This window comes from Pseudomonas sp. GCM10022186 (genome assembly GCF_042656385.1).
GTDB lineage: Bacteria > Pseudomonadota > Gammaproteobacteria > Pseudomonadales > Pseudomonadaceae > Metapseudomonas.
Genome location: NZ_JBHSOU010000061.1, coordinates 8,882 through 59,631, shown reverse-complemented (window position 1 = coordinate 59,631; position 50,750 = coordinate 8,882). Strand labels below are relative to the sequence as shown.

Genomic DNA, 50,750 nt, shown 5'->3' with positions numbered 1-50,750 from the left:
TCGATCAGCTTCAGGCCGGCACCTTTGGGATGGCGGTCGACGCCTTCGATGAACTCGAAGTCGATGTCGTAGATCGACGAGCCTTCGCCGAAGCGGTCGATCAGGTACAGCGGGGCGCCGCCAATGCCCTTGATCGCCGGCAGGCGCAGTTCCATCGGGCCGGTGGGGATGTCGATGGGCTGGGCGCCCAGTTCCAGGGCACGGGCGTAGGCCTGGTGGGCGTTCTTCACACGGAAGGCCATGCCGCAGACGGACGGGCCGTGTTCGGCGGCGAAATAGGCGGCCTGGCTCTTGGGCTCGTTGTTGAGGATCAGGTTGATCTCGCCCTGACGATACAGGTGCACGTCCTTGGAGCGGTGGGTGGCCACCTTGGTGAAGCCCATCATCGCGAAGATGGGTTCCAGGGTGTTCGGGGTGGGGGAGGCGAACTCGATGAATTCGAAGCCGCACAGGCCCATGGGGTTTTCGAAGATGTCAGCCATTTTTTTGCACCTCAAGCATGTATTGGAAGTATGGGTTCAATGCGAGGTGGCAGCTGGAGGCGCGCAGGAAATGCCGCGTACGCTGCGGGCGAGGTAGTCGCCTATGGTGACTTTGAATCCGAGGCTTTTCATGGGCGTGGCCTCAGGCCGGTCTGTCGGCTTGCTGGTCGGGGTGCGCCTGGACGAAGGCCGGATGCGCAAGTGCGAGGCGTTCGACCCGGGCGATCTTCGGATAGTGTGACAGGTCCAGATCGAAGCGTCGGGCGGCATAGACCTGCGGTAGCAGGTAGACGTCGGCCAGGCCCGGTTCGCCGAAGCAGAAGCCTTCATCACCTATCAAGGCTTCGACCGCATCGAAGCCTTCCGCGATCCAGTGGCGGCTCCAGCCCATCACCTCGGATTCCTCCACCTGCAGGCCGCGCAGGCGGTTGAGCACCGCGACGTTGTGCAGCGGATGGATATCGCAGCCGATGATCGCCGCTACCGCACGTTGGCGGGCGCGCGCTTCCAGGCCTTGTGGGAGCAGGGCCGGCTGGGGAAAGCGTTCTTCGAGGTATTCGATGATGGCGGGAGACTGGATCAGCACCTGGCCTTCGTCGGTACGCAGGCTGGGCACGCGACCCTGGGGATTGAGCGCCTTGTACTCGGGCTTGTGCTGCTGGCCGCCGTCCTGGATCAGGTTCACCGGGATATGCCGGGCTTCCAGTCCCTTCAGTGCCAGGGCGATGCGCACCCGGTAGGAGGAGGTGGAGCGGTAATAGGTGTAGAGATCCATTGCACTCACTTGGCTGCAGGCGGTCCGGGAGAATCCGGAAGCCGGCATTGTTATTTTCGTAATCAATTTACACTTTGCGTAATTTGGAGGCTTGGGGCGGGGCTGTCAAGCGGCGAGCGAGGGGCGGGGCGGAGCTGCTGGGGGCTTGCAGGGGGAACCTGTGGGGGCGAATTCATTCGCTAAGGGCCGCGCAGCGGCCCCATGGAAGCATCGCAGGGCAGACCTGCGGTCTGCTTAGCGAATGAATTCGCCCCCACACAGTAAAAGCAGAAGCGGCCCGGCATTACGCGGGGCCGGGGCCATCACTGATGTTGCTTGGCGTCCTCGACACCCGCGGTGTTGTTCAGCAGGCTGCCGGTGGCGGTCTGCAGGAAGGCTTCCAGGTATTTCTGCAGGCGTGGGTCGCTGTCGCCGGGGATGCGCTCTACCTTGGCATCGGCGCCCAGCTGGTACTGGTACAGGCGCGCCGGGAAGTCCTTGGGCTGGACCAGGATGCGGTCGCTGCTGACGATGGCCACGGTCTGGTCGCTGCCGGACGGCTTGATCACGCCGATGCCCGGGTCGCCCTCGGGCAGGTTGAGCAGGTCGCGGCCCCAGCACTGGTGGCGAACCTCGCCGCCGAGGCGGCCCATGATGGTGGGCACCACGTCTATCTGGGTACCGACGTTCTGGTTGAGGGTGCCGAACTTTTCCTGCACGCCGGGACCGACCAGCAGCAGCGGCACGTTGAAGCGGAACAGGTCCATCTCGGTGAGCTGCTTGTCGCTGCCGAAGCCATGGTCGCCCACGACCACGAACAGGGTGTCCTTGAAGTAGGGTTCCTTGCGCGCCTTCTCGAAGAACTGGCCGAGGGCCCAGTCGGCGTAGCGCATGGCGGTCAGGTGCTCGTCGAGGCCGCCATGGCCGGTGACCTTCTCCACCGGCAACTGCGCCGGCAGGGCATAGGGGGTGTGGTTGGAGAGGGTCTGCAGCAGGGCATAGAAGGGCTTGTCGGTGGGCATCTTCGCCAGCTCGGCGGCGCCGCGGTCGAACATGTCCTGGTCGGACACGCCCCAGGTCTTGTCCATGAACACCGGATTGACGAAGTCCTCGCGGCCGATGAAGCGGGTCATGCCCTGGTTGCTGAAGAAACCGGACTGGTTATCCCACTGGAAGTTGCCGTTGTAGACGTAGAGGTCGTTGTAGCCACGGGCGCTGAGCAGCTGCGGCAGGCCGGAGAACTTGTGCGCGCCCTCGGGGGTGCGCATCAGGTATTCGAAGCTCGGCAGGTTGGGGAAGCAGGCCATGGTGGCGAACATCCCCTGGTGGGTGTGGGTGCCGTTGGAGAAGAAGCGGTCGAACAGCAGTCCTTCCTTGGCCAACTGGTCGAAGTAGGGGGTGATGCCGTCCTGATTGCCCATGGCGCCGACGTAGCGGCCGGCGAAGCTTTCCATGAGGATCACCACCACATTGCGGATCGGCAGGGTGCCTGCGGCCGGCGGCGTGAAGTCGCGGCGAATCGCGGCCTTGTCGGCGTCCACCAGCTTGTCGTTCGGCGTCAGCAGCATCTGGCGCACGCTGGCCAGGGCTTCATCCTCGGGCAGGGTGGCCTTCCAGGCATGGTCGCGGTGGGAAGAGAAGCTGTTCTTGGCGGCGTCCACCAGGGTCAGGGTGCCGTTCAGGCCCAACTGGTTGGCGAACATGGAGTCGGTGGTGAAGGCATCGCCCCAGCGCAGCGGTGGCCCCTGGCGCAGGTGGCCGCGAGCGGCGGCCACGGCCACCACCAGACAGATCATGAAGATCGCCAGGCGACTGAACCAGGGCGCATGGCGGCGGGTGGCGGGCTGGAGGGCGGCATTCGCGCGCGGGCGGCTCGCCAGGTCCAGGCCGCGGAACATCAGGTAGAGCAGCGAGGTGGCCAGGGCCCAGGCGATCAGGTAGCGGCCCACCGGGAAGCCGTTCCAGATCATGCTGGCGACCGTGCCCAGGTCTTCCTGCAGGTACTGGAACACCAGGCTGTTCAGGCGCTGGTGGAATTCGCGGTAGAAGTCCAGCTCGCTGATGCCGAGGAACAGGGTCAGGCTGGCGAAGGCGGTCAGCCACAGCCGGTGCAGGCCGCGGGCGGCCATGGCGCGAACGCTGAGCAGGGACAGCAGCAAGGGGATGCAGGCGAACACCACCACCCGCAGGTCGAAGCGCAGGCCGTTGTAGAAGGCTTCGGCGAAGACCGAGGCCGGGCTGTCGCCAATCTGGTCGCTGTTGTACGCCAGCAGCGCGACCCGCAACAGGCTGTACATCACCAGCAGCGCACAGGCGCTGAAGAGGGTGAAGGCCAGGTGGCTCTTGACGGTGGGGCTGTTCAGGCTGAACGAAGCCTGCCGGGTGGTTACGGGTTCCTGTGCGGTCATGCGATCAAGCATCCATAGATCTACTCAAGACGGGGCGGCGCCTCTGGGAGAAGGCCGGGGGCAAGTAGACCACCTGATGGCACATTGGTTCCAGATGGGCCCGCCGAAGCCGACGGACTTTGCCAGAGAAAGTGTGAAGAAAACGTCGAACGGGGGAGGGGGGCGACGCCAAGGTGTGTCGGACTGTTTCGATGCTGCGGGGGCGATTGGGAGGGATACTGTGTATCCCCTGTAGGAGCGAGCTCTGCTCGCGAAGTGCTCCAGTTCGCGAGCAGGGCTCGCTCCTACGAGGTTCTCCCAGGCGTCAACCCAGGCCGAGCGCCTTGGCTACGCCAGCCCCGTAGGCCGGGTCTGCCTTGGTGCAGTTGGCGACATGCCGCTGCTTCACTTCCAGCGGCGCGTCGCCCATGGCGCGGGCCGTGTTGTCGAACAGCAGTTGCTGCTGCGCGGGCGTCATCAGGCGGAACAGTTTGCCGGGCTGTTCATAGTGGTCGTCATCCACCCGGTGGTCCCAGTAGGCGGCATCACCCTCCAGCGGCAGCGGCGGTTCGGCCAGTTCCTGGCTGTCCTCCCAGATGCCCTGGCTGTTGGGGTAGTGGGCGATGGTGGAACCGGCGTTGCCGTCGGTGCGCATCGCGCCGTCGCGGTGGTAGCTGTGGTAGGGGCAGCGCGGGGCATTCACCGGGATCAGGTTGAAGTTCACCCCCAGGCGGTAGCGCTGGGCATCGCCGTAGGAGAACAGCCGCGCCTGGAGCATCTTGTCCGGCGAGAAACCGATGCCGGGCACCACGTTGGCCGGCGAGAAGGCCGATTGCTCCACTTCGGCGAAGTGGTTGTCCGGGTTCTTGTTCAGCTCCATCACGCCCACCTCGATCAGCGGGTAGTCGGCATGGGGCCAGACCTTGGTCAGGTCGAAGGGGTTGTGCGGGTGCTTGCGCGCCTGCTCCTCGGTCATCACCTGGATGGACAGGGTCCAGCGCGGGAAGTCGCCCTTCTCGATGCTCTCGTACAGATCGCGCAGGTGGCTTTCGCGGTCCGCGCCGATCACCTGGGCAGCCTCGCTGTCGCTGAGGTTCTCGATGCCCTGCTGGCAACGGAAGTGGAACTTGACCCAGACCCGCTCGTTCTTCGCGTTGAGCATGCTGAAAGTGTGGCTGCCGAAGCCGTGCATGTGCCGGTAGGTCTTCGGGATGCCGCGGTCGCTCATGACGATGGTGATCTGGTGCAGGGCTTCCGGCAGCAGGGTCCAGAAGTCCCAGTTGTTCGTGGCGCTGCGCAGGCCGGTGCGTGGGTCGCGCTTGACCGCGTGGTTGAGGTCGGGGAAGCGCAGCGGGTCGCGGAAGAAGAACACCGGGGTGTTGTTGCCGACGATGTCCCAGTTGCCTTCGTCGGTGTAGAACTTCACCGCGAAGCCACGGATGTCGCGCTCGGCATCCGCGGCGCCGCGTTCGCCGGCGACGGTGGAGAAGCGCAGGAAGAGCGGGGTCTGCTTGCCCACCTTGGAGAAGATGCTGGCACGGGTATAGCGGGTGATGTCATGGGTGACGGTGAAGGTGCCGTAGGCAGCGGCGCCCTTGGCGTGCATGCGGCGTTCGGGGATCACTTCGCGGTCGAAGTGGGCGAGCTTCTCGATCAGCCAGATGTCCTGCAGGAGGGCCGGGCCACGGGGGCCGGCGGTCTGGATATTGAGGTTGTTCACCACCGGGGCGCCGGTGGCGTTGGTCAATTTCTTTTCGGTCATCACGGACCTCTCCTTGGGGCTTTCACGGGGCCTGGCGGCGACTTCGGCAAGCTTGGCCGGGGTGCTGCGCCAGCGTCCGGATCAGCTTAGTCAAGACCACCCACGTGACAGTACCGGCCGTCGTCGCTCTGCATGTAGGAAAGCGACTACAAGCTCAGTGGGCGATATCCAGACCCGCCAGTTTCTCCGGATTGCGCAGGATGTAGATGTTGCTGACCCGCCCCTCGCCGTCGTAGGCGAAGGTGACAGTGGCCGCCACATCTTCGCCACTGGCCAGGATCACCCCGCGTCCGCCGTTGAGGTCGGCGGGCAGCCAGCGGTAATCCGCCCAGTAGCCGCGAAGGGCGCCGAGGACGAACTCCAGCACTTCGGCCTTGCCATGCAGCACATGGCCGAGGGTCGGCACCTTGCCGCCGCCGTCGGCGCAGAGCTCCACCTCGTCCGCCAGCAGGGCGGTCAGCCCCGTGGTGGCGCCGCTGGCGATGGCGCTGTGGAAGGCCTCCAGCAACTGCTCCTGGCGCTCCCGTGGCGGCTGGTGGCGCGCCTTGCCGTCGACCAGCGCCAGGCGTGCGCGGGAGACCAGCTTGCGGCAGGCGGCTTCCTGCACGCCTAGGGCCCCGGCCACGTCCGGGTAGTCCAGGTCGAAGATGTCATGGAGCAGGTAGGCGGCGCGTTCCCGGGGCGTGAGACGCTCCAGCAGCAGGAGGAAGGCGGTGGACAGCGAGGAGGAGAGTTCCAGCATCTGTTCCGGCGACTCGGTGATTTCGCTGTGGATGGGCTCCGGCAGCCAGGTGCCCACGTACTCGACCCGCGCCCGGTGCGCCAGGCGCAGTTGGTCGATGCAATGGCGGGTGCAGAGGGTGGTCAGCCAGGCGCGGGGGTTGTCCAGGGCGGCGGGATCGCTCTCGCGCCATTTGAGGAAGGTTTCCTGCACCGCATCCTCGGCATCGCTGCGCGAGCCGAGAATGCGGTAGGCCAGGTTCAGCAGGAAGCGGCGGCTGTCCTGGAAGACAGCCGTGGCATCGGTTGCTCTCACGTCAGTGCCTCGATATCTGGATGCGGTTCCAGAGGTTGATCATCGCCACGGTGGCGGTCAGCGCACCTATCTCCACCTCGGTGAAATGCTCGCGCAGGGCGGTGCGCAGGGCAGCATAGTCGGTCCGGCGGTCGAGCTGGGTAAGGGCTTCGGTCCAGGCCAGGGCCGCCTTCTCCTTCGGGGTGAAGTCGCTGCAATGGTCCCAGACCACCAGGCGGTCCAGGCGTTCGTCGGTTTCGCCATCGTCCCGCGCCTCGCGGGTGTGCATCTTCACGCAGAAGGCGCACTGGTTGAGCTGCGAGGCCCGCAGTTGCACCAGGTGGTGCAGGCTGCGTTCCAGGCCGAGGGCGTCCAGGGGCGTGTGCACTTCGCCCATGGCATCGATCACTTCGGGGATGACCTGCTGGTAGTTGAGGGGGCTTGCGGGCGTCATGCTGGATTCCTCATTCGGGGTTGGAAGGGGTTACACCTTCACGACGAACCAGGGTTTCCGTTTGTGACGCGGCCTCGAAAATCTTTCGCCATGGGGGAGGTGGAGCTGCGCTTGAAGGAGTTTCCATGTCAATCGGCAAGGGTGGAAATTCCTTTGGGGATCCCACCATCGGTGTCTTGCACGGCCTCGCTGGTGGATAGAAAAGCGCTATCCCCCTACAGGGCTGATCTGGTAGGGTGCGCCGCGCGCACCAAGGGTTGAGCGAGGCGCAGGGGCCGATCCCGCAATCGGTGCGCATGGCGCACCCTGCGGTGGCGCAAGTGCTCGCGATGGGTATCGCTTCGCTCAGCGGAACGCCGCCCGACCCATCCTGCTGTCGCGGAGGGCGGCGGCCTCGCGGGTCACCAGTTCGACGAAAGCCAGGGCCAGGGGCGAGCGCTCGCCGCGCTTGCGCACCAGCCAGACGGCGGTGGTGGCGCCCGGGTCCAGCAGGGTGCGGTAGACCACGCCGTCCACCCGCGTGCGGCGGAACGAGGCCGGCAGCACGGATACTCCCAGCCCTGCCGATACCAGGCCGATGATGGTCATGGCCTCGCTGGCCTCCTGGGCGATGCGCGGCGAGAAACCGGCCTCGCGGGCGAGCGCGAGCAGCTGGTCGTAGAGGCCGGTGCCGAAGGTGCGGGGGAAGAACACGAAGGGTTCCCCGGCCAGGGTGGCGATGGCGATGCCCTCTTCGCTGCCCTGGGCCAGGGGGTGGTCGGCCCGCAGCACCGCCACCAGGGGCTCGTTGAACAGTTCTACCGCCAGCAGGTTGTCCGGCAGGGCGAGGGGGCGGATCACCCCGACCTGCAGGCTGTCCGCCAGCAGCGCCTTGACCGTTTCGGCGCTGCTGCTCTCGGTGAGCTCCAGGTGCACGTCGGGGTAGGCCTGGCGGAAGGCGTGGATGCTGCGGGGAATGGTGGAGGTGAAGGGCGCCGAGGAGGTGAAGCCTACCTTCAGTTCCCCCAGTTCGCCGCGGTGGGCGCGGCGCGCCACCTGGACCGCCTTGTCCGCCTGCACCAGCACCTGGCGGGCTTCGTCAAGGAAGCGGCGGCCGGCTTCGGTCAGCTCCACGCGGCGGTTGGTGCGTTCCAGCAGGCGGGCGCCGATCTCCTCCTCCAGTGCCTGGATCTGTTGGCTCAGGGGCGGCTGGGAGATGCCCAGCTGTTCGGCGGCCCGGCCGAAGTGCAGTTCTTCGGCGACGGCAATGAAGTAGCGCAGGTGTCTCAATTCCATAGGGGCGGCCTATCGATATGTTTTGAGTATCAAATATGTCGAACAATATATTGGAGATAATATAAACCGCTCGATATCCTTTGCCCCATAACCCCAACAACGAATTCCCCAGCCCCTGATCCAGGCGGCACGGCCTCGTTGTGCCTGCTCGCCGCAAACTCCCGAAGGTGCCCCGTGAGCAAATCCCAGGCAGTACTCAAGACCGAAGACGAACCCGCGTTTAGCGAGGCGGCCCGTGATGCAGCCGCCGAGCTGCCCGGCGCCGCCGCCAACGATCCCGAACTTCCCACCTACATCCGCAAGGGCACGCCCCAGTTCCGCCGCACCTCGCTGGCGCTGTTCTCCGGCGGTTTCGCCACCTTCGCCCTGCTGTACTGCATCCAGCCGATGATGCCGGTGCTGTCCAAGGCCTTCGCCATCAGCGCCGCCCAGAGCAGCCTCGCGCTCTCGGTGTCCACCGCCATGCTCGCCCTCGGCCTGCTGGTGACCGGCCCGTTGTCCGACGCCATCGGCCGCAAGCCGATGATGGTGATTTCCCTGATCGCCGCCGCCCTGCTGACCCTGGCCAGCGCGGCCATGCCGACCTGGGAAGGCGTGCTGGTGATGCGGGCCCTGGTGGGCCTGTCCCTGAGTGGTCTGGCCGCTGTGGCCATGACCTACCTGAGCGAGGAAATCCATCCGCAGCACCTGGGTCTGTCCATGGGGCTCTACATCAGCGGCAACGCTATCGGTGGCATGAGCGGGCGCCTGCTCAGCGGCGTGCTGGTCGACTTCGTCTCCTGGCACGTGGTCCTGGCTGTGCTGGGCGGCATGGGCCTGGTGGCCGGCCTGGTATTCTGGCGGGCATTGCCGGAGTCGAAGCATTTCCGCCCGACGCCGCTCAAGCCGTCCACCCTGATCGAGGGCTATCGCCTGCACTTCCGGGATGCCGGCCTGCCCTGGCTGTTCCTCATCGGCTTCCTGCTGATGGGCGCTTTCGTCACCCTGTTCAACTACATCGGCTACCGCCTGCTGGCCGCGCCCTTCCAGATGAGCCAGGCGCTGGTGGGCGTGCTCTCGGTGGTCTACCTGTCGGGCATCTACAGTTCGGCCTGGGTCGGCTCCCTGGCCGACAAGCTGGGTCGGCGCAAGGTGCTCTGGGCGACCATCCTGCTGACGCTGGGCGGCCTGGTGCTGACCCTGTTCAGCCAACTGGGGGTGATCCTGGCCGGCATGGCGATCTTCACCTTCGGCTTCTTCGGCGCCCACTCGGTGGCCAGCAGCTGGATCGGCCGCCGCGCCCAGCGCGCCAAGGGCCAGGCCACGTCGCTGTACGTGTTCAGCTACTACGTCGGCTCCAGCCTGGCCGGTACCCTGGGCGGCCTGTTCTGGCACCACTACGGCTGGGAAGGCATCGGCCTGTTCGTCGGCACCCTGCTGGCGGTGGCGGTGGCCGTGGCCCTGCACCTGGCGCGGTTGCCGGCGCTGCCCGGCAACGCCATCGTCCAGCCGGCGCACTGAGTGCGGAGGCGCACCTCCGGCCCGCTTGCCGGAGGTGCGACAACCTGTCCCCCGCCGCGCTATCCCGGACAAGCGGCGGGGCTGGCAGAATGGCTCGCCTACCCACCGGCCAGAGTGGGGGATTCCTGCCTTACATGCGTGCGCAACCCTCTCCATCCAGACCGGGAAGTACAGCATGAGCATCACCTCCGCCGATATCTGCAACGCCGCCGACGCCCTCGAGGGGTTCGTCGGATTCAACCGCAAGCTGGGCAAGTACATCGTGCGCTTCAGCGAGGACTCGTTCGGCATGGACGTGCCTGACGACAGCATCATCCCGGCCTGCGAGTTTGTCTGGGCGGCGAAAGCCGGCCAGGTGATGACCTTGAGCCGCGAATGCCTGCAGATCCTGCTGGACCAGAACATCAACGACCGCCTCAACTTTTCCGACGCACTGCTGGTCTACCTGCGTCGCACCGACCTGCCGGAGATCAGCGCCGAGCGCCGCCGCCTCTGAAAGGGGCGCCGGCATGAGCGAGCGCAACTTCGCGCGGGTGTTCAAGCAGGAAGCCAGCTCCACGCCGGCCGAGTTCGTCGAGCTGGCGCGTATCGACGCCGCCCCTCGTCTGGCCGAGGAGTCGGACATCCCCTTGAAGCGCCTGGCCGACGAGGTGGGCTACGCCAATATCGACGGCTTCCGCCGCGCCTTCCAGCGCCGCCTGGGGGTGACGCCGAGCGACTACCGGGCACGATTCAAGGTGGATGGCTGAGGTCATGCGCAAGCGCCGGTCCCGGCTTGTGGGGCGGCCGGATTGGCCATCCTTGCCTGGCGCAACTGCATCAAGGCCTGCGTGGACTGAAGGTCTTCAGTAGATCCCCGGGATCAGCCGCGAAGTGCGCGCGCAGTAGGCCTCGTATTCCGCGCCGAACTCGGTGCGCAGCAGCGCTTCTTCCGCCTGGATGCGGGCGAGCAGGGGCGGCAGGGTCAGCGCCACCAGCACCAGGCCGGCTCCGGAGCGGAAGGCCAGGGCCCAGCCGAGGGTGCCGATCATCAGGCCCAGGTAGCTGGGGTGACGGATGGAACCGTAGATGCCATCGGTCACCAGACGATGGCCGGGCTGGATCGCCACCAGGCCGCTGAAGCGGTTGCCCAGCACGAACACGGGCCACAGCCGCAGGGCACCGCCGACGGCGAAGAGCACCACGCCCAGCCAGCGCACGCCGTCGCCGCCGAAGGTCCAGACGTCGAGGCGATCGGTGTAGGCCGGGAGGAAGGCGCTGAGCACGCCGATCACCCCGAACACCGGCAGCACCCAGCGATTGCGCCGGTCTTCCCGCACACCGCTGCTGAGGTTTCCGCCGGAGAAGGGCGCCAGGCCCGCGAGGACGAAGAGCACCAGGGTCAGGGCCACCAGCGGCGGCTGGCCGAAGAATGCGCCGAACCCGCCCCAGCCGAGGATGGCCAGGCCCAGGTAGGCGAGGGTGCCGGCGAGGGTGGCGAGCAGCAGGTTGGCGCGGGACATGGCGGAGCACCTCCTCGAAGGGCATCGACAAGGCATTTGACCGCGGGCGCCGCGGCGCGTGCCAGGGGCAGTGCTATAACTGAAGACCTTGGGGGATTCAGCGCGGAGGGGCCTTCATGGGACGCCTCGGAATCCTGTTCCTGGCCATGCCGGGCGCCTGGGCCGCCGGCTATGGCGACGGCGGCATGTACTACGGCCTCGGGCCCTACCTCGGTACCACCTATTACCGCAGTGGCCCCTTGCAACCCTACGTCTCGCCACCGCCCCAACCCTTCGCCGACCTGCCGCCGCAGCCCTTCGTGGTGGTGCCGGAGTACCACCAGTTCCACGACGCTCAATTGCCCCGTGTCAGCACCGAACGGCCGCAGGTCCTGATCCGCATCTTCGATCCGGCGCTCGGGGTGTACCGGGATGAGGCGGTGCGGGACGGGGAGGGCGTGGTGGAGGAAGAGCCCTGTGATGGGATCGGCTGCGGTAACGACCTGTACATGCGCTGAGCGGGGACCAGCTTTGGGAGCTTCCACGCCAATCGGCGCGTAGGGTGGAAATCCCTTTGGGGATTTCCACCATCGATACCTTGCAATGCCTCGCTGGTGGATAGAAAAGCGCTATCGACCCTACACGGCTGTAATCAGGAAGCACGTAGGAGCGAGCTCTGCTCGCGAAGTGGTCCCGTTCGCGAGCAGAGCTCGCTCCTACGCTGGACATAGCCAATGAATTCGCCCCTACCCCTCTACCTTGCTTCTTCGCCCGAACCGCCGCCGATAGTCCGTGGGCGAGAGCCCGACCATCTTGTTGAACACCTTGCGAAAGGCCGCCGGGTCCTGGTAGCCGACATCCCAGGCGATCTGGTCCACCGTGCGGTTGGTCAGCTCCAGCAGCTCGCGGGCCCTGGCGGCGCGCAGCTGCTGGCAGTATTCGGTGGGGCGCAGGCCGGTGGCCTGCTGGAAGCGGCGCAGGAAGGTGCGTTCGCCCAGCCCGGCACGGGCGGCCATGTCCGGCAGGCTCACGTTGCGGGTGTCCTGGCGTTGCAGCCAGTGCTGGACCTTGAGCACGGCCTCGTCTCCATGGGTGAGGGGCGGGGTGAAGCGGCGGAAGCATTGCTGGGAGTGGCGGGTCAGGTCGAGCGCCAGGAAACGCGCGGTATCGGCGGCGATGGTCGGGCCCAGCAGGCGGTCGACCAGGGTCAGGCCCAGGTCGGTCCAGGCCATCACGCCACCGGCAGTGATGATGTCGCCGTCGTCCAGGACCAGCTTGTCGGCATCCACCTTCACCTCGGGGAAGCGCTCGCCGAGGTCCCTGGCCAGGCTCCAGTGGGTGGTCAGGGCGCGGCCGGCGAGCAGCCCGGTCTGGGCCAGGACGAAGGCCCCGGCGCATACCGAACTCAGGGTGACGCCTGCCGCGTGCTGGAGGCTGAGCCAGTTGGCGAAGGGCTCCAGGACCTCGGCCGGAGGCAGGGTGCCAAGGCAAGGTGGCACCACCACCACGGTCGGGCGGCTGTCGCCCTGCGGCTGGCTGTCGAGGGTGCAGCGGATTTCGCCGTCTTCGCCCGCCGCCCAATGGCGTACCCGCAGGAGCGGCAGGTTGGCGTCGGCGTGCTCGGCGGCAATGCGATTGGCCACCGCAAAAAGGTCGGACAGACCGTAGACCGCCGCCAGCTGAGCACCGGGATAGAGCAGCAGGCCAACCTCCAGCATGGTCTTCATTGTCAGTTTTTCCTGCGAATTTGTCGGTCGCGCCGATCCTCAACCGGCGCGCGGAGGTTCATTTTTGGCTCCAGGTCTCCCCCTCCACAACCCAAGGTGAACATCATGAGCAAGCAAGCCGTTATCGTAGTCGACATCCAGAACGACTATTTCCCGGGTGGACTCTGGACCCTGCATGGCGTACAGGCCGCTGCGGACAACGCCGCGCGGGTCATCGACGGCGCCCGCAAGGCAGGTGACCTGGTGGTGCACATCCGCCACGAATTCACCAGCCAGGAGGCGCCTTTCTTCAGGCCCGGCTCCGAGGGCGCGCAGATCCACCCGAAAGTGCAGAACACCCCCGACGAGCAGGTGGTGCTGAAGAACTTCGTCAACGCCTTCCGCGAGACCGACCTCAAGGCCGTGCTCGACCGCAACGGCGTGGAAAAGGTGACCATTGTCGGCAACATGAGCCATATGTGCGTCGATGGCATCACCCGGGCGGCGGCGGACTACGGTTACCAGGCCACCGTGATCCACGATGCCTGTGCCACGCGGGACCTGGAGTTCAATGGCAAGGTCGTCCCCGCCGAGCAGGTCCACGCCGCCTTCATGGCCGCCCTGGGCTTCGCCTATGCCAAGGTGGTGTCCACGGACGAATACCTCCAGCAGCAGGGGCGCTAGGTCCTGGCGACATCCCGCGAAGGGCGCTTCGCCGGCAACCTTGGTGTACCAGGCGCCTGACCTATGCTGGAATTCTGCTGATACGCCTGTGAACCGGAGCCCCCATGAACGAGCAAACCCTCCCACCCGATTACCTGGAATTCGCCGAAGAGCTGGCTGATGCGGCCGCTCGGGTGACCCTGACCTACTTCCGCCTGCCCCTGGAGGTGGAGAACAAGGAGGCGGAGCGCTTCGACCCCGTGACCCTGGCGGACAAGGGCGCCGAGCGCGCCATGCGCGCGCTGATCGGCGAGCGCTATCCCGGCCACGGTGTGCTCGGCGAGGAAGAGGAGAACATCAAGGGCGAGGAAGCCTGGACCTGGGTGCTGGACCCGGTGGACGGTACCCGTTCCTTCATCAGCGGCATCCCCCTCTGGGGCACCCTGATCGCCCTCAACGATGGCACCCGCCCGATCCTGGGCGTGATGGACCAGCCCTTCACCCGCGAGCGTTTCATCGGCGATGGTGCCAGCGCCTCACTCAACGGCCGGCCGATCCAGACCCGCGCCTGCGGCAAGCTCTCCGACGCCACCCTGATGGTCACCAGTCCCGAGCACTTCCAACAGCCGCGCTACAGCGACCTGTTCGAGAAACTGTCGAGCGAGGCGCGGCTGGTGCGCTACAGCGGCGATTGCTACGCCTACTGCATGCTGGCCCTGGGGCTGGTGGACGTGGTACTCGATCCGGGCCTCAAGCCCTACGACATCCAGGCGCTGATGCCGATCATCCAGGGCGCCGGCGGCGTGGTCACCCGCTGGGACGGCGGCGACGCGCAACATGGCGGTGATGTGATCGCCTGTGGCGATCCGCGGCTGCATGCCCAGTTGCTGGAGCTGCTGCGCGCGGGCTGATCCGCGGCGCCATCGGGTCCACCGGGGCAGCCCTGCGGGCTGCATCGCGATTGAAATCGCCCCCACAGAAGAGCGGAACCGCGCCAGGGCATGCACTTCTTGTGGGGGCGAATTCATTCGCCAAGGGCTGCGCAGCAGCCCCTGTCGGTTAGTAGTCTGATCGAAAAGCGCTGCGCGGATTCGTCCTGGAGAGTCGCTCAGTGCGCGCGGGCGCCGCGGACTTCGCGGGCGGTACAGCCGTAGTGCTGGCGGAAGGCGCGGGTGAACTGCGCCTGGTCGCTGAAGCCCCAGCGGAAGGCCAGTTCGCCGATGGACAGATGGCAGTGCGGGTCGCGCAGCTGGCGGTGCACGGCCTCCAGGCGCTGCTGGCGTACCCACTCGCCGAGGGTGTAGGGCGTGGCGGCGAAGAGCTTGTGCAGGTAGCGCAACGACAGGCCACAGGCGCTGGCGATGGATTGTGGCGAGAGGTCCGGATCGGCCAGGTGCTGTTCCACGTAACGCTCGACCCGTTGCAGATGCAGGGCACTGAGACTGGAGCTTTCGCTGCTGAGCACGCGTTCGTCCTGCTGCAGCACCAGCAGCAGGGTGGACAGGGCCTGTTCCAGAAGCAGGTGGCGGGCGGCGGGCGGGCAGTCGTCGAAGTTGGCCGCGCAAAGCCCCAGTTGTTCGATGAAGACTCGCCCCAGGCCGCGTTCGGCACCGAAGCAGAAGCGGGTGTAACGCTCGGGACCGCGCAAGTGGCCTTGCAGGGCGCGCTCGGGCAGCTTGAGCACCCAGAGGTCGTTCTCGCTGCCGTAGTGGAAGCGGTAGGGCGCGTCGCCGCGTTCGACGATGAAGCCGCCCGGTGAGCAGCTCAGCTGTCGGCCCTCCTGCTCGAAATGCACCTCGGCCTGGCGGGGTACGGTGACGAGGTAGAAGGCTTCGTTGTCCTGGCCGACCTGGGCCCTGCTGCGCGAATAGCCCAGGGTGGTGGAGCGCAGTCGCGAGAGGCTGACGGGGCTGGTGGGAGTGTTCCAGACCTGGAGGCGGCCATCGAAGGGTTTGCCGGCTTCGAACTCCAGCGACAGCGGAAAGTAGGTCGCGCTGATCGCCTCGGCCCAGCGTACCTGGCGCTCATGCTGCGACCAGCCGTCGGTCGACAACTCATGGGGCATGGCGTGTCCTCGTGCTTATTGCTCTTGTGAGGACAGCGCGGCAGGTCGAGCCTGCCGCGCTGTGTATCGGCCAATGATCGGTGTGATTCAGGGCCGCATCAAGCGCAGCACGTCACCCGGTAGGTGGCCGATGGCTCGAGAGTCGCCTGCCAGCCCGGCGGCACCACGATGTTGGTGGTGTCCTCCTCGATCACGCTGGGGCCTTGCACCCTTTGGCCGGGCAACAGGCGGTTGCCGTTGAACACCGCAGTGGACTGCCATTGCCCGTCGGCACTGAACAGCATGGGGCGCAGGCTGTCCGGAACCGGCGCCGGAGGGTTGGCCGGGCCTTGCAGTTCGGGCTGCGGTGGGCGCGGCAGGTGGCCGATCACCGAGCATTCCAGGTTGACCAGTTCCACCGGGCTGCTGCGCTCGCTATAGGAGTAGAGCGTCTGGTGGCGGGCATGGAAGGCCTCGCACAGGGCGGCCAGGCCCGCCTCGTCGAGCTGGTGTGCTTCCAGTTCCACGCTGCATTCGTGGATCTGCCCGAGGTAGCGCATTTCCAGGGTGTAGTGGCAGCTGCTGGCCTCGTCGCCGAAGCCGTCGTCGCGCAGGTTGCCGAGGCCTTGCTGGCGCAGGTCGGCCAGTGCGCGGTTGAGCCGGCCCAGGTCCACGTGCCCGGCGTCCAGGCGCATGGGCAGGGTGGTCAGTTGGTCGTAACGCACATCGGAGAGAATCTGGCCGAAGGCGCACAAGCCGGAGGCGACTTTCGGGATCAGCACCGTATGGATGCCGATTTCCTCGGCCAGGCGCACCACGTGCATGCCCGCCGCGCCGCCGGCGCCGATCAGGGCGAAGTCGCGCGGGTCGTGGCCGCGCTCGATGGAGACCCGGCGGATGCCGTTGACCATGTTCAGGTTGACCAGGGTGGTGATGCCGAAGGCTGCGCGTTCGATGCTGATGCCCAGCGGATCGGCGATCTTCTGCCGGATGGCGTCCAGCGCCGCCTGGCGGTTGAGGCGGATGCTGCCGCCGAGCAGGGCGCCATCCGGGAGGTAGCCCAGGGCCAGGTTGGCGTCGGTCACGGTGGGTTCGCTGCCGCCCTTGCCGTAGCACACCGGGCCCGGCTTGGCGCCGGCGCTGCGCGGGCCGACCTGGAGCATGCCGAATTCGTCGAGGTGGGCGATGGAGCCGCCGCCGGCGCCCAGGGTCTCCACCTGGATCATCGGTACGCCGATGCGCTGGCGGAGGAAGTCGACGTCCTTGCTGAAGTTGGTGCGCCCGGCGTTGGTCAGGGTGATGTCGAAGGAGGTGCCGCCCATGTCGACAGTGATCACGTTGTCGATGCCGAAGGGCCGCGCCACCGAAAGGCCCGCCTGGGGAGCGGAGGCTGGACCGGAGTTGATGGCATTCACGGCGCGGTCACGCATTACATTGCCCGGCGCCAGGCCGCCGTTGGACTGGAAGTAGCGCACCGGTTGCTGGGCGCCGAGCTCCTCGAACAGGGCGTCGATGCGCTCCACGTAACGGCCCATCACCGGGCTCAGGTAGGCGTTGACCACAGTGGTGGAGGTGCGGGTGTACTCGCGGATCTGCGGGAAGACCTCACAGCCGGTGCAGACGAACACGCCCGGCAGCGCGGCGCGCACCAGTTCGGCGGCGCGCTTTTCATGGCTCGGGTTGCGCACCGACCAGACGAAGGAAATGGCCACGGCCTCGACGCCCTCGGCGCGGAAGTAGTCGATGGCCTCGCCGATGGCGCGCTCGTCCAGCGGGCTGTGCTCGCGGCCGTCGCTGAGGATGCGCCCGCCGATGGGACGGCGCAGGTGGCGCGGCACCAGCATGTGCGCCGGCGGGTAATGGGCGTCGTAGCGGTGGCCTTCCTCCTTGTGGCCGAGGCGGATTTCCAGGCTGTCCTCGTGGCCGTCGGTGCAGAGCAGGCCGACCTTGACGCCGGTACGCTCGATCAGCGCGTTGAGGGCGACCGTGGTGCCGTTGATGCACAGGTCGCAGTTGGCAATGATGTCCGCCGGCGTGCGGCCGGTGGCGTCGGCGATCTGCGCGAGGCCGGCGCGGATGGCCAGGGTGCCGTCCTGCGGGGTGGAGGGCGCCTTGAACAGCTGCACGGAGCCGTCGCGGTCGGCCAGGATGAAGTCGGTGAAGGTGCCGCCGGCGTCGATGCCCAGGCGAAATTGGTTACGCATGTCGAATCTCCGGTCAGAACTGGCCGCGGGCGGCGCGGGTGGCGGTTTCGTCGAGGTGGCCGTTGGCGTCGAGGATCACGCCGTATTCCAGGGCCGCGCCACTGGGCGAGACCAGGCCGTTGCGCAGGTCGTCCAGCACGGCGGCCACCGGGCGGCGCAGCGGGTCGCCGTAGCCGCCGCCACCCGGGTTGATATTGATGATCCGCTCGCCGGGACGAACGGTGAGCATGGGGTTGCGGGTGTAGTGGACTTCCTCGCCGTTGGCCTGTCGGTGGATCAGCCGGCCGAGCTTGGGCTCGATCAGCGCGTTGCGCGCGCCGGCCGCGCCGGCCGTCGGCAGTTGCCGGCCTTCACCGAAGCCGACCATGGTCATGTCGTGGTCCAGGGGCTCGATCTCCAGGCGCGTACCGGAGCCGCCGCGGAATTCGCCGGCACCACCGCTGTCGGTCATCAGGCTGTAGCGGTGGATCAGCACCGGATAGGCGTGCTCCAGCAGCTCGATGTCGCCGCTCATCAGCGCGCCGAAGCAGCACAGCGGCCCGCAGGCGTGCCAGCCATCCATCACCTTGTTGGCGCCGGCACCGGAGATGATCGAGGCCAGGACCATGGTCACGTACTCGCTGTTCTCGTTGCGCGGGTCGCGGCCGGCGATGTTGATGCCGCTGGTATGGCCCCAGGAGGCGGTGACGCGCTGCGGCGAAGCCTGCTCCAGGGCCAGGCGCACGGCGTCGGCGAGGGTTTCCATCGGCGTGGTGGTGCAGTTGACGTGAGGCGCCGGCTCCTGGGCATTGCACAGGGTGCCGCGCGGCCCGACGTCGACGCTGACGCAGCGGTACAGCCCTTCGTTGTAGGGCGGCGCGACCTGGGCGAACATCATCAGCCCGAGGTAGACGCCGGACACCGAGTTGCCCTCGTAGGAGTTGATGAAATAGGGCACCTGCGGCGGGCTTTCGATGCGCACATGGGCCTGGTCGCCACGGATTTCCACATGGGCGGTGATGGCCAGTTCGCCCAGGCCGTGACCGGAGTCTTCGAGCACGGCGGTGCCGCTGTAGTGGCCGTCCGGCACGTCGCGCAGCAGGGCGCGCATATGGCGGTCGGCCATGTTCTTCAGTTCGGCGATGCAGGCGCGGACCTGCTCTACGCCGTACTTGTCCAGCAGATCCAGCAGGTGCCGCTCGCCGACGCTGCAGGCGCCGTACTGGGCGTTCAGGTCGCCTTCCTGGTAGGGGCGGGCGCGCATGTTGGTGAGCATCAGGTTGATCACGTCCTCGCGGCGCTTGCCGCCAGCCCACAGCTTGACCGGCGGGATGCGCAGGCCTTCGGCGTAGATCTCCCTGGCGTCCGGGTTGTAGCCGGCCGGCACCGGGCCGCCGATGTCGGTGAGGTGGCCCTTGCAGACGGTCCAGAACACCAGTTCGCCCTTGTAGAACACCGGCTTGTACATGCAGCAGTCGAGGATGTGGCTGCCCTTGTAGGCCGGGTCGTTGTGATAGATCACGTCGCCTTCGGCGATGTCGTCGCCGAAGAACTCGGCCACGCACTTCATGGCGGGAATCAGCGAACCCAGGTGGATCGGAATGTCCTGGCCTTGCAGGATCATCTCCGGAAGGTGGTCGAACAGGGAGTTGGAGTAATCGTGGGCGAGGTTGAAGACACTGGAGCGACCAGTCTTCTCCAGAGTCAGGGTCATCTCGCGCTGCGCGGTTTCCAGCGCGCCTCGCACGACCGCCAGGGTGATCGGGTCTACTGTTTTCATGGGGCACCAACGCTTGTTTTTATGTTTCGGGTGAGGGCCGCCGGCGGCGGCCCGTGGTGCATACGCTAAGGCGGGGGCGGGGTGGCTGGCTTGTCGCTGGGTGTACCCCTTGTTGCGTTTTGGCGCACTGGGACTTGTGGGGGCGAATTCATTCGCCAAGGGCAGTGCAGCCGCCCCCATCGGGTTTGCAGGGGCGGACCTGCGGCCCGCATCGCGATTGAAATCGCCCCCACAGGAAAACGCGGCGCTGAAGTCAAGCCGATCCTTGTAGGGGCGAATTCATTCGCCAAGGGCAGCGCAGCTGACCCCGGGTGCCTCAGAAGTAGTACCCGATATTGCTGTACAGCTGGTTCTCCCACTGGTCCGTACCGCCCGCGCCCAGGCTCTGGGTGTAGCTGCTGCCGCCGATGTACGGGTCGTTCTTGCCGTGCAGCCATTCCAGGGCGATCCACAATGGGCCGAAGCTGAAGGAGCTGCCGGCGATGAAGCGCTGGGAATCCTGGAAGTCCCGCTCGTCCTTGTCGAACAGGCTGTAGTTCGCATACAGCTTGATGCCCGACAGCCAGCCGTAGCGTCCCGGCACGCTGTAGCTGAGGTCCGCCACGTAGAGGTTGCCCTTGGCGGCGACGTTGAAGGTGCCGTCGAAGCTGCCGAAGCTCACCAGGCGGTCATCGCCGGGGTTTTCCGGGGTCATCCGCTGCCTTGCCGCCTGGACCTGGAAGCCCCAGGGTCCGAGCTGCGCGGTGGCGTGCAGGGCGGCGGCGTAGCGATGGCCGTCACGGTCGGTGTCCTGGTTCTCCAGCGTCGAGGCCAGCAAGGAGGCACCCACCTCGCCGCTCCAGCCGTCGGCCTGGTAGGCCCGCGCCAGGCGGCCGACGAGGATGTCCTGCTCGTGGTTGTCGCTGCCGTCCACCACGTAGTCGTCGGCCGTCGCGACGCTGGTGCCATAGGTGCGCCCGCCCCGGCTGGTGCCGCGACCCTGCTCGGCGGGTATCGGGTAATACGCCGCCTGCAGGTCCCAGTCGCCCTGCTTGGCGAGGTACTTGAAGCCTATGTCCTGGGTGTCCTCCAGGCCGATCACGTTGCCCAGGGTCTCGAAGAAGGTGCTGCCGAAATAGGGCGCCAGGCCGAAGGGCACGGCAGTCTGGCCCACCTGCAGCTGCTGCTCCGGGGTGAACCTGTAGCCGATCCAGGCGTACTCGGCGAAGGCGATGTCGCCCACCTTGTCGGTGTATTCGTAAGGGTAGGCGTCGCCGTAGAAGCGGTACTTGGCGGCGGCGATCCAGGTGTCGGAGTGGTAGTCCGCCGTCAGGAACAGGGTGTCGAAGCTGAACTTGGAAATGTCCCGGTCGGGGTCATGGTCCAGGCGCCCGCGAATGGCGCCGCCGAGGTCCAGGTCATCGGTGATTTCCACGGCATGGGCCGGCTGCGCAATGCCGATGGCGAGCAGTGTTGCAAGAATCGAGGTAAGCCGAGTGTGTTGCAGGTTCATTGACCGCTCCGGTGTTTCTTGTTGTGGGTGGTGCAGTAGCGTGGCCGCGCGCTGGCGGCCACGGGGTATCAGCTCGGATCGCCCTGGGGCTGGGCGCGGCGGAAGAGGAAGGGCACGGCGAGGTAGCCGAGGAAGGCCACCAGGAAGGCGGCCGGCGCCGAGCTGGTGGCCAGCTCGCTATTGTCGCTGCTGTGCAGGGCGATGCCGGCGGCCGCCGAGACGAGCCAGGCGAGCAGGCCCCTGGCGCGGAAGGCCGGCAGGCCATCGAGGCGGTATTGCGTGGTGGGCGAGACGAGTATGTGCGCCAGGGTGATCGCCACCCAGCCGACGATGAAGATGCTCTGGTACGCCAGGGCCTCGAGGATGTAGCTGAACACGTCGAACAGCATCAGCAGGTAGACCGCCGTTCCGGTCAGCAGCGCCCAGGCCAGGTAGGGCACGCGCGCCAGGCCCAGGTGGGTGAAGAAGGCCTGCATGTTGGTGGCGGCGAGGAAGAAATTGCCGGTATTGATGCGCGTCTGGCTGATCCAGACGAAGAGCAGGCCGGCCAGGCCCATCAGCTTGATGATCGCCAGCACCACCGACACTTCGGAAAGGCTGCCGTCAGTGGGGATGGTGGCGGCCAGGAAGATCCCCACCAGGCCGTTGAGCAGGAAGGCCACGGCATAGAAGGGCATGCCGAAGTTGAAATGGGCGTGGTAGCGGCTGTCTTTGCGTCGGCCGAAGCGGGCGTAGTCCCAGGTGTACATCATCAGCACCCACACCCCCATGAAGTAGGTGAAGCAGTTCCACCAGCCGTGCGCGACCGGCCCGGATTCGGGTGCCATGTCCAGCCAGGCGGAGGAGTAGCCATATTCGGCGATGGCCATTGCCACTGCCGCCGCCAGGCCGAGCAGGTAGAAGGGCAGCAGCACGCCGTTGAGCTTGTCGAGCCAGCGCATGGCATTGCCGAAGATCAGCAGCACGCTGTAGCAGACCACCAGCAGGAAAGCGCCGTGCAAGCCGATGGCGGGGAAGTAGTGCTGCAACGCCACCGCCATCACCGAACCTTCGAACACGCCGTAGTAGATGGCCGTAGCACTGAAGATCAGCGTGGCGAGCGCCGCCCCGGTCCTGCCGAACAGCACCTGGGAGAACTGCGCCACCGACAGCCCGGTGGCGATGGCGTGGCGAGCGATCAGCGCATTGATCAAGCCGTAGCTGATCACCGACAGCAACAGGCCGATGATGGCGTTCAGCGTGCCGTAGCCGATTGCCAGCGCCGCGGCGACCACCAGGTAGAACATCGCGCTGCAGATGCCCCACCAGGCCATGGTCAACGAACCACGGCCGAGCCGTTGCGAGTCCGGCACCGCGCCTTGGGAATGTTCGGGGGATGAATCGTTGTTCGAGAGTGCACCAGCCATGACCGTACCCTTGTTGTTGTTGGAGTGAGAGTCTCCAAGACGGTAAGGAAAACCGGCCGGTCTGGATTTGCGTTTTGCGTATGAGTTTTTGCGGTTGGGTGTACTGGAGGGGCAGCCCTGTGGGCTGCTTGGCGATTGAAATCGCCCCTACAGGTGGATCACGGCGTCGCGGTCAGCGGGCCGGGATGCCCATCCCCCCGGCGCGCATGATCTCGGCGATGATCGGCACCGGGGTCATCAGGTGGGTGCGCATCATCTCGCTGGCCCGCGCCGCATCGCGGGCGAGGATGGCTTCCACCAGCGCCGCGTGTTCCTGGCGCTTGAGTTCCAGGGCTTCTTCGGAGAACACCGTCTGGGTCAGCCAGAGGTGGCGGTAGCGTTCGGCCTGGTCGAACAGATAGGTGCGCGCCTGCAGCAGGTGCTTCGACCCGCAGCCCGCGGCGATGGCGGTGTGAAAGGCCTTGTGGCGCTGGTCCCAGACGTCCAGGCGCTGTTCGCGGGTCTTCACTTCCATCACCTTGGCCAGGGTGTGGGACTGGGCCAGCACCGAGGCTTCCCAGGCGTCGTCGCCGCGCTCGATGGCGAGGCCAACGATCATCGCCTCGAGATTGGCGCGGGCGTCGTAGATGTCCTTCATCTCTTCCAGCGACATGGGCGCCACCCGGTAGCCTTTCTGGCTGATGGCCACCACCAGCTTCTCCGCCACCAGTTGCGACAGGGCCTCGCGCAGCGGGCCCACGCCCAGGTCGTAGCGTTCCTTCAGGGCGCTCATCAGCAGCTTTTCGCCGGGCTTGAACACGCCGCGGATGATGTCCTGCTTGAGCCACTCATACCCGCTGAAAGCCGAGTTCTGACGAGGGGCGAGTGCTTCCAAGGTGCTGTTCCTCAAAACGTTTTGCCGATCATACCGAAACGTCTTTTCCACGAGAAACAGTGGACAAACGAGCGTTTTATTTTCGTTTTTTAAAAATGTAGACATTTTTGTGTTGTGGCGATATTTTTTACTCGCCCGCCTGATCCGGGCGCTGCCTACCACCCCTTTGCCAGGAAACCGCCATGAACGCCTTTACGAAGATCGAGGACCTTGTGATGCCGATGCCGCTGGAAACCCGCGGGTTCAAAGTCGCGCCCTCCGAGCAGTCGCCGCGCCTGCTCGAGCTGACCTTCGCCCGCGAAACGGTGGAGGCCTTCGTCAAGGCGGTGGGCGAGTGGCCGGTACAGGCGCTGGAATACAAGTCCTTCCTGCGCTTCCGCGTCGGCCAGATCCTCGACGAACTGTGCGAAGGCACCCTGCGCCCGGTGCTGCTGAACACCATCCTCAGCCGCGCCAGCGGCGGCATGCTGATCAAGCCCATCGGCCTGGATGACGTGAGCCAGGCCGAGGACATGGTGAAGTTCACCACCGCCTGCGCCCACCTGATCGGCCGTTCCAACTACGACGCCATGAGCGGCCAGTTCTACGCCCGCTTCGTGGTGGTCAACAGCGACAACTCCGACAGCTACCTGCGTCAGCCGCACCGTGTCATGGAGCTGCACAACGACGGCACCTTCGTGAACCAGATCACCGACTACGTGCTGATGCTGAAGATCGACGAGAAGAACATGGAAGGCGGCAACTCCCTGATCCTGCACCTGGACGACTGGGAGCAGTGCGAGGAGTTCTTCCGCCACCCGCTGGCCCGCCGCGAGATGCGCTGGACCGCGCCGCCGAGCAAGAAGGTCACCGAGGACGTGTTCCACCCGGTGTTCGATACCGACGCCGAAGGCCGCCCGACCATGCGCTACATCGACCAGTTCGTGCAGCCGGAGAACTTCGAGGAAGGCATCTGGCTGAACGCCCTGTCCGAGTCCCTGGAAGGCAGCGCGCAGAAGCTCTCCGTGCCGGTGCCGGTAGGCAGCTTCCTGCTGATCAACAACCTGTTCTGGCTCCACGGCCGCGACCGCTTCATCCCCCACGAGGGCCTGCGTCGCGAGCTGATGCGCCAACGCGGTTACATCAGCTTCCAGAAGCCGCTGTACCAGCGCGGTCAATAATCAATGAAGTGCGGCGGGGGTCTGTCCTCCGCCACACGCAACCGTTGTAGGAGCGAGCTCTGCTCGCGAAAGTCCCGCGCACGGAATTTCGCGAGCAAGCTCGCTCCTATAGACAGATGTCAGCTACGCCAGTGCGCGAGGTAATGGCTGTGTACGATTTCATCATCATCGGCGGCGGTATCGTGGGCATGTCCACGGCCATGCAGCTGATGCAGGTCTACCCGGATGCCAAGGTTCTCCTCCTGGAGAAGGAATCCGGCCCGGCCCGGCACCAGACCGGCCACAACAGCGGCGTGATCCATGCCGGCGTCTACTACACCCCCGGCAGCCTCAAGGCGCGCTTCTGCCTGGAGGGCAACAAGGCCACCAAGGCCTTCTGCAACAAGCACGGCATCCGCTATGACGAGTGCGGCAAGTTGCTGGTGGCCACCAACGAGCTGGAAATGGAGCGCATGAAGGCGCTCTGGGAGCGCACCGCGGCCAACGGCCTGGAGCGCCACTGGCTGTCCGCCGCCGAGCTGCGCGAGCGTGAGCCGAACATCGTCGGCATGGGCGGCATCTTCGTGCCCTCCAGCGGCATCGTCAGCTATGCCGAAGTCACCACCGCCATGGGCCGCGAGTTCCAGGCCGCCGGTGGCGAGATCCGCTTCAGCGCCGAAGTCACCGGCCTCGACGAGCGCGCCGACGAAGTGGTGGTGCGTACCCGCACCGAGGAATTGCGCAGCCGCTACCTCATCACCTGCTCCGGCCTGATGGCCGACCGCGTGGTACGCATGCTCGGCATCGAGCCGAACTTCATCATCTGCCCGTTCCGTGGCGAGTACTACCTGCTGCCCAAGCAGCACAACCAGATCGTCAACCACCTGATCTACCCGATCCCGGACCCGTCCATGCCCTTCCTCGGCGTGCACCTGACCCGGATGATCGACGGCACCGTCACCGTCGGCCCCAACGCCGTGCTGGCGATGAAGCGCGAGGGTTATCGCAAGTCCGATATCTCTCTCTCCGACCTGTTCGAGACCCTGACGTCTCCCGGCATCCTCAAGGTGCTGGCGAAGAACCTGCGCCCCGGCCTGATCGAGATGAAGAACTCCCTGTTCAAGGGCGGCTACCTCAAGGAAGTGCAGAAGTACTGCCCGAGCATCACCAAGGCCGACCTCACCGAATACCCGGCCGGCGTGCGCGCCCAGGCGGTGTCCCGCGAGGGCAAGCTGATCGACGACTTCCTCTTCGTCAACACCCCGCGCAGCGTGAACGTGTGCAATGCGCCGTCGCCGGCCGCCACCTCGGCCATCCCCATCGGCGCCCATATCGTCGACAAGGTCCGCGAACAGATCGCCGCATCCGGCACCAGTTTTCTCAAGCCAGCCACCCATAACAACCAGCGGGCCGCCGGCTGAGCCGTCGTCACCGCCAAGACCCCCAGAGGATGACAAGCGTGCAACTCAACGATTCCACCCTGTTCCGCCAGCAGGCCTATATCGATGGCGCCTGGGTCGATGCCGACAGCGGCCAGACCCTCAAGGTGAACAACCCGGCCACCGGTGAAATCATCGGCAGCGTGCCGAAAATGGGCGCAGCCGAAACCCGCCGCGCCATCGAGGCCGCCGAGCGTGCTCTGCCGGCCTGGCGTGCGCTGACCGCCAAGGACCGTGCCAATCGCCTGCGCCGCTGGTTCGAACTGATGATGCAGAACCAGGAAGACCTGGCCCGCCTGATGACCCTGGAGCAGGGCAAGCCGCTGGTGGAGTCCCGTGGCGAGATCGCCTACGCCGCCTCCTTCCTCGAGTGGTTCGGCGAGGAGGCCAAGCGTGTCTACGGCGACATGATCCCCGGCCACCAGCCGGACAAGCGCCTGATGGTGATCAAGCAGCCCATCGGCGTCACCGCCGCCATCACCCCGTGGAACTTCCCCTCGGCGATGATCACCCGCAAGGCCGGCCCGGCGCTCGCCGCCGGCTGCACCATGGTGCTCAAGCCCGCGTCGCAGACCCCGTATTCCGCCCTGGCCCTGGCCGAACTGGCCGAGCGCGCGGGCATCCCGAAAGGCGTGCTCAGCGTGGTCACCGGCAGTGCCGGCGAAGTCGGCGGCGAGCTGACCAGCAATCCGGTGGTGCGCAAGCTGACCTTCACCGGCTCCACCGAGATCGGCCGCCAGCTGATGGCCGAATGCGCCAAGGACATCAAGAAGGTGTCCCTGGAACTGGGCGGCAACGCGCCCTTCATCGTCTTCGATGACGCGGACCTGGACGCCGCCGTGGAAGGTGCGCTGGTTTCCAAGTACCGCAACAACGGCCAGACCTGCGTCTGCGCCAACCGCCTCTACGTGCAGGACGGCGTGTACGACGCCTTCGTCGACAAGCTGAAGGCCGCCGTAGCCCGCCTGAACATCGGCAATGGCCTGGAGGCCGGTATCACCACCGGCCCGCTGATCGACGCCAAGGCCGTGGCCAAGGTGCAGGAACACATCGAGGACGCCGTGAGCAAGGGTGCCAGGGTCGTAGCCGGCGGCAAGCCGCATGCCCTGGGCGGCACCTTCTTCGAGCCGACCATCCTGGTGGACGTGCCCAAGCACGCCGCCGTGGCCAAGGAAGAGACCTTCGGCCCGCTGGCGCCGCTGTTCCGCTTCAAGGATGAAGACGAAGTCATCGCTTTCTCCAACGACACCGAATACGGCCTGGCCGCCTACTTCTACGCCCGCGACCTGGGCCGCGTGTTCCGCGTGGCCGAGGCCCTGGAGTACGGCATCGTCGGCATCAACACCGGAATCATCTCCAACGAAGTGGCGCCCTTCGGCGGCGTCAAGGCCTCGGGCCTGGGCCGCGAAGGCTCCAAGTACGGCATCGATGACTACCTGGAAATCAAGTACCTCTGCATCGGCGTGTAAGCACGGCGGATCACTCACCTTTCCTGCGCGGGAAGTCGCTGCGGCGGCTGCCTGTGCGGGGCGATTGCAATACCGGAGTAAGCATGAACACCAACCAGAGCCTGCAACAACGCCGCATGGCCGCCATTCCCCGTGGCGTCGGCCAGATCCACCAGATTTTCGCCGAGCGCGCCGAGAACGCCACCGTGTGGGACGTCGAAGGCCGTGAGTACCTGGACTTCGCCGGCGGCATCGCCGTACTGAACACCGGCCACCTGCACCCGAAGGTGATGGCCGCCGTGCAGGAGCAGCTGGCCAAGCTGACCCACACCTGCTTCCACGTGTTCGGCTACGAGCCCTACGTGACCCTGGCCGAGAAGATCAACCAGCTGGTGCCGGGTAGCTTCGAGAAGAAGACCCTGCTGGTCACCACCGGCGCCGAGGCTGTGGAAAACGCCATCAAGATCGCCCGCGCCGCCACCGGCCGCAACGGCGTGATCGCCTTCACCGGCGCCTACCACGGCCGCACCCAGTACACCCTGAGCCTCACCGGCAAGGTGGTGCCGTACTCCGCCGGCATGGGCCTGATGCCGGGCGGCGTCTACCGCGCCCAGTACCCCAACGCCATCCACGGCGTCTCGGTGGATGAGGCCATGGCCAGCCTCGAGCGCATCTTCAAGAACGACGCGGCCCCCAGCGACATCGCCGCGATCATCCTCGAGCCTGTGCAGGGCGAAGGCGGCTTCAACGTCGCGCCGAAGGACTTCATGGCCCGCCTGCGCGAGCTGTGCGACCAGCACGGCATCCTGCTGATCGCCGACGAAGTGCAGACCGGCGCCGGCCGTACCGGCACCTTCTTCGCCATGGAACAGATGGGCGTCGCCGCCGACCTCACCACCTTCGCCAAGTCCATCGCCGGTGGCTTCCCCCTGGCCGGCGTCAGCGGCCGCGCCGAAGTGATGGACGCCGTGGCCCCCGGCGGCCTGGGCGGCACCTACGCCGGCAGCCCGGTGTCCTGCGCCGCCGCCCTGGCGGTGATCGAGGCCTTCGAGAGCGAGAAGCTGCTGGATCGCGCCAAGTCCGTGGGTGAGATCCTTACCGCCGGCCTGCGCAAGATCGGCGAGCGCCACAGCAGCCTGGTGGACGTGCGCAACCTCGGCGCCATGGTCGCCGTGGAGCTGTTCGAGGGCGGCGACCTGAACAAGCCGGCCGCCGAACTCACCGGCAAGATCGTCGCCAAGGCACGCGAGAAGGGCCTGATCCTGCTGTCCTGCGGCACCTACTACAACGTCCTGCGCATCCTGGTACCGCTGACCGTCAGCGATGCCGACCTTGCGCGCGGCCTGGCCATCATCGGCGAGTGCTTCGACGAGCTGGCATAAGTTTAAGAGCGTCACCCTGGTCCCTTGCTCACCCGCACCTGCCCGGATCACCGTCCCGGGCAGGGCGGGATTTTTTCGTCCCGCGAATGGTGATCGCGGATACCGACGATGCCCCACGGGCACGACAAGAACAAAGGTAATGCCATGACAGACAAGAACAACCTGAGTCACGGGTTGAAGTCCCGACACGTGACCATGCTTTCCATCGCCGGCGTGATCGGCGCCGGCCTCTTCGTGGGTTCCGGCCGCGCCATCGCCGAAGCCGGTCCGGCCACCATCCTGGCCTACATCTTCGCCGGCGCGCTGGTGGTGCTGGTGATGCGCATGCTGGCCGAAATGGCCGTCGCCTCGCCGGACACCGGCTCCTTCTCCACCTACGCCGACCGGGCCATCGGCAAATGGGCGGGCTACACCATCGGCTGGCTCTACTGGTGGTTCTGGGTGCTGATCATCCCTATCGAAGCCAACATCGCCGCCACCATCATCAACACCTGGGTACCGCAACTGGATATCTGGGTGCTGTCGCTCGCGATCACCCTGCTGCTCACCGCCACCAACCTGTTCAGCGTGAAGAACTACGGCGAGTTCGAGTTCTGGCTGGCCCTGGTGAAGGTGGCGGCCATCGTCGGCTTCATCATCCTCGGCGCCTGCGCCATCTTCGGCCTGCTGCCCGACTCGGGCGTCAGCGGCGTCTCGCGCCTGTGGGACACCGGCGGCTTCATGCCCAACGGCTTCGGCGCCGTGCTCAGCGCCATGCTGATCACCATGTTCTCCTTCCTCGGTGCCGAAGTGGTGACCATCGCCGCCGCCGAATCCGATGCCGCCGGCAAGCAGATCTCCAGGGCCACCAACTCGGTGATCTGGCGGATCACGCTGTTCTACATCCTGTCGATCTTCATCGTCATCGCCCTGGTGCCCTGGAACGATCCGCGCCTGGCCAGCGATGGCTCCTACGTCACCGTGCTGGAAACCCTTGGCGTGCCCCACGCCAAGGCCATCATCGACTTCGTCGTGCTGACCTCGGTGACCAGCTGCCTGAACTCCTCCCTCTACACCGCCTCGCGCATGCTCTATTCCCTGAGCCGCCGCGGCGATGCACCGGCCTGCGCCCAGGCGACCACCAGCAGCGGCACCCCGATCTATGCCGTGCTGCTCTCCACCGGCGCCGCCTTCCTCACGGTGATCGCCAACTACCTGGTGCCCTCCAAGGTATTCGGCTTCCTCATGGCCAGTTCCGGCGCCATCGCCCTGCTGGTGTACCTGGTCATCGCCATCTCCCAGCTGCGCATGCGCAAGCGCCTGCTGGCCGAAGGCAAGACCCTGAGCTACCGCATGTGGCTGTACCCCTGGCTGACCTGGGGGGTGATCCTCTTCATCAGCAGTGTGCTGGTGCTGATGCTGCTGCGCCCGGACCACCGTGTCGAAGTCGTGTCCACCATGGTGCTGGCCATCCTGGTGGTCTGCTCCGGCCTGCTCATCACCCGCCGCCGGGCGCGGGAAGGGCAGGGTGGGGCGGCGTTGCGCAGGGCGCAGGGCTGAAGCCCCGGGCAACGTCGAGCTCAACGAAAAGACACGCCTTCGGGCGTGTCTTTTTGCTTGTGAGCCTCTCTTCTTGTCGCGGAAACCGAGGGCCGGCTCCCACGCATCGCAACCATAAGGAATGCAGGAAACATATCTACACTAATAGGCTGACCGGGGGCTCGAATCACCAGGAGTCGCCGCCCGGAGGAAAACGAAGGACCAAAGGCTACCGGATAGGCGAGGTCCTGAAGATTTGACTTCAGCTGGCTTCACTTCGGATGCACACTGCATTCGGCTGGGCGAATCACGATGGTGCGGTGACCTGGAGCCGGCCTCGGCGGCAACAAGCAATGCCAGGGCAGAGCCTGGTGCGACCGGGTGGCGAGCCGCAGGGCGAGCAGTAATAACTACGAAAAGGATGTCTCAATGCCCGAGCTACATGCCGAAGCGAACCTGATCCTCATCATTGACGACAGCGCCGATACCATTCGTTTGCTGAGCGGCATGCTCAAGGACCAAGGTCAGATCCTGTTCGCCACCAGCGGCGAGATGGGTATCGAGCTGGCGCAATCACGACAGCCGGCGCTGATCCTGCTGGATGTGGAAATGACCGGCATGAACGGCTACGAGGTCTGTGCCGCGCTCAAGGCCGACCCGGCCACCAGGGACTGCGCCATCATCATCGTTACGGCGCACACCGGTATGGGCAGCGAAATCAGGGCGCTGGAAGCAGGCGCCGTGGACTTCATCACCAAGCCCTTCAATCCACCTGTGGTGCGGGCACGCGTTCAGACCCACCTGCGTCTGCAGCAACAGACGTCCATGATGCGCCAGCTCGCCAACCGCGACGGCTTGACCGGGCTGTACAACCGTCGCTGTTTCGATGAGGTCCTGACGCAGGAATTCGAGCGGCACCGTCGGCAGCACTTGCCATTGGCGCTGGCACTTATCGATATCGACCATTTCAAGGCTTACAACGATCACTATGGTCACCCCCAGGGCGACGTCTGCCTGCAGCGTGTAGCCACAGCCATCGACACTGTCGCTCGTCGACCCGGGGAGCTGGTTGCGCGCTACGGTGGCGAAGAATTCGTCATCATCCTGCCGCACAGCGATGCCCATGGCGCCAGAAAGTACGGGGAGCAGCTCTGTGAGGTGGTACGGAATCTGCAGCTCGCCCATCAGGCGTCCGAGACCGCTGCCATGGTCACCATCAGCGTCGGCGTGGCTTCCCTGGTACCGACTGTGGAGAGCACCACGCTGCAGTTGATCGCCCTGGCCGACCAGGCGCTCTACCAGGCCAAGGTCGCAGGCCGCAACCGTGCCATCGTAAGTACCCGGCCGTGACTCCAGGGCCGATCGGAAAGGACATTCCCCATGCAGCGTAGCGCTCTGCACCCGGCAACCCCCGCACGCTGGCTGGGCGTCGTCCTCGTGCTTGCCGCCCTTTACTATGGGGCCGCTCGCCTGGGGCTGCTCCTGGCCTTCGCCAACACCAACGCATCGCCGGTCTGGCCGCCATCCGGCATTGCCTTCGCTGCGCTGCTGCTGTTCGGTTATCGCGTGTGGCCGGCCATTGCCATCGGTGCCTTTGCCGCCAACTTTGCCGTGTTCGCCGCCAATCAGGTGGCGCCCGGCGGCACGGTGATCCTTGCGTCATGGGCCATTGCCATCGGCAACACCCTTGAAGCCGTGCTCGGTTGCTATCTGTTGCGCGCCTGGGTGAAGTCCGGACGCTTCCTGGCATCACCGCAAGCCGTCGCCCAATTCGTGCTGGTCACCCTGCTGATGTGCACGGTCAGTGCCGGTATCGGCACCAGCAGCCTGATCCTCAGCGGTATCGCACCAGCACCCGCGACGACCATCATCGCCACGACCTGGTGGCTGGGCGATACCGCCGGCATCCTTATGCTGACGCCCTTGCTGCTCAGTTGGGGCGCTCGGTCCGGGGCATCCGCAGCGAGGCGATCGGCCCTCGAAATGGCGCTGTCGGCGATAGGGCTGACGTTGGTGCTGCTGGCCCTGTTCGGCAGGCGCTTTCCCAGCGATGCCAGCAACCACGCGTTGGTGTATCTGTTGTTGCCCGCCATTGCCTGGACCGCATATCGCTACGGGGTACGCGGCGTCACGGTGGTCGTGCTGCTGGTGACCGGCAGCGCCGTCTGGAGCACGACTCAGGGTTACGGGCCCTTTACCAGCGGCACACTGCATGAATCCTTGCTGACCCTGGAAATATTCATTGCGCTCACCAGCGTCACCGGCCTGGTGCTGGCGGCCGATCTCGCTGAACGGTCCAGTAGCGTCCAGGCAACGGGGCTCGCCGTGCCGTTTCGCCAGGTTCGCCCGTACTGGCTGGCGCTGTCCGTCAGCCTCGGCCTGACCGTGCTGGCCTGGCATTTCATGGCATCACAGGCGGACGCCAACGCCGCGGCCCGGTTCGCGCTCCTGGAAAATGACGTCAAACAGCGCATCGTCGAGCGCCTGAAAGCCTATGAACAAGTGCTGCGCAGCGGCCAGGGACTGTTCCGCGCGTCCCAGTCGGTCGAGCGTGATGAATGGCGGCAATTCGTCCTGACCCAGGATGTCGCACAAACCTATCCCGGCATTCAGGGCATCGGTTACGCGAAGTATTTCGCGCCGGGGCACAAGGCTGCGCTGGAGAGTCGCGTGCGGGCGGAAGGCTTCCCCGATTTCCGGGTCTGGCCGCCTGGCGAGCGCGAGGAATACAGCACGATCCTGTTCCTCGAACCGTTCAGCGGCCGGAACCTGCGGGCATTCGGTTACGACATGCTGACCGAATCGGTACGCCGCGCCACCATGACCCAGGCAAGGGATTCAGGCCAGGCCACCCTTTCCGGCAAGGTCAGGCTGGTGCAGGAGACGGATGACGACGTACAGGTAGGTGCCCTGCTGTATTTGCCGATCTATCGCAATGGCATGCCGATCTCGACGGTGGCTGAGCGCCGTCTGGCCCTGGAAGGCTATGTGTACAGCCCGCTGCGGATCAATGACTTCATGGCGGGGACGCTCGGTACCCAGCCCGCTGAATATGCCCTGCAGATCTTCGATGGCAATGGGGAAGCCGAGTCGGCCCGGATGTACTCCCGGGGCTCGCTGTCGGCGCGGGAGCAAGCCCAGTATCCCAATCCGCTCACCCGCCAATCGACCATTACCCTGGCGGATCATCAATGGACCCTCAAACTCACGACGCTCCCGGCATTCGAGGCCTCGATCGACCGGCAGAAAGCGGATGTCGTCCTGGTCTGCGGTTCGCTCATCAGCCTGCTGCTGTTCTTCGTCGTGCGGAACCTGACCACCTTGCGTGAGGACGCGCGGGCACTCGCCGAGAAACTGACCGTCGCGTTCACCGAGTCGGAGATCCGCTTCGGCACCCTGGTCGATGCCGCCAGTGAGTTCGCGATCATCGCCACTGATGTCACCGGCACCATCAAGACATTCAATACCGGGGCGCAGCGGATGCTGGGCTACCGTGCCGACGAGTTGGTCGACCAGCACGGGACGTCCCTGTTGCATCTCGGCGAGGAGGTGGAAGCGCGTGGTAACGAGTTGAGCCAGGAGCTGGGTTATCCGGTTACCGGTTTCGAGGTGTTCGTAGCCAGGGCACGCCAGGGGCGGGCCGAAACCCACGAGTGGACCTATGTGCGCAAGGATGGCTCGCAACTCCCGGTTCAGCTGACGGTCACTGCGGTGCGAAATTCGGCCGACACCATTGTCGGGTTCCTCGGCATTGGCAAGGACATCAGCCAGGAGCGGGAAGCGGCGCAGCAGCTGCGCAATGCCAAGGAGCGCGCGGAGCTGGCCAGTCGTTCCAAGAGCGAATTCGTCGCCAGCATGAGCCACGAGATCCGCACGCCGATGAGCGCTGTGCTGGGCATCGCCCAACTGCTGACCAACACCTCCCTGACCGCCGATCAACGCAAATACGTGCAAATGCTCCGGGGCGCCGGTGAGTCCTTGCTGGTCATTCTCAATGACGTGCTGGACTTCTCCAAGCTCGAGGCCGGGCAACTGTCGATCAACCCCGCCCCGTTCCGCCTGGACGATGTGCTCAATGCGCTGGCCACTGTCATGTCGGTCAACGCGGCGCACAAGGACCTGGAATTGGTCATCGGGGTCGAGCCCGACGTACCGCAAGCCTGCATCGGTGATGCGCAGCGCCTGCAGCAGGTGTTGGTCAATCTGGTGGGGAACGCCATCAAGTTCACCGAGCGTGGCGAGGTTGCCGTACTGGTGCAACGGGAGGAGGGCGATGCGGAAACCGTCACGCTGTGCTTCCGGGTGCGCGATACCGGCATCGGTATGAGCGCCGAACAGATGGAGCGCCTGTTCGCGCCATTCGCGCAGGCCGACAGCACCATCGCCCGTCGTTTCGGCGGGACGGGTCTGGGGCTGGCGATCTCGAAACGCCTGGTGACCCTCATGGAGGGCACCATCGGCGTAGACAGCAGGGTTGGCACCGGCAGTGAGTTCCGCGTGGTGCTTCCGCTTCTGCTGCAATCGAGCCAGGCCAGCGAAGACAGTGCGCAACGATCGCGAATCAGCCTGGGCGATCTGCGCATTCTGGTGGTCGATGACAACCCGACCAACCGTGAGTACCTGTGCAAGATGATCGCCGGCTGGCACTGGCAAGTCGATGGCGTGGCCTCGGGTGAGCAAGCGGTGGAACGGGTGCGCAGTCTGCGACTGCGCAACGAGTTCTATGATGTGGTCATAGCCGACTGGCAGATGCCCGGGATGGATGGCCTCAGTACCCTGCAGGCGATCCGTGCGCTGCTCCCCAAGCGCGCGTTACCCACTGTCGTCATGGTCAGTGCCTTCGCGCAGGGCCAACTGATGCAGTCGCCCGCGGCGAGCATGGCCGATGCGGTTTTGATCAAACCTGTCACCAGCTCCAACCTGTTCGACACCCTGTTTGAAGCACTGGCAGCACGGACAGGGCTGCAGATCGGCGACCTCCCCGAGAGCGGCAGCACTGGTTCCGCCAAACCCTTGCAGGGTGTGCACCTGCTGCTGGTCGAAGACAATCCGCTGAATCAGGCGGTAGCCAGAGGCATGCTGGAACACGCCGGTGCGACCGTGGAGGTCGCCGACAATGGCCAACAGGCTGTCGACAGGTTGCGTGCCGATTCGCAGCGATATCAGCTGGTGCTCATGGACGTGCACATGCCGGTGCTGGATGGTTTTTCCGCGACCCGCGTGATCCGCGATGAGTTGCACTTGCAACTGCCTGTATTGGCCATCTCTGCGGGCGTGTTGGATTACGAACGTGACCAGTGCGTAGCGGCGGGTATGGATGGCTTCATCGCCAAACCCATCAACGTCGAGCAGATGCTGGCTGTCATCGGCCAACATCTGCCCGCTGGCATCCACATGGCCGGATCGCTCCCCGCAGTTCCGGCGCCAGTGTCCTCGAGGCCCCCGGTCGACGAACCGGCGACCTTTGATCTCGGGCCGTTAATGGCCCTCAGCAAGAACGACCACGTCTATCTCGGCACCCTCATAGCACTGGTCAGGGAATTCGTGGCCGATGGGCGCGCTCCCCTCGGCGAGGCGCGTCGTGCCTGGGAGGAAGGTCGACAGCGTGACTCGGCGACCCTGCTTCACACGCTACGGGGCTCTCTCGGCTCACTGGGTGCACGGCGCTTTGCCGCAACCGCGCTGCAACTGGAAACGGCCATTCATGCCGGCAACCGCACAGAGGTCGAGAAGTCGTTCGCTGTGATCGCAGAGGACCTGGACGCCACGCTGACCGCTGCGAAAGCGTGGCTCGCCAGCCAGGGGATGCCTGAAGTGGATGAGCATGACCCCGCGGACTGCACACCGATCCAGGTTTCGCAGCTCTACGACCTCCTGCAGCAACAGGATTTCGAGGCCTGCTCAGTCTACGGCCGCATGCGATCGTCATTGCTCGCTCGGTTGGGCAGCGAAAAGCTGGCTGAGCTGGACCTGGCCATGGATCGCCTGGACTTCCATGCGGCCATGGGAGTTATTCAGCCGCTGTTGGAAGCACAGCCTGGCTCCCGTCGTGCTTGAGATGGGCGGTAGCGGCCACTGTCGAGAGGCCGCTACCGGCCCGGGCTGTGTGAAAGCGTCGGCCTCGCACTTCGCCGCGCCGACTGGATCAAACTCATGATCGCATTCCGCTGTTTCCCGCGATGCCAACCATGTTCGCTGATCAGGCTACGGTTTGACTTTCCGTAGCCAGGCGCAAGCCCATCGCCACCAGCACACCACCGCATGTCCGATTCAGCCAGACCTGAACTGCTGGTCGTGATTGGATCTTTCCGGATAACGTCCCCGCAAAGTATCCAATCGGCATCTTCACCACGAAAGTCAGCAGTGCGAAGGTAGCCCCCAATGCCATCAAGGCCTCGGTCGGATGGGCGTTATCCACTTTCACGAACTGTGGCAGGTAAGCGAAGTAGAAGATCGCAATCTTGGGGTTGCTTATATTGGATAGAGCGCCCCTCAAGAAGAGCGAGTGCAGATTTCCCTTCGCCTGGGTCGAACTGGCGAGGTCAATTGGCGGTGCCCGAAATGCCTTGATGCCCAAATACAGCATGTAGGCTGCACCGGCATATTTCATGATGCTGAATGCCAGCTCAGACGCCTGCAGCAATGCGCCGAGGCCCAGGCCCGCGAGAACCGTATGCCCCAGCAAACCGGTGCCGACGCCGGCAGCGGTAATCACGCCCGCACTGGAGCCGCGGGCAATTGAGTGGGAAAGCACCAGGACCATGTCTTGGCCGGGTGAAAGGATGATCAGCATTGAGGTCGCGACGAATACGACTATCGATGAATCCAGCATTTTCAGGGGCTCCGGCTTATCTGGTACCCCTTCAACGTACCGCGCGACGAGCATTCCGAGTTTGCCGGAAAGCCGATTTTGTGTGGCTGAAAGCCGCTATTGCTACTGCTTGGAGCGCAGCTTTCTGGGCGGATAACCAAAGTGGCTGGCGAAGCGACGGCTGAAGGCAGATAGATCCTGGTAACCCACCTGGCTGGCAATCAGGCTGACCGGGTAGTCGGTATGGACCAGCAAAGCCCTTGCCTTGTTCATGCGAAGTGTCAGCAAGTACTCGCCAGTGGTCTTGCCGGTCTCTTTCTTGAACAGCAATTTCAGTTGACTGACACTGAGGAAGGCCACGGAAGCCAGTTCGGCTAGGGAGGGGGATACGCTGAGATCCTTTTCCAGGGATTCCACGACCCTTGCAATTCGGGGGTCCATCGTCGGCAGGAACGTCTGCTCGTTCATGAGCTGCACAAACCATTCGCCCATGCTCCGTTCCAGAGCGGGGCTTACACACTGTTCAAGTTGCTTCTGGGCAAAGAAACAGAATGCCTGCATCGATTCAGACACCCTGACAAAGGAATCCTGCAAGGACTGCATGCTGGATGGCAGCTCATCCAGGTCTGCGACAAGAAAACAGGAGCCTTTGCCAGGCGCGAAACGGTGCTCGTCTCCTGCGAGCGTGATGATGCACTGTCCGGGGGCGGCTCGCCCCTCGTGCCGGCCAGTATGGATATCGACGGTTCCTACCAGAGGTAGAACCAGTTGATGGTGGTCATGGGAGTGGGTATGCGAAACGAACGTATAAGAGCGAATCGAAAGTCTGGCCGCCATGATTGTCGCTACCGTCCATTGAACTCTGCCTTATACATAGCCCGGGAAGACCAGGGCAATTTGGTGACGTAGAACCTGGTGGTTGTGAAGTCAGGTGAAGAGTGGAGCTTGCGGTTGGCGCCAATCGGCATGGGCCCAAGCGGAGGGAACGCTTTCCGCCGTCACTGGCAGGCCGTTTGGATCCAGGCTGTGTGAAAACCACTGCAGACACCCTCCGCAGCTTGGGGGCACAGCACTGGTGGTCGGCCTGCTGCCGAACGAGGTGTGCACAAGCAGACGACCGCGCCTACCTCCTGCTTCCCGCTTGCCTAATGTTACTAGTAAAGGTCGGCAGGGCCGGCCGGAACATGCATCGGGCGGTCGCGCGCCGCTCGGTGGGGAGGTGAACTGGAATGTTATCCAAGGCGATTGTGACGACGATGCTGCCGGTGATCGATCTGCTGCGTGCGCGCGATTTCTACGAGAGCAAGCTCGGCCTGACGCCGGCTGGCCTGAAGCCGGACGGCAAGTTCATCTATGAGTGTGGTGGCGGCGCGCTGCTGGCGCTGTTTCCCCGCCCCGGCGGCACCAAGGCCGATCACACGGCGATCAGCTTCCAGGTGGAGAACAGGCGATTGCCGAGCTCAAGGCAAACGGCGTGGTGTTCGAGGACTACGACTACCCCGACCTGCGCACAGTGAACCATGTCTGTGTGCTGGGTGCGGAAAAGGCGGCCTGGTTCCGGGACACAGAGGGCAACTTCCTTTGCATTCACGAGGACATCGGCTGAATGGCCCGGCACCACAAACGCTGGCACGAGCAGGACTGACGTCTCGTCTGGAAAGAGGTCAAGCAAAGCCACTCGCCGAGCGTCCCGCGCCTTCGGCCGGAGCTTCATGGTTCCAGGTGGCAAGCCGTCAGGCCGCCATCATTGAGCGGAAGCAGCCAGCAATCCCGTCCCGCTCGCCTCGTGCGAAGCGAAGCAGGCCACGCCAGCGCCGCCGTCCTGCGGTGGGCGGCGGCACGGGGGCGATGCAGGTTTTCTTCGCGAGTTCCTCGGAATCCCGGTAGTTCATGGTGCCGAGTGACAGCGCATCGACCGTGCGCATTCGCACCGATTGGGTTGACGGGCGGATCGTTACCGCCATTTGCCGAGGCTATCGCTCTGTCCTTTCGCTTTGTGCTGGAAAACGTCGCGCAGGTGATCGACGAAGAGAGACACCTTCGCAGACAGGTTGAGACGCTCCAGATAGACGGCATAGATGTCCGCAGGCGGCGTTTCATAATCGCCCAGGACCTCGACCAGGCGGCCATCCCTGAGGTGACTGGCCAGGTTCCACTCGGCGCGCATCAGGATGCCGTGCCCCTCCAGCGCCCAGTTCAATGCAACCTCGCCGTCATTGGTACTGAGGCCGCCACGTACCTTGATCGATTCGCTCTGCTTGCCCCGACTGAGCCGCCAGATGCCAAAGGCCGCGTCGTTCTGGCGCAAGACGATGCAGTTGTGCCGCATCAGGTCCTTGGGCGTTTCCGGCGAACCGAAGCGTTCCAGGTAAGCAGGCGCTGCGCAGAGGCGACGTCGGTTCTCAGCGATCTTGCGGGCGATCAGCCGGGAGTCGGGCAACTCACCGAAGCGAATGGCGACGTCGATGGCATCGTCCGGCAGGTTGATCGGCCGGTCAGTCAGGTGCAGTTGCACTTCGACTTCCGGGTAGCGCGAGACGAAGGACGAAATGGCCGGGCCGACGTGGGTGCGGCCGAAGCCCAGCGGCGCGTTGACCCGCAGCAATCCCTTGGGCTCCGCGCGGCTGCTGGAGATCTGACTCTCCATTTCCTCGATCTCGCCGAGGATCCGCTGGGCATTGACCAGATAGAGCTCGCCCTCCGCCGTGAGGCTGATGCTGCGCGTGGTGCGATTGAGCAGCCGCACGCCCAGTCGCTGCTCCAGTTGTGCCAGACGCTTGGAGACCGCCGGCGGCGTCAGGTTCAGCTCACGCGCCGTGGCCGCAAGGCTGCCCAGCCTGACCAGCTGGGTGAAGAAGGCCAATTCGGACACCGGATTCATTAGTAACCCCAGAGAAACAATGAAATAACTTTCATTGTATTACTCAATTTCCGGGAAACCATTAATTTTGCTTCCGTGAATTGCCCACACGAACTCTGGGGCATTTGCCCGCCATCGCCCGGTAAAGCCGCCCGGGTGGAAACCCAAATCCGACTCACAACAATAATTCGGAGAACACCATGGCCAAGCGATTCCTAGGAAAGCTCTATGTCCAGGTTCTGATCGGCGTGACCATCGGCATTCTGCTCGGTGTGTTCTGGCCACAATTCGGTACCGACCTCAAGCCGGTCGGCGATGCCTTCATCAAACTGATCAAGATGGTCTTCGCACCGATCATCTTCGCCACGGTGGTGCTCGGCATCGCCAAGATGGAAAACATGAAGGAACTCGGCCGGGTCGGCGTTCGTGCGCTGATCTATTTCGAGGTCCTCTCGACCTTCGCCCTGGTGTTGGGCCTGGTGGTGGTCAACTTCGTGCAGCCCGGCCAGGGCATGAATGTCGACCCGGCCACCCTCGACACCAGGAGCATCGCCACCTACACCGCCACGGCAGCGAGTGGCTCCGGCAGCTTCACCGACTTCCTGCTGCACATCATCCCTGCCAGCGTCACCGATGCCTTCGCGAAGAACGAGATCCTGCAGATCCTGCTGTTCTCGACCCTGTTCGGCATCGCCCTGTCCCACCTCGGACCGCGCGGCAAGCCGATGGTCGATGTGCTGGAAGCCTTCTCCCACGGCATGTTCCATATCGTCGGCATGGTCATGCGCGTCGCCCCGCTGGCCGCCTGCGGCGCGATGGCCTTCACCGTCGGCAAGTACGGGCTGGGCTCGATCGTTTCGCTCGGCAAGCTGATGGCGACCATGTACCTGACCTGCTTCCTGTTCGTGGTCATCGTCCTCGGCTTCATCGCTCGCCTGTCCGGCTTCAGCCTGTGGAAGTTCCTCAAGTACCTCAAGGAAGAGCTGTTCACCGTGCTGGGCACCAGTTCCTCGGAATCGGTGGTACCGCAGCTGATGAACAAGCTGGAGCACGCCGGCGTCTCCAAGCCGGTGGTAGGCCTGGTGATCCCCTCCGGGTTGACCTTCAACCCTGACGGGCAGTGCATCTACTACACGATGGCAGCCATCTTCATCGCCCAGGCCACCAACACGCCGCTGACCCTGACCGACCAGCTGATCGTGCTCGGCGTACTGCTCCTCACCTCGAAAGGTTCCGCGGGTGTCACCGGCTCCGGCTTCATCACCCTGGCTGCCACCCTGGCTTCGCTGGACAACATTCCGGTCGCCGGCATGGTGCTGCTGCTCGGCGTCGACCGTTTCATGTCCGAGGCGCGTGCCATCACCAACACCATCGGCAACGCGGTCGGGACCATGGCCATCGCCAAGTGGGTCGGTGCCCTGGACAAATCCCGAATGGAACAGGTGCTGGACGGCAGCGACCTGCCGGAACAGAACCAGGCGCAGGAATCACCGGCGCCAAACCACAGCGTAAAGCCGGTCACGACAGCCACCGGCGCCTGATTCAGCAGGCACGCCAACGGAATACCAACAGACCCGCCTTGTGATGCAGTGAGGAGAATCAAAGTGGATAACGAATCAGCCGTTCAATCGCTTACCGACGTGATGGCCAAGTTCACCGCCTATATCGGCAAGCGCCTGCCGAAGGACGTCAAGGAAAAGACCGCAAAGTTGCGCGCCGCGGAAACCAATTCCCTGGCCATCGAGATCTACGATTCGATGGCCGAGAACCAGGACTACGCGGACAAGCTCGACCGCCCGAGCTGCCAGGACACCGGGGTCATCCAGTACTTCATCTCCGCTGGTGCCAGGTTCCCACTGCTGGGCGAGCTGGAAGGCATCCTGCAGAACGCGACCCTGGAAGCCACCAGAAAAGGGCCGCTGCGCCACAACGCCGTGGAGACCTTCGACGAGAAGAACACCGGTACCAACACCGGCTCGAAGATCCCGTGGCTGGACTGGGAAATCATCCCCGACGCCGACTACGCCCTGATCGACGTGTACATGGCCGGTGGCGGCTGCACCCTGCCGGGATCGGCCAAGGTCCTGATGCCCGGCCAGGGCTACGAGGGCGTGACCGAATTCGTCTTCGACGTGATCACCTCCCGCGGCGTGAACGCTTGCCCGCCGCTGCTGGTCGGTGTCGGCGTGTCCACCTCGGTGGAGACCGCCGCACGCCTGTCGAAGCGGGCGATCCTGCGCCCGGTGGACTCCAGCCACCCCAACGAGAACGCGGCGATGATGGAAAGGCTCCTCGAGGAGGGCCTCAACGAGATCGGCATCGGCCCCCAGGGACTCACCGGCAACAGCAGCGTGATGGGTGTGAACATCGAATCCTCGGCGCGTCACCCGTCGACCATCGGCGTGGCCGTTTCCACCGGCTGCTGGGCGCACCGTCGTGGCAAGATCCGCATCAACGCCGACCTGTCCTACGACATCCTCTCCCACGAAGGAGTAGTACTGTGAAAAAAGTTCTCTCGACCCCGATCAAGGACGAAGACCTCGCGGCCCTCAACGTCGGCGATGTGGTCTACCTGACCGGCCAGCTGGTGACCTGTCGCGACGTGGCGCACCGCCGCCTGATCGAGCTCAAGCGCGAATTGCCTGTTGACCTGCGTGGCGGGGCGATCTTCCACGCCGGGCCGATCGTGCGCAAGAAGGATGACGGCAGCTTCGAGATGGTTTCCATCGGCCCGACCACCAGCATGCGCATGGAGAAGTTCGAACGTCAGTTCATCGAGGAAACCGGCGTCAAGCTGATCATCGGCAAGGGCGGCATGGGCCCGGAAACCACCGCCGGATGTCTGGAAAACAAGGCTGTGCACGCGGTGTTCCCCGGCGGCTGCGCGGTACTGGCCGCCACCAAGGTGGAGGAAATCGAACGCGCCGAGTGGCAGGACCTGGGGATGCCGGAAACCCTGTGGGTCAACCGTGTTCGCGAGTTCGGTCCTCTGATCATCTCCATCGACACCAAGGGCAACAACCTTTTCGAGCAGAACAAGGCGCGCTTCAACGAACGCAAGGGCGCTGTCATCGAGAAGATCAACAGCCAGGTGCGCTTCATCAAGTGATCCTGTTGGGCGATCTGGGCCCGGATGCCGTGATCGCCCCCCATCATGCTGCCCGTGCAAGGGGCCATGGACTGGCCGGCGGCGGGTTTCCGCCTTCCTTCCCCTGGACTGCGGCGCCTTTCCCCCATTTGCCGGCGAGTCACACCGGTCGCATCGGCGAGCTACAGGCATCTCGACCTTGGGTACAGGACTTGCAGAGCTTGAACGGTAGAAGACCCGACAAAGATCCAAGGGATAAGACCATGCAGAAAGCCTGTCACCACGATCTGCGCAACGCCTTCCGTGCATTGCTCGACAGTCCCGCCTGTTATCACACGGCCTCCGTGTTCGATCCCATGTCGGCACGCATCGCCGCCGACCTCGGCTTCGAGGTCGGCATCCTGGGCGGCTCGGTCGCGTCCCTGCAAGTGCTCGCCGCACCGGACATCGCCCTGATCACCCTCAGCGAGTTCGCCGAGCAGGCTACCCGCATTGGCCGGGTTGCCCGCCTGCCGGTGATCGCCGACGCCGATCACGGATACGGCAACGCCCTCAACGCCATGCGCACGGTGATCGAGCTGGAGCGCGCCGGTGTGGCCGCGCTGACGCTGGAGGACACGCTGTTGCCGGCCCAGTTCGGACGCAAATCCTACGACCTGATCAGTGTCGAAGAAGGCATCGGCAAGCTGCGCGCCGCCCGGGAAGTCCGCGATGACAAGGCATTGGCCATCGTCGCCCGCACCCACGCGGGGGTGCAGCCGCTTGCCGATGTCGTCCACCGTACCCGCGCCTACCAGGATGCCGGCGCTGACGGCATCTGCCTGGTCGGCGTGAAGGACTTCGCTCATCTCGAGGCCATCGCCGAAGACCTGCGCGTGCCGCTGATGCTGGTGACCTATGGCAACCCGGAACTGCGCGATGACTTGCGCCTGGCGGAGCTGGGCGTGCGCATCGTGGTGGATGGTCATGCCGCCTACTTTGCGGCGATCAAGGCCACCTACGACAGTTTGCGTGAGCAGCGCGGCATCGCCAACGGTAACGGCCTCAGCGCCTCGGAACTGGTCACCCGATACAGCTGCCCTGACGACTACATCACCTGGGCGCGGGACCATATGAATGTAAGGGAGTGAGGCTGAGCCTGTTCCAGCGCAGCACCCGGCGCCTGAGCCTGACCGAGGCCGGCGAGCGCTTTCTCGGCAACGTCGGCGGCGGGTTGGAGAGCATCCAGGCGGCCATCGCCGATCTCGCCAGCAGCGCTAGCGCGCCGGGTGGTGCGCTGCACCTGTCGGCGGCCCCGGCCTTCGGCCGGATCAGTCCGACGAAAACACAACCCTTACACCGTCCCGACCAAGCACCTGCGCCAGGTCGATGGGGGCATCCACGCGGCCGAGGCGGGTGTATGAGTACGACGAGTCGAACGTCAGGTAGAAGACGACCACTGTTTCCGCGCCGTACAGCATGAGATCGCCGTTGCGGATCGTCCCCGGCCGGCTTGCGTCCGTGGGCAATGGTTGCGCCAGGTCGGCGTGCTTTTCATTCTGTTCTGCGTTCAGGCGCGCTGTGTTGCTTGCCAGCGCGAGGTGGCGAAAGTCAGGAGGGCCGCAAGTAGCAGCAGGGTTGCGCTCGCGACGAAGGTGCTGCGGTAACCACTGCTGTCGAACAGCAAACCGCCCACCGTGGAGCCCAGGGCGATGGCCAGCTGGATCACGGCCACCATCAGTCCACCACCGGCCTCGGCGTCCCTGGGCATGGCTTGGGCTATCCAGCTCCACCAGCCCACCGGGGCCGCGGTGGCCATCAACCCCCAGAGGCCCAGCAGCGCCGCGACCGCGGCGGCCCAACTGCCGAAGGGAATCAGCGCCACGGCGATCACCGCCATCAGGATCGGGATGAGGCTCAATGTCCCGTACAGGCTGCGCCTGAGGAACGCGCCGATGATCAGGGTGCCAGCGAAGCCGGCCACGCCGATCACGAGAAGGATAAGTGACAGTGTGGAGACCTCGACCCGCGTTACGGTTTCGAGGAACGGCCGTACATAGGTGAACAGGGCGAACTGGCCCATGAAGAAGAGCCCACAGCCGGCCATGCCCAGCGCCACGGATCGATCCTTGAACAGCTTGAAGACATTGCCGGAAGCCGGCGTGCGCACCTGCGTTTTCATGGACGGCAGGCTGGCCCACTGCCAGACCAGGGCTACCGCCGCCACTGGCACCAGGCAGAGGAAGGCGCCGCGCCAACCAATGACCGAGCCCAGATAACTGCCCAGCGGCGCGGCAATCACGGTGGCCAGGGCGTTGCCGCCGTTGAAGATGGCCAGGGCCCGGGGTACGCGGTCGGCCGGGACCAGGCGCATGGCCGTCGCCGCCGACATGGACCAGAAGCCGCCGATGACCACGCCGATGAGCGCACGGCCAACCATGTACATCGGATAGTTCGGCGCCAGCGCGACGACCGCGCCGGAGACCGCCATCAGGCCGGTCAGGGCCAGCAGCAGCGTCTTGCGATCCATGCTGCCGGCGAGCCGTGCAATCGACAGGCTGGTCAGGACCGCCAGTGCGCCGGAGATCGCGATGCCTTGTCCGGCCATCCCTTCGTTGACCTGGAGATCGGCCGCCAGCGGCGTCAGCAGGCTGACGGGCATGAACTCCGAGGCGATCAGCGCGAAGATGCACAGCGTCATCGCAAGCACGCCGCTCCAATGGGCGGTTTGCGCCTTTGCCTGGGGGATGGAAACGGTGCCCGCAGGGGCGTCACTTGCCTGGGTATTCATCAAGCGCTTCGCCGTGCTCTGGTAACTGCAGGTTGTCCTGGAAGAACCGGGTCACCTTGTCGCTCTTGTAGAAGTTGTCCGCACCGTTGGACATGTCGGCTCCCATCGTGGTGAACGAACTGATCAGAAGCCCAAGCAATACGAGGAATCTTTTCATTGGATCGTCCTGTTCGGGTGAATGGCCCGTCTCGGAGGCGTGAGCGGACGGCTCTGCAGCAAGGCGAGACAAGTCGGGGAGGCGTTATTGTTGCGAAGTGATGGGTCTTTGATTAGCTAATGAATGCTTAATGCGGTTATAAATCTGGCTAATCAATTCCTCGCCAGGCACGTTGTCATGCCCAGACATAACTTCAACGAACTGATGGCCTTCGTGACGGTGGCCCGCGAAGGCAGCTTCACCCGCGCGGCGTCTCAGCTGGGCGTCACCCAGTCGGCCATCAGCCAGGTGGTTTCGGCGCTGGAGGCGCGCCTGGAAATTCGCTTGCTCACCCGTACCACGCGCAGCGTTGCGCTGACGGCCGCTGGCGAACGCCTGCTGGAAGCCATCGGCCCTCGCTTCGACGAAATCGAGACCGAACTCGATGCGTTGACCGAACTGCGCGACAAGCCGGCCGGCACGGTACGCATCACCTGCGGCGACCACATCGTCAAATCGACCCTGCTGCCGAAGCTGATGCCGTTGCTCAAGGCATACCCCGACATCCGGTTGGAGTTCGACATCAACTACGGCTTCCGCGATATCGTTGCCGATCGCTTCGATGCGGGCGTGCGTTTTGGCGAAACCCTGGACCAGGACATGATCGCCATCCCCATCGGTCCGCAAGTGCGCATGGCGGCCGTCGCGGCGCCGGACTATTTCACCGAAAACCCCATCCCCAGGAATCCGCGCGATCTGGTGAAGCATCGTTGCATCGACATCCGCTTCCCAACCCATGGCGGCATGGATGCCTGGGAGTTCGAGCGCCGGGGCAAGAAGCTCAAGGTGAGGGTCGATGGTCGGCTGGTGTTCAACACCACCCCCCACATCGTGGATGCCGCCCTGGGCGGAATGGGCATTGCCTACCTGCCGGAGGACGAGTTTTCCCCGCACATCGCAGAAGGACGCTTGATCCGCGCACTGGAAGACTGGTGCCCCTATTTCTCGGGATATCACCTGTACTACCCGAGTCGAAGGCAACCGTCGCCGGCCTTTTCCCTGGTTGTCGATGCGCTGCGGGTGAATTGACGGAGCAGCGCGAGGAAGGCCGGATCGTGGCTCTCGCTCGCCATGCGCGGTGCGGCTCATAGGTAAGGCCCGTCTCCTCCAACATGAGGCGGACCTTGACCCCATTGGGCGTTACGGTGGAAAAGAGTTGTAGCCGATCAGGGTACGGCGTCAGCCGGCGCATGAGAATTGGATGATCGAGGTCACGTTCTTCCTCCTGGATTTGTCGGCACATACGAAAAGCCCAGAGGCATTCCCAAGAGTCTTTCCTGAGGTGCCTCCGGGCTATAGCGTTACGTTCGCATCAGATGACACCTTCCAGGTCCCTCTGTGATGGTCGATGCGCGCGGATAGAGGTCAGATCGAGCCTGCCGGCGTAACGGCGGGAAAGTCCTTCTCGGGATCGAACACGTTATTGAAAAAGTTCGTCAGGGAGTACATGGCCACCAACGCGACGATCTCCATGACGTTCGCATCCGTGTAGCCGGCATCGCGGACGGCTTTCAGATCGGCGTCAGTGACCTGGCCGCGGGCCTCGATGACTTTGCGTGCGAACTGGGTCGCGGCGTCACGCTTCGGTTCGTTGGCACGACCCTTCCGCGCGAGAATGATTTCATCGGCCGGCAGCTTGGCCATGTGCGTGGCCGTAAAGCTATGAACCCCCAGGCAGTAGTTGCAGCCATTCACCTCGGATACAGCAAGCCCGATGCTGTCACGCGTCTTCACGTCGAGCGCCTTGCTCAGGGAGCCGAGCAGGGTGGCCCACGCGTTGAATGCAATCGGGCTCTGGGCGAAGATCGCCATCATATTTGGGGTGAACCCGATGTTCTTGGTGAACATATCGAGAGTCGCTTTCGAATCGGCCGGAACCTGTTCCGGTTTCAGAGCAGTAGATCTTTGCATCGTTGTCTTCCTTTCAGTTACTGGTTTCGCTAATTGGGGAAAGTCCACGCGGGAACCATCCCTCGGGCTACTTCGCGCCCAGGCCCTGGGTCGAAGCTGGTCAGGCTTTCAAGAGGGAGCTCGCTTGCGGTCGGTTCGCACTTGAAGGCCGCTTGGTCGTTCGCAGCGATCACTTTCGCCGCGTCGCACCTAGATCAAATCCAACACCTCATCCAGCGGACGGCGCGGCTTCTGTGCCCAGTTGCCTGGACGCTCCGCCCCGATGGACAAGAGCATGACCGGCACTTCGTCCTCGGCCAGTCCGAACTCGCGGTGCACCGCTTCGGCATCGAAACCGATCATCGGGGTCGAACCCAGTCCCAGTGAGCGGGCTGCATAAATCATCGCGGCCGCGCCGAAGGTGCCGGTACGTACTGCCTCGTCGCGTTGCCGCTGTGGGTGCTCCTGATACAGATCGCGTGCGGGGATTTCCCATTCCGGAACCATCGTCTCCGGCATGACGCCCGCTGCAACCAACGGCGCCAGGCGTTCCGGTATTACGCTGGAATCGGCCAACTGGCCGCAGACGATGAAGGTAACGGCAGCATCGGTGATTGCAGGCTGATTCCAGGCGATCGGACTCAGCCGAGCCTTGGCTTCATGCGTGCGCACAGCAATGAAGCGCCAGTTCTGCAAGTGAAAGGATGTCGGCGCGGAGGTGCCGATGCGCACCAACTCGCGGATTTGGTCATCGCTCAGGGTGGCTGCAGGGTCGTAGTACTTGGCGGCGCTGCGGCTGAGGATGCATTCAATGACGGCGTTTGACATGGAGACTCCTGCATCAGGTGATTTGGAGTCTCCACTTTAGGTCTGCCCAATACTGACTTTCGAGACTGGATCTGCTCAATAAAATGCTCGAAAGGATCAAGACAGCAGTGCATTACTCGCCGTCGCGTGCCAGACGGCGCCATTGCCCCGGCGTCATTCCCATCCTGTCGGTGAACACACGCCGGAATGCCGATACGGATTGATACCCGACTGACTCGGCCACGGCCTCGGTGGTCATCGCTAGCTTCTTCAGCTCGTTCGCGGCGAGGCTCATCCGGATATCGGTCAACAGTTCGATGGCCGAACGCCCCAGCGCGTCCTGAAAGTGCCGCATGAAGGTGGCGCGTGACATGCTGCACAAGTCGGCTAGATCAGGCAGGTTCCAGGGCCGCGCCGGGTCGGCGAACATGGCCGAAATGGCCGGGGCCAGCCGTGGATGGCCGGCCAGCGCCAACAAGCCTGCCGAGGCTTGCTCGGACTCGCTCGCCGCGCGCAGTACCAGGGTGAACAGCGCCGAGCTAAGCGCGTTGAGGATGGCGAGTCCGCCTGGTTTGTCGCCGTCGGACTCCATGCGCATCAGCCCCACGAGACTGGCCAGGTGATTCGAAGCGGACACGATGCCCTCTTCACCATGGCGGTCCAGGGCCCGTACCACCAGATTCGTGGGGAGATAATTGCGAATCAGCCGATCATGGGGCGGTCCGATGAAAAATCGCCCGCACAGCAGGTCCAGATGCTCGCCCTGGCCATCATTCTCGCTGAGCATCCATCCTGCAGAACCTTGGCGATTGTAGGTAAGCCCTGGCGCATGTCCGCTACCATCATGCAGCACGTGCGCCGCCCCGTGAGGCAACAGCACGATATCTCCGCTCACCAACTCCATGGCCGTCTCCCGCTCCGGATCTTCGAGAACGGCCCGGCCCTTGAGCACGATGTGGTAGGGAATCTCGTGAGCCGCAGCCTGAGCCCAAACCACACGCCATGGCGCACCGTAGGCACAGCGGACCTCCAACTGACCCTTGATGGTGATCATTTGCAGGAGATTGCTCAGCCAGTCGATTTGTGACATAGGGCCTCGGGAGCTTGAAACGCCAAAGCATCTTATTGCAGTTGCACGCCGGTTGTACGCACCATCAAGTCCCAGTGCGTGCGCTGATTGGACAAATAGCGCGCGAATTCGTACAGGGAACCGGATGGCACTGAATCGCCCCGGATTTCCTGGCTATTCGATGATCGCTTTCGGCCGGTTAGCACCCCTTGCACTCGCTGGCCATCGTTGTCCTCCCTCACATGGAGGACAAGCCATGAACATTGCTATCTGCGGCCATCAACCTTGGAACAAAGGAAAATTGGCCGGGCAGAAAGCCCCGCTCCGACGTAGAGATTTCTGGGCGATCCGGGTACGGCTCCAAATTGCGGAGAGAGCCCGGGATCTGGCTCTCTTCGATCTGGCCTTCGATAGCAAGCTGCGAGCCTGCGACTTAACCAAGCTCCGGGTGCGCGACGTTGCCCATGGTGATCACGTGTAACCGCGAGCCATCGTGATGCAGCAGAAAACTCAGCGACCAGTACTCATCGGACGTCTGGAAGCGATGCCCGTCGACCGCCGTCAGCGCAGCAGGGTGGGGGTAAAAAAGCCGCGTAACGGAGCCGACGGTAAGAGCTCCGACGCGGCATAAAGCCCTGTTTGACCAGGACGTCGATGACCCCGCAGGGGTTCGGTTCACCTGACCCAGTGCAGCATGGCCAGGACCAGGGCGGCGAGGAAGGCGGTCTCGCCCACCATCAGCAGGATGGGTTTGATGCCCACCGTGGCCAGCTCCTTGAGCTGGGTCTTCATGCCGAGGGCGCTGATGGCGATCACCAGGCACCAGCGCGACAGTTCATTGCCCGCCTGCTGCACCAGCGGCGGAATGACCCCGGTGCTGTTGGCGGCGGCCAGCACCACGAAGCCCACGGCGAACCAGGGCAGCAGCGGCGGCCGCTTGCTGCCGGGCTCGGCGCCACGGACGCGGGTGATCATGGCGGCGCAGAGGATCACCGGCAGCGGCATGGCCACCCGCATCAGCTTGACCACGGTGGCGCTGTCGCCGGTCTCGTGGGACATGCTGTAGCCGGCGCCG

General features: G+C 64.6%; 44 protein-coding genes and 2 pseudogenes. 20 read left to right on the top strand and 26 right to left on the bottom strand.

Annotated elements, in window-relative coordinates:
• The 7 genes and pseudogenes from ACFPU0_RS21015 to ACFPU0_RS20985 form a co-directional block, all read right to left on the bottom strand.
• A pseudogene (locus ACFPU0_RS21015) lies at positions 1-482 on the bottom strand (4-hydroxyphenylpyruvate dioxygenase); the annotation flags it as partial.
• Between the two features lie 142 nt (positions 483-624).
• Positions 625-1,257: a maleylacetoacetate isomerase gene (gene maiA, locus ACFPU0_RS21010; RefSeq protein ID WP_377695216.1), complete on the bottom strand. Its 633-nt coding sequence runs from the start codon at positions 1,255-1,257 to the stop codon at positions 625-627.
• A gap of 302 nt (positions 1,258-1,559) precedes the next feature.
• A complete protein-coding gene (locus ACFPU0_RS21005) occupies positions 1,560-3,644 on the bottom strand; it encodes an LTA synthase family protein (protein ID WP_377695215.1) in 2,085 nt (694 codons plus the stop codon).
• Between the two features lie 304 nt (positions 3,645-3,948).
• The gene (locus ACFPU0_RS21000) at positions 3,949-5,385 is read right to left on the bottom strand and encodes a catalase (RefSeq protein WP_377695214.1); all 1,437 of its coding nucleotides are present in this window, start codon (positions 5,383-5,385) and stop codon (positions 3,949-3,951) included.
• A gap of 154 nt (positions 5,386-5,539) precedes the next feature.
• Positions 5,540-6,421, bottom strand: coding sequence for an RNA polymerase sigma factor SigJ (gene sigJ, locus ACFPU0_RS20995; protein ID WP_377695213.1), 882 nt, complete (start codon positions 6,419-6,421; stop codon positions 5,540-5,542).
• Between the two features lies 1 nt (position 6,422).
• On the bottom strand, positions 6,423-6,854 hold the full coding sequence (locus tag ACFPU0_RS20990; protein ID WP_377695212.1) for a carboxymuconolactone decarboxylase family protein: 432 nt from the start codon (positions 6,852-6,854) through the stop codon (positions 6,423-6,425).
• A 345-nt stretch (positions 6,855-7,199) separates the two neighbouring features.
• The gene (locus ACFPU0_RS20985) at positions 7,200-8,129 is read right to left on the bottom strand and encodes a LysR substrate-binding domain-containing protein (protein ID WP_377695211.1); all 930 of its coding nucleotides are present in this window, start codon (positions 8,127-8,129) and stop codon (positions 7,200-7,202) included.
• A 174-nt stretch (positions 8,130-8,303) separates the two neighbouring features.
• Here ACFPU0_RS20985 and ACFPU0_RS20980 point away from each other — a divergent pair, with 174 nt between their 5' ends.
• The 3 genes from ACFPU0_RS20980 to ACFPU0_RS20970 all read left to right on the top strand — a co-directional run bounded on the left by ACFPU0_RS20980 (position 8,304) and on the right by ACFPU0_RS20970 (position 10,378).
• Positions 8,304-9,629 carry an MFS transporter gene (locus ACFPU0_RS20980; protein WP_377695210.1) on the top strand — a complete coding sequence of 442 codons (1,326 nt, stop codon included), beginning with the start codon at positions 8,304-8,306 and terminating at the stop codon, positions 9,627-9,629.
• A 175-nt stretch (positions 9,630-9,804) separates the two neighbouring features.
• Positions 9,805-10,125, top strand: coding sequence for a DUF2025 family protein (locus ACFPU0_RS20975; RefSeq protein WP_377695209.1), 321 nt, complete (start codon positions 9,805-9,807; stop codon positions 10,123-10,125).
• 13 nt (positions 10,126-10,138) lie between these two features.
• The gene (locus tag ACFPU0_RS20970) at positions 10,139-10,378 is read left to right on the top strand and encodes a helix-turn-helix domain-containing protein (protein ID WP_377695207.1); all 240 of its coding nucleotides are present in this window, start codon (positions 10,139-10,141) and stop codon (positions 10,376-10,378) included.
• Positions 10,379-10,474: 96 nt separating this feature from the next.
• Here ACFPU0_RS20970 and ACFPU0_RS20965 read toward each other — a convergent pair whose 3' ends face one another.
• The gene (locus tag ACFPU0_RS20965) at positions 10,475-11,131 is read right to left on the bottom strand and encodes a methyltransferase family protein (protein ID WP_377695206.1); all 657 of its coding nucleotides are present in this window, start codon (positions 11,129-11,131) and stop codon (positions 10,475-10,477) included.
• A 116-nt stretch (positions 11,132-11,247) separates the two neighbouring features.
• On the opposite strand from ACFPU0_RS20965, the gene ACFPU0_RS20960 reads away from it, so the two are divergent.
• Positions 11,248-11,628, top strand: a complete 381-nt coding sequence (locus ACFPU0_RS20960; RefSeq protein WP_377695205.1) for a hypothetical protein — start codon at positions 11,248-11,250, stop codon at positions 11,626-11,628.
• Between the two features lie 228 nt (positions 11,629-11,856).
• On the opposite strand, the gene ACFPU0_RS20955 is transcribed toward ACFPU0_RS20960, so the two are convergent.
• Positions 11,857-12,837, bottom strand: a complete 981-nt coding sequence (locus ACFPU0_RS20955) for a GlxA family transcriptional regulator (RefSeq protein ID WP_377695204.1) — start codon at positions 12,835-12,837, stop codon at positions 11,857-11,859.
• Positions 12,838-12,942: 105 nt separating this feature from the next.
• Here ACFPU0_RS20955 and ACFPU0_RS20950 point away from each other — a divergent pair, with 105 nt between their 5' ends.
• Together ACFPU0_RS20950 and hisN are read left to right on the top strand one after the other, a co-directional pair.
• On the top strand, positions 12,943-13,500 hold the full coding sequence (locus ACFPU0_RS20950) for a cysteine hydrolase family protein (protein WP_377695203.1): 558 nt from the start codon (positions 12,943-12,945) through the stop codon (positions 13,498-13,500).
• A gap of 104 nt (positions 13,501-13,604) precedes the next feature.
• Positions 13,605-14,390 carry a histidinol-phosphatase gene (gene hisN, locus ACFPU0_RS20945; protein ID WP_377695202.1) on the top strand — a complete coding sequence of 262 codons (786 nt, stop codon included), beginning with the start codon at positions 13,605-13,607 and terminating at the stop codon, positions 14,388-14,390.
• 197 nt (positions 14,391-14,587) lie between these two features.
• Here the strand turns inward: hisN and ACFPU0_RS20940 are convergent, their stop codons facing one another.
• From ACFPU0_RS20940 to csiR, 6 genes are all read right to left on the bottom strand, one after another.
• Complete coding sequence (locus ACFPU0_RS20940) at positions 14,588-15,544, bottom strand: helix-turn-helix domain-containing protein (RefSeq protein WP_377695201.1); 957 nt, start codon at positions 15,542-15,544, stop codon at positions 14,588-14,590.
• Between the two features lie 98 nt (positions 15,545-15,642).
• A complete protein-coding gene (locus ACFPU0_RS20935; RefSeq protein WP_377695200.1) occupies positions 15,643-17,727 on the bottom strand; it encodes a hydantoinase/oxoprolinase family protein in 2,085 nt (694 codons plus the stop codon).
• A gap of 13 nt (positions 17,728-17,740) precedes the next feature.
• Positions 17,741-19,486, bottom strand: a complete 1,746-nt coding sequence (locus ACFPU0_RS20930) for a hydantoinase B/oxoprolinase family protein (protein WP_377695199.1) — start codon at positions 19,484-19,486, stop codon at positions 17,741-17,743.
• Positions 19,487-19,802: 316 nt separating this feature from the next.
• A complete protein-coding gene (locus ACFPU0_RS20925; RefSeq protein WP_377695198.1) occupies positions 19,803-20,978 on the bottom strand; it encodes a hypothetical protein in 1,176 nt (391 codons plus the stop codon).
• A gap of 68 nt (positions 20,979-21,046) precedes the next feature.
• The gene (locus ACFPU0_RS20920; RefSeq protein ID WP_377695197.1) at positions 21,047-22,384 is read right to left on the bottom strand and encodes a purine-cytosine permease family protein; all 1,338 of its coding nucleotides are present in this window, start codon (positions 22,382-22,384) and stop codon (positions 21,047-21,049) included.
• Positions 22,385-22,556: 172 nt separating this feature from the next.
• The gene (gene csiR, locus ACFPU0_RS20915) at positions 22,557-23,258 is read right to left on the bottom strand and encodes a DNA-binding transcriptional regulator CsiR (protein WP_377695195.1); all 702 of its coding nucleotides are present in this window, start codon (positions 23,256-23,258) and stop codon (positions 22,557-22,559) included.
• Positions 23,259-23,440: 182 nt separating this feature from the next.
• Here csiR and glaH point away from each other — a divergent pair, with 182 nt between their 5' ends.
• The 7 genes from glaH (at position 23,441) to ACFPU0_RS20880 (ending at position 36,241) form a co-directional block, all read left to right on the top strand.
• Positions 23,441-24,418, top strand: coding sequence for a glutarate dioxygenase GlaH (gene glaH / locus ACFPU0_RS20910; RefSeq protein WP_377695194.1), 978 nt, complete (start codon positions 23,441-23,443; stop codon positions 24,416-24,418).
• Positions 24,419-24,567: 149 nt separating this feature from the next.
• Complete coding sequence (gene lhgO / locus ACFPU0_RS20905; protein WP_377695193.1) at positions 24,568-25,818, top strand: L-2-hydroxyglutarate oxidase; 1,251 nt, start codon at positions 24,568-24,570, stop codon at positions 25,816-25,818.
• Between the two features lie 38 nt (positions 25,819-25,856).
• Positions 25,857-27,305: an NADP-dependent succinate-semialdehyde dehydrogenase gene (gabD, locus tag ACFPU0_RS20900; RefSeq protein ID WP_377695192.1), complete on the top strand. Its 1,449-nt coding sequence runs from the start codon at positions 25,857-25,859 to the stop codon at positions 27,303-27,305.
• A gap of 83 nt (positions 27,306-27,388) precedes the next feature.
• Positions 27,389-28,666: a 4-aminobutyrate--2-oxoglutarate transaminase gene (gene gabT, locus ACFPU0_RS20895; RefSeq protein ID WP_377695191.1), complete on the top strand. Its 1,278-nt coding sequence runs from the start codon at positions 27,389-27,391 to the stop codon at positions 28,664-28,666.
• A 144-nt stretch (positions 28,667-28,810) separates the two neighbouring features.
• Positions 28,811-30,205, top strand: a complete 1,395-nt coding sequence (gabP, locus tag ACFPU0_RS20890; protein ID WP_377695190.1) for a GABA permease — start codon at positions 28,811-28,813, stop codon at positions 30,203-30,205.
• Positions 30,206-30,613: 408 nt separating this feature from the next.
• Positions 30,614-31,534: a diguanylate cyclase domain-containing protein gene (locus tag ACFPU0_RS20885; protein WP_377695189.1), complete on the top strand. Its 921-nt coding sequence runs from the start codon at positions 30,614-30,616 to the stop codon at positions 31,532-31,534.
• A gap of 30 nt (positions 31,535-31,564) precedes the next feature.
• Positions 31,565-36,241 carry a CHASE domain-containing protein gene (locus ACFPU0_RS20880; protein WP_377695188.1) on the top strand — a complete coding sequence of 1,559 codons (4,677 nt, stop codon included), beginning with the start codon at positions 31,565-31,567 and terminating at the stop codon, positions 36,239-36,241.
• A gap of 142 nt (positions 36,242-36,383) precedes the next feature.
• Here ACFPU0_RS20880 and ACFPU0_RS20875 read toward each other — a convergent pair whose 3' ends face one another.
• Positions 36,384-37,016 carry a LysE family translocator gene (locus ACFPU0_RS20875; RefSeq protein ID WP_377695187.1) on the bottom strand — a complete coding sequence of 211 codons (633 nt, stop codon included), beginning with the start codon at positions 37,014-37,016 and terminating at the stop codon, positions 36,384-36,386.
• A gap of 102 nt (positions 37,017-37,118) precedes the next feature.
• Positions 37,119-37,832 carry an AraC family transcriptional regulator gene (locus tag ACFPU0_RS20870; RefSeq protein ID WP_377695185.1) on the bottom strand — a complete coding sequence of 238 codons (714 nt, stop codon included), beginning with the start codon at positions 37,830-37,832 and terminating at the stop codon, positions 37,119-37,121.
• 392 nt (positions 37,833-38,224) lie between these two features.
• Between ACFPU0_RS20870 and ACFPU0_RS20865 the strand changes: the two genes are divergently transcribed.
• Positions 38,225-38,512: a VOC family protein gene (locus ACFPU0_RS20865; RefSeq protein WP_377695184.1), complete on the top strand. Its 288-nt coding sequence runs from the start codon at positions 38,225-38,227 to the stop codon at positions 38,510-38,512.
• Positions 38,513-38,728: 216 nt separating this feature from the next.
• Here the strand turns inward: ACFPU0_RS20865 and ACFPU0_RS20860 are convergent, their stop codons facing one another.
• On the bottom strand, positions 38,729-38,959 hold the full coding sequence (locus tag ACFPU0_RS20860) for a hypothetical protein (RefSeq protein ID WP_377695183.1): 231 nt from the start codon (positions 38,957-38,959) through the stop codon (positions 38,729-38,731).
• Entirely contained in the window at positions 38,950-39,876 is a 927-nt protein-coding gene (locus tag ACFPU0_RS20855) for a LysR family transcriptional regulator (protein WP_377695182.1), read from the bottom strand. The genes ACFPU0_RS20860 and ACFPU0_RS20855 overlap by 10 nt, the downstream gene beginning before the upstream one ends.
• 179 nt (positions 39,877-40,055) lie before the next feature.
• Between ACFPU0_RS20855 and ACFPU0_RS20850 the strand changes: the two genes are divergently transcribed.
• From ACFPU0_RS20850 to ACFPU0_RS20835, 4 genes are all read left to right on the top strand, one after another.
• Positions 40,056-41,396: a dicarboxylate/amino acid:cation symporter gene (locus tag ACFPU0_RS20850; protein ID WP_377695181.1), complete on the top strand. Its 1,341-nt coding sequence runs from the start codon at positions 40,056-40,058 to the stop codon at positions 41,394-41,396.
• A 63-nt stretch (positions 41,397-41,459) separates the two neighbouring features.
• Positions 41,460-42,359 (top strand): L(+)-tartrate dehydratase subunit alpha, encoded by a 900-nt coding sequence (gene ttdA / locus ACFPU0_RS20845; protein ID WP_377695180.1) that lies wholly within the window; start codon positions 41,460-41,462, stop codon positions 42,357-42,359.
• Positions 42,356-42,964, top strand: coding sequence for a L(+)-tartrate dehydratase subunit beta (gene ttdB, locus ACFPU0_RS20840; RefSeq protein ID WP_120650582.1), 609 nt, complete (start codon positions 42,356-42,358; stop codon positions 42,962-42,964). Before ttdA ends, ttdB begins: the two co-directional genes overlap by 4 nt.
• 242 nt (positions 42,965-43,206) lie before the next feature.
• Complete coding sequence (locus ACFPU0_RS20835; RefSeq protein WP_377695179.1) at positions 43,207-44,073, top strand: isocitrate lyase/PEP mutase family protein; 867 nt, start codon at positions 43,207-43,209, stop codon at positions 44,071-44,073.
• Positions 44,074-44,253: 180 nt separating this feature from the next.
• Here the strand turns inward: ACFPU0_RS20835 and ACFPU0_RS20830 are convergent, their stop codons facing one another.
• Genes ACFPU0_RS20830 through ACFPU0_RS20820 form a run of 3 tightly spaced genes read right to left on the bottom strand, consistent with a single transcriptional unit; the run spans position 44,254 to position 45,870 of the window.
• On the bottom strand, positions 44,254-44,496 hold the full coding sequence (locus ACFPU0_RS20830; protein ID WP_377695227.1) for a cyclophilin-like fold protein: 243 nt from the start codon (positions 44,494-44,496) through the stop codon (positions 44,254-44,256).
• A complete protein-coding gene (locus ACFPU0_RS20825; RefSeq protein WP_377695178.1) occupies positions 44,493-45,713 on the bottom strand; it encodes an MFS transporter in 1,221 nt (406 codons plus the stop codon). Before ACFPU0_RS20825 ends, ACFPU0_RS20830 begins: the two co-directional genes overlap by 4 nt.
• A complete protein-coding gene (locus ACFPU0_RS20820) occupies positions 45,694-45,870 on the bottom strand; it encodes a hypothetical protein (protein ID WP_377695229.1) in 177 nt (58 codons plus the stop codon). The genes ACFPU0_RS20825 and ACFPU0_RS20820 overlap by 20 nt, the downstream gene beginning before the upstream one ends.
• A gap of 177 nt (positions 45,871-46,047) precedes the next feature.
• Between ACFPU0_RS20820 and ACFPU0_RS20815 the strand changes: the two genes are divergently transcribed.
• Complete coding sequence (locus ACFPU0_RS20815; protein WP_377695177.1) at positions 46,048-46,938, top strand: LysR family transcriptional regulator; 891 nt, start codon at positions 46,048-46,050, stop codon at positions 46,936-46,938.
• Between the two features lie 336 nt (positions 46,939-47,274).
• Here the strand turns inward: ACFPU0_RS20815 and ACFPU0_RS20810 are convergent, their stop codons facing one another.
• The 3 genes from ACFPU0_RS20810 to ACFPU0_RS20800 all read right to left on the bottom strand — a co-directional run bounded on the left by ACFPU0_RS20810 (position 47,275) and on the right by ACFPU0_RS20800 (position 49,696).
• Positions 47,275-47,820, bottom strand: a complete 546-nt coding sequence (locus ACFPU0_RS20810) for a carboxymuconolactone decarboxylase family protein (protein ID WP_377695176.1) — start codon at positions 47,818-47,820, stop codon at positions 47,275-47,277.
• Between the two features lie 189 nt (positions 47,821-48,009).
• Positions 48,010-48,627, bottom strand: coding sequence for a nitroreductase family protein (locus ACFPU0_RS20805; RefSeq protein ID WP_377695175.1), 618 nt, complete (start codon positions 48,625-48,627; stop codon positions 48,010-48,012).
• Between the two features lie 112 nt (positions 48,628-48,739).
• Entirely contained in the window at positions 48,740-49,696 is a 957-nt protein-coding gene (locus ACFPU0_RS20800) for an AraC family transcriptional regulator (protein ID WP_377695174.1), read from the bottom strand.
• A gap of 235 nt (positions 49,697-49,931) precedes the next feature.
• Between ACFPU0_RS20800 and ACFPU0_RS20795 the strand changes: the two are divergent.
• Positions 49,932-50,153, top strand: a pseudogene (locus tag ACFPU0_RS20795) (integrase); the annotation flags it as partial.
• A gap of 197 nt (positions 50,154-50,350) precedes the next feature.
• Here the strand turns inward: ACFPU0_RS20795 and ACFPU0_RS20790 are convergent.
• A partial coding sequence (locus ACFPU0_RS20790) for a putative sulfate exporter family transporter (RefSeq protein ID WP_377695173.1) occupies positions 50,351-50,750 on the bottom strand: 400 nt, incomplete at its 5' end.

What these genes read in the sequence shown, in the direction of transcription:
- ACFPU0_RS20850 (WP_377695181.1), top strand. Translation starts at nt 40,056, where the DNA reads ATGGCCAAGCGATTCCTAGGAAAGCTCTATGTCCAGGTTCTGATCGGC.
- ACFPU0_RS20800 (WP_377695174.1), bottom strand. Translation starts at nt 49,696, where the DNA reads ATGTCACAAATCGACTGGCTGAGCAATCTCCTGCAAATGATCACCATC.
- ACFPU0_RS20960 (WP_377695205.1), top strand. Translation starts at nt 11,248, where the DNA reads ATGGGACGCCTCGGAATCCTGTTCCTGGCCATGCCGGGCGCCTGGGCC.
- ACFPU0_RS20825 (WP_377695178.1), bottom strand. Translation starts at nt 45,713, where the DNA reads ATGAATACCCAGGCAAGTGACGCCCCTGCGGGCACCGTTTCCATCCCC.
- ACFPU0_RS20885 (WP_377695189.1), top strand. Translation starts at nt 30,614, where the DNA reads ATGCCCGAGCTACATGCCGAAGCGAACCTGATCCTCATCATTGACGAC.
- ACFPU0_RS20965 (WP_377695206.1), bottom strand. Translation starts at nt 11,131, where the DNA reads ATGTCCCGCGCCAACCTGCTGCTCGCCACCCTCGCCGGCACCCTCGCC.
- ACFPU0_RS20880 (WP_377695188.1), top strand. Translation starts at nt 31,565, where the DNA reads ATGCAGCGTAGCGCTCTGCACCCGGCAACCCCCGCACGCTGGCTGGGC.
- ACFPU0_RS20855 (WP_377695182.1), bottom strand. Translation starts at nt 39,876, where the DNA reads ATGAATCCGGTGTCCGAATTGGCCTTCTTCACCCAGCTGGTCAGGCTG.
- ACFPU0_RS20925 (WP_377695198.1), bottom strand. Translation starts at nt 20,978, where the DNA reads ATGAACCTGCAACACACTCGGCTTACCTCGATTCTTGCAACACTGCTC.
- maiA (WP_377695216.1), bottom strand. Translation starts at nt 1,257, where the DNA reads ATGGATCTCTACACCTATTACCGCTCCACCTCCTCCTACCGGGTGCGC.
- ACFPU0_RS20820 (WP_377695229.1), bottom strand. Translation starts at nt 45,870, where the DNA reads ATGAAAAGATTCCTCGTATTGCTTGGGCTTCTGATCAGTTCGTTCACC.
- ACFPU0_RS20805 (WP_377695175.1), bottom strand. Translation starts at nt 48,627, where the DNA reads ATGTCAAACGCCGTCATTGAATGCATCCTCAGCCGCAGCGCCGCCAAG.
- ACFPU0_RS20860 (WP_377695183.1), bottom strand. Translation starts at nt 38,959, where the DNA reads ATGGCGGTAACGATCCGCCCGTCAACCCAATCGGTGCGAATGCGCACG.
- ACFPU0_RS21005 (WP_377695215.1), bottom strand. Translation starts at nt 3,644, where the DNA reads ATGACCGCACAGGAACCCGTAACCACCCGGCAGGCTTCGTTCAGCCTG.
- ACFPU0_RS20835 (WP_377695179.1), top strand. Translation starts at nt 43,207, where the DNA reads ATGCAGAAAGCCTGTCACCACGATCTGCGCAACGCCTTCCGTGCATTG.
- ACFPU0_RS20815 (WP_377695177.1), top strand. Translation starts at nt 46,048, where the DNA reads ATGCCCAGACATAACTTCAACGAACTGATGGCCTTCGTGACGGTGGCC.
- ACFPU0_RS20970 (WP_377695207.1), top strand. Translation starts at nt 10,139, where the DNA reads ATGAGCGAGCGCAACTTCGCGCGGGTGTTCAAGCAGGAAGCCAGCTCC.
- glaH (WP_377695194.1), top strand. Translation starts at nt 23,441, where the DNA reads ATGAACGCCTTTACGAAGATCGAGGACCTTGTGATGCCGATGCCGCTG.
- ACFPU0_RS20975 (WP_377695209.1), top strand. Translation starts at nt 9,805, where the DNA reads ATGAGCATCACCTCCGCCGATATCTGCAACGCCGCCGACGCCCTCGAG.
- hisN (WP_377695202.1), top strand. Translation starts at nt 13,605, where the DNA reads ATGAACGAGCAAACCCTCCCACCCGATTACCTGGAATTCGCCGAAGAG.
- ACFPU0_RS20920 (WP_377695197.1), bottom strand. Translation starts at nt 22,384, where the DNA reads ATGGCTGGTGCACTCTCGAACAACGATTCATCCCCCGAACATTCCCAA.
- ACFPU0_RS20955 (WP_377695204.1), bottom strand. Translation starts at nt 12,837, where the DNA reads ATGAAGACCATGCTGGAGGTTGGCCTGCTGCTCTATCCCGGTGCTCAG.
- ACFPU0_RS20990 (WP_377695212.1), bottom strand. Translation starts at nt 6,854, where the DNA reads ATGACGCCCGCAAGCCCCCTCAACTACCAGCAGGTCATCCCCGAAGTG.
- ACFPU0_RS20875 (WP_377695187.1), bottom strand. Translation starts at nt 37,016, where the DNA reads ATGCTGGATTCATCGATAGTCGTATTCGTCGCGACCTCAATGCTGATC.
- ACFPU0_RS20870 (WP_377695185.1), bottom strand. Translation starts at nt 37,832, where the DNA reads ATGGCGGCCAGACTTTCGATTCGCTCTTATACGTTCGTTTCGCATACC.
- ACFPU0_RS20950 (WP_377695203.1), top strand. Translation starts at nt 12,943, where the DNA reads ATGAGCAAGCAAGCCGTTATCGTAGTCGACATCCAGAACGACTATTTC.
- ACFPU0_RS20930 (WP_377695199.1), bottom strand. Translation starts at nt 19,486, where the DNA reads ATGAAAACAGTAGACCCGATCACCCTGGCGGTCGTGCGAGGCGCGCTG.
- gabT (WP_377695191.1), top strand. Translation starts at nt 27,389, where the DNA reads ATGAACACCAACCAGAGCCTGCAACAACGCCGCATGGCCGCCATTCCC.
- ACFPU0_RS20810 (WP_377695176.1), bottom strand. Translation starts at nt 47,820, where the DNA reads ATGCAAAGATCTACTGCTCTGAAACCGGAACAGGTTCCGGCCGATTCG.
- ACFPU0_RS20940 (WP_377695201.1), bottom strand. Translation starts at nt 15,544, where the DNA reads ATGCCCCATGAGTTGTCGACCGACGGCTGGTCGCAGCATGAGCGCCAG.
- ACFPU0_RS20865 (WP_377695184.1), top strand. Translation starts at nt 38,225, where the DNA reads ATGTTATCCAAGGCGATTGTGACGACGATGCTGCCGGTGATCGATCTG.
- gabP (WP_377695190.1), top strand. Translation starts at nt 28,811, where the DNA reads ATGACAGACAAGAACAACCTGAGTCACGGGTTGAAGTCCCGACACGTG.
- ACFPU0_RS20935 (WP_377695200.1), bottom strand. Translation starts at nt 17,727, where the DNA reads ATGCGTAACCAATTTCGCCTGGGCATCGACGCCGGCGGCACCTTCACC.
- ACFPU0_RS20985 (WP_377695211.1), bottom strand. Translation starts at nt 8,129, where the DNA reads ATGGAATTGAGACACCTGCGCTACTTCATTGCCGTCGCCGAAGAACTG.
- ACFPU0_RS21000 (WP_377695214.1), bottom strand. Translation starts at nt 5,385, where the DNA reads ATGACCGAAAAGAAATTGACCAACGCCACCGGCGCCCCGGTGGTGAAC.